Annotated in this window: 38 protein-coding genes, 1 tRNA gene and 1 pseudogene; 24 read left to right on the top strand and 16 right to left on the bottom strand. The window is 70.8% G+C overall.

All coding sequences use genetic code 11. The annotated features are described in order from the left end of the window. Positions 1-93: 93 nt before the first annotated feature. The 7 genes from FHG89_RS18745 (at position 94) to FHG89_RS18705 (ending at position 5,334) form a co-directional block, all read left to right on the top strand. Positions 94-765, top strand: a complete 672-nt coding sequence (locus tag FHG89_RS18745) for a hypothetical protein (RefSeq protein ID WP_244295612.1) — start codon at positions 94-96, stop codon at positions 763-765. A gap of 66 nt (positions 766-831) precedes the next feature. Then, complete coding sequence (locus FHG89_RS18740) at positions 832-1,329, top strand: YcxB family protein (RefSeq protein ID WP_139585686.1); 498 nt, start codon at positions 832-834, stop codon at positions 1,327-1,329. A gap of 138 nt (positions 1,330-1,467) precedes the next feature. After that, positions 1,468-1,884 carry a DUF6069 family protein gene (locus tag FHG89_RS18735; protein ID WP_139585685.1) on the top strand — a complete coding sequence of 139 codons (417 nt, stop codon included), beginning with the start codon at positions 1,468-1,470 and terminating at the stop codon, positions 1,882-1,884. 39 nt (positions 1,885-1,923) lie between these two features. Continuing rightward, positions 1,924-2,277 carry a YciI family protein gene (locus FHG89_RS18730; protein ID WP_139585684.1) on the top strand — a complete coding sequence of 118 codons (354 nt, stop codon included), beginning with the start codon at positions 1,924-1,926 and terminating at the stop codon, positions 2,275-2,277. A 20-nt stretch (positions 2,278-2,297) separates the two neighbouring features. Further along, positions 2,298-3,497 carry an RNA polymerase sigma factor gene (locus tag FHG89_RS18725; protein ID WP_139585683.1) on the top strand — a complete coding sequence of 400 codons (1,200 nt, stop codon included), beginning with the start codon at positions 2,298-2,300 and terminating at the stop codon, positions 3,495-3,497. 542 nt (positions 3,498-4,039) lie between these two features. Beyond that, positions 4,040-4,369 carry a TraR/DksA family transcriptional regulator gene (locus tag FHG89_RS18715; RefSeq protein ID WP_139585681.1) on the top strand — a complete coding sequence of 110 codons (330 nt, stop codon included), beginning with the start codon at positions 4,040-4,042 and terminating at the stop codon, positions 4,367-4,369. A gap of 395 nt (positions 4,370-4,764) precedes the next feature. Further along, positions 4,765-5,334 (top strand): hypothetical protein, encoded by a 570-nt coding sequence (locus FHG89_RS18705; protein WP_139585680.1) that lies wholly within the window; start codon positions 4,765-4,767, stop codon positions 5,332-5,334. Positions 5,335-5,396: 62 nt separating this feature from the next. Here the strand turns inward: FHG89_RS18705 and FHG89_RS18700 are convergent, their stop codons facing one another. The 4 genes from FHG89_RS18700 to map all read right to left on the bottom strand — a co-directional run bounded on the left by FHG89_RS18700 (position 5,397) and on the right by map (position 10,351). Further along, complete coding sequence (locus FHG89_RS18700; protein WP_139585679.1) at positions 5,397-6,851, bottom strand: alkaline phosphatase PhoX; 1,455 nt, start codon at positions 6,849-6,851, stop codon at positions 5,397-5,399. 279 nt (positions 6,852-7,130) lie between these two features. After that, positions 7,131-9,290 carry a TerD family protein gene (locus FHG89_RS18695; RefSeq protein ID WP_139585678.1) on the bottom strand — a complete coding sequence of 720 codons (2,160 nt, stop codon included), beginning with the start codon at positions 9,288-9,290 and terminating at the stop codon, positions 7,131-7,133. A gap of 55 nt (positions 9,291-9,345) precedes the next feature. Beyond that, positions 9,346-9,475, bottom strand: a tRNA-OTHER gene (locus FHG89_RS33015). A 57-nt stretch (positions 9,476-9,532) separates the two neighbouring features. Next, a complete protein-coding gene (gene map / locus FHG89_RS18690) occupies positions 9,533-10,351 on the bottom strand; it encodes a type I methionyl aminopeptidase (protein WP_139585677.1) in 819 nt (272 codons plus the stop codon). Positions 10,352-10,452: 101 nt separating this feature from the next. On the opposite strand from map, the gene FHG89_RS18685 reads away from it, so the two are divergent. From FHG89_RS18685 to FHG89_RS18675, 3 genes are all read left to right on the top strand, one after another. Next, positions 10,453-10,719, top strand: coding sequence for a helix-turn-helix domain-containing protein (locus FHG89_RS18685; protein WP_074318219.1), 267 nt, complete (start codon positions 10,453-10,455; stop codon positions 10,717-10,719). 114 nt (positions 10,720-10,833) lie between these two features. Further along, positions 10,834-11,739, top strand: a complete 906-nt coding sequence (locus FHG89_RS18680) for a siderophore-interacting protein (RefSeq protein WP_139585688.1) — start codon at positions 10,834-10,836, stop codon at positions 11,737-11,739. A gap of 109 nt (positions 11,740-11,848) precedes the next feature. After that, positions 11,849-12,568, top strand: a complete 720-nt coding sequence (locus FHG89_RS18675; RefSeq protein WP_139585676.1) for an alpha/beta fold hydrolase — start codon at positions 11,849-11,851, stop codon at positions 12,566-12,568. Between the two features lie 59 nt (positions 12,569-12,627). Here the strand turns inward: FHG89_RS18675 and FHG89_RS18670 are convergent, their stop codons facing one another. Next, positions 12,628-13,404, bottom strand: coding sequence for an IclR family transcriptional regulator (locus tag FHG89_RS18670; protein ID WP_139585675.1), 777 nt, complete (start codon positions 13,402-13,404; stop codon positions 12,628-12,630). A 194-nt stretch (positions 13,405-13,598) separates the two neighbouring features. Between FHG89_RS18670 and FHG89_RS18665 the strand changes: the two genes are divergently transcribed. The 3 genes from FHG89_RS18665 to FHG89_RS18655 all read left to right on the top strand — a co-directional run bounded on the left by FHG89_RS18665 (position 13,599) and on the right by FHG89_RS18655 (position 18,128). Beyond that, positions 13,599-14,810, top strand: coding sequence for a fumarylacetoacetate hydrolase family protein (locus tag FHG89_RS18665; RefSeq protein ID WP_139585674.1), 1,212 nt, complete (start codon positions 13,599-13,601; stop codon positions 14,808-14,810). Further along, entirely contained in the window at positions 14,807-16,336 is a 1,530-nt protein-coding gene (locus FHG89_RS18660; RefSeq protein WP_139585673.1) for an aldehyde dehydrogenase (NADP(+)), read from the top strand. The genes FHG89_RS18665 and FHG89_RS18660 overlap by 4 nt, the downstream gene beginning before the upstream one ends. Positions 16,337-16,400: 64 nt before the next feature. Next, a complete protein-coding gene (locus FHG89_RS18655) occupies positions 16,401-18,128 on the top strand; it encodes an IlvD/Edd family dehydratase (RefSeq protein ID WP_139585672.1) in 1,728 nt (575 codons plus the stop codon). Positions 18,129-18,151: 23 nt separating this feature from the next. Here the strand turns inward: FHG89_RS18655 and rph are convergent, their stop codons facing one another. Beyond that, positions 18,152-20,749, bottom strand: a complete 2,598-nt coding sequence (rph, locus tag FHG89_RS18650) for a rifamycin-inactivating phosphotransferase (protein ID WP_139585671.1) — start codon at positions 20,747-20,749, stop codon at positions 18,152-18,154. A gap of 899 nt (positions 20,750-21,648) precedes the next feature. Between rph and FHG89_RS18645 the strand changes: the two genes are divergently transcribed. From FHG89_RS18645 to FHG89_RS18630, 4 genes are all read left to right on the top strand, one after another. Further along, positions 21,649-23,175, top strand: a complete 1,527-nt coding sequence (locus tag FHG89_RS18645) for a non-reducing end alpha-L-arabinofuranosidase family hydrolase (RefSeq protein WP_139585670.1) — start codon at positions 21,649-21,651, stop codon at positions 23,173-23,175. A 147-nt stretch (positions 23,176-23,322) separates the two neighbouring features. Beyond that, entirely contained in the window at positions 23,323-23,682 is a 360-nt protein-coding gene (locus FHG89_RS18640; RefSeq protein ID WP_244295610.1) for a VOC family protein, read from the top strand. 86 nt (positions 23,683-23,768) lie between these two features. Beyond that, positions 23,769-24,602, top strand: coding sequence for an alpha/beta fold hydrolase (locus tag FHG89_RS18635; protein ID WP_139585668.1), 834 nt, complete (start codon positions 23,769-23,771; stop codon positions 24,600-24,602). Then, entirely contained in the window at positions 24,595-25,191 is a 597-nt protein-coding gene (locus FHG89_RS18630; protein WP_139585667.1) for a TetR/AcrR family transcriptional regulator, read from the top strand. Before FHG89_RS18635 ends, FHG89_RS18630 begins: the two co-directional genes overlap by 8 nt. A 24-nt stretch (positions 25,192-25,215) precedes the next feature. Here the strand turns inward: FHG89_RS18630 and FHG89_RS18625 are convergent, their stop codons facing one another. Together FHG89_RS18625 and FHG89_RS18620 are read right to left on the bottom strand one after the other, a co-directional pair. Continuing rightward, positions 25,216-25,929 (bottom strand): hypothetical protein, encoded by a 714-nt coding sequence (locus FHG89_RS18625; protein ID WP_139585666.1) that lies wholly within the window; start codon positions 25,927-25,929, stop codon positions 25,216-25,218. 247 nt (positions 25,930-26,176) lie between these two features. Then, a complete protein-coding gene (locus FHG89_RS18620) occupies positions 26,177-27,652 on the bottom strand; it encodes an arabinofuranosidase catalytic domain-containing protein (RefSeq protein WP_139585665.1) in 1,476 nt (491 codons plus the stop codon). 158 nt (positions 27,653-27,810) lie between these two features. Here FHG89_RS18620 and FHG89_RS18615 point away from each other — a divergent pair, with 158 nt between their 5' ends. Further along, the gene (locus FHG89_RS18615; protein ID WP_139585664.1) at positions 27,811-28,848 is read left to right on the top strand and encodes a LacI family DNA-binding transcriptional regulator; all 1,038 of its coding nucleotides are present in this window, start codon (positions 27,811-27,813) and stop codon (positions 28,846-28,848) included. On the opposite strand, the gene FHG89_RS18610 is transcribed toward FHG89_RS18615, so the two are convergent. Genes FHG89_RS18610 through FHG89_RS18595 form a run of 4 tightly spaced genes read right to left on the bottom strand, consistent with a single transcriptional unit; the run spans position 28,835 to position 33,628 of the window. Then, entirely contained in the window at positions 28,835-30,547 is a 1,713-nt protein-coding gene (locus tag FHG89_RS18610; RefSeq protein WP_139585663.1) for an amylo-alpha-1,6-glucosidase, read from the bottom strand. The two genes, FHG89_RS18615 and FHG89_RS18610, sit on opposite strands and share 14 nt — an antisense overlap. Positions 30,548-30,577: 30 nt before the next feature. Beyond that, complete coding sequence (locus FHG89_RS18605; RefSeq protein ID WP_139585662.1) at positions 30,578-31,402, bottom strand: carbohydrate ABC transporter permease; 825 nt, start codon at positions 31,400-31,402, stop codon at positions 30,578-30,580. Next, positions 31,399-32,370 (bottom strand): carbohydrate ABC transporter permease, encoded by a 972-nt coding sequence (locus FHG89_RS18600; RefSeq protein ID WP_139585661.1) that lies wholly within the window; start codon positions 32,368-32,370, stop codon positions 31,399-31,401. Before FHG89_RS18600 ends, FHG89_RS18605 begins: the two co-directional genes overlap by 4 nt. A gap of 19 nt (positions 32,371-32,389) precedes the next feature. Continuing rightward, positions 32,390-33,628 (bottom strand): sugar ABC transporter substrate-binding protein, encoded by a 1,239-nt coding sequence (locus FHG89_RS18595; RefSeq protein ID WP_139585660.1) that lies wholly within the window; start codon positions 33,626-33,628, stop codon positions 32,390-32,392. Between the two features lie 299 nt (positions 33,629-33,927). Between FHG89_RS18595 and FHG89_RS18590 the strand changes: the two genes are divergently transcribed. Further along, entirely contained in the window at positions 33,928-35,763 is a 1,836-nt protein-coding gene (locus FHG89_RS18590; RefSeq protein WP_139585659.1) for an RICIN domain-containing protein, read from the top strand. Positions 35,764-35,948: 185 nt separating this feature from the next. Then, complete coding sequence (locus FHG89_RS18585; protein WP_208761015.1) at positions 35,949-37,523, top strand: arabinofuranosidase catalytic domain-containing protein; 1,575 nt, start codon at positions 35,949-35,951, stop codon at positions 37,521-37,523. 64 nt (positions 37,524-37,587) lie between these two features. On the opposite strand, the gene FHG89_RS18580 is transcribed toward FHG89_RS18585, so the two are convergent. Next, a complete protein-coding gene (locus FHG89_RS18580; protein ID WP_139585658.1) occupies positions 37,588-38,037 on the bottom strand; it encodes an iron chaperone in 450 nt (149 codons plus the stop codon). A 174-nt stretch (positions 38,038-38,211) separates the two neighbouring features. Between FHG89_RS18580 and FHG89_RS18575 the strand changes: the two genes are divergently transcribed. Together FHG89_RS18575 and FHG89_RS18570 are read left to right on the top strand one after the other, a co-directional pair. After that, positions 38,212-38,886 carry a nucleotidyltransferase domain-containing protein gene (locus FHG89_RS18575; RefSeq protein WP_139585657.1) on the top strand — a complete coding sequence of 225 codons (675 nt, stop codon included), beginning with the start codon at positions 38,212-38,214 and terminating at the stop codon, positions 38,884-38,886. Then, the gene (locus FHG89_RS18570) at positions 38,883-39,644 is read left to right on the top strand and encodes a nucleotidyltransferase domain-containing protein (RefSeq protein ID WP_139585656.1); all 762 of its coding nucleotides are present in this window, start codon (positions 38,883-38,885) and stop codon (positions 39,642-39,644) included. Before FHG89_RS18575 ends, FHG89_RS18570 begins: the two co-directional genes overlap by 4 nt. Before the next feature lie 82 nt (positions 39,645-39,726). Here FHG89_RS18570 and FHG89_RS18565 read toward each other — a convergent pair whose 3' ends face one another. Beyond that, complete coding sequence (locus tag FHG89_RS18565; protein ID WP_139585655.1) at positions 39,727-41,220, bottom strand: DUF11 domain-containing protein; 1,494 nt, start codon at positions 41,218-41,220, stop codon at positions 39,727-39,729. 107 nt (positions 41,221-41,327) lie between these two features. Between FHG89_RS18565 and FHG89_RS18560 the strand changes: the two genes are divergently transcribed. Together FHG89_RS18560 and FHG89_RS18555 are read left to right on the top strand one after the other, a co-directional pair. Next, the gene (locus tag FHG89_RS18560) at positions 41,328-42,470 is read left to right on the top strand and encodes a sensor histidine kinase (RefSeq protein WP_139585654.1); all 1,143 of its coding nucleotides are present in this window, start codon (positions 41,328-41,330) and stop codon (positions 42,468-42,470) included. Beyond that, positions 42,467-43,135, top strand: a complete 669-nt coding sequence (locus tag FHG89_RS18555) for a response regulator (RefSeq protein ID WP_139585653.1) — start codon at positions 42,467-42,469, stop codon at positions 43,133-43,135. Before FHG89_RS18560 ends, FHG89_RS18555 begins: the two co-directional genes overlap by 4 nt. Before the next feature lie 18 nt (positions 43,136-43,153). Here the strand turns inward: FHG89_RS18555 and FHG89_RS18550 are convergent, their stop codons facing one another. Together FHG89_RS18550 and FHG89_RS18545 are read right to left on the bottom strand one after the other, a co-directional pair. Then, positions 43,154-43,495 carry a DUF6223 family protein gene (locus FHG89_RS18550; protein WP_139585652.1) on the bottom strand — a complete coding sequence of 114 codons (342 nt, stop codon included), beginning with the start codon at positions 43,493-43,495 and terminating at the stop codon, positions 43,154-43,156. 198 nt (positions 43,496-43,693) lie between these two features. Continuing rightward, positions 43,694-44,141: pseudogene (locus FHG89_RS18545) on the bottom strand (glycosyl hydrolase); the annotation flags it as partial.

The raw sequence follows: 44,141 nt of genomic DNA, 5'->3' as shown, positions 1-44,141 counted from the left end.
ACGATGGCCCCGCCGACGATGCCTCCGCCCACGACGCCTCCGCCCACGACGCCCCCGCCCACGACGACTCCGCCGGCTGGCTGCGCCGGGGCGGTGCTCTGTGACGGCTTCGAGAACCAGACCGGTTCGACGCCGTCCGGTGACTGGACCGTGGTGAGCCCGGACTGTTCCGGCGCCGGCACGGCCACGATCGACACGACCACCGCGCACAGCGGGAGCCGGGCGGTCCGGATCAACGGCGCGGCGGGCTACTGCAACCACGTCTTCATCCGGTCCGCGAAGAACCTCAGCAGTGTGGGCAGTGTCCGCTACGCGCGGATCTGGGTACGGCACACGACCGCCCAGCCCACCGATCACACCACGATGGTGACGATGGCCGACGCCGCCGACGGCAACAGGGACCTGCGGCTGGGCGGCCAGAACGGCGCCCTGCAGTGGAACCGCGCCTCCGACGACGCGACCCTGCCGGAGCAGAGCCCGGCCGGGGTGGCGCAGAGCCTGCCGCTGCCGACCAACCGGTGGGCGTGCGTGGAGTTCATGGTGGACGGTTCGGCCGGTCAGCTCCGTACCTGGCTGGACGGCAGCGCCGTCACCGGACTGACCGCGGACGGCGTACCGACGCACGACATCGACGGCCAGTGGTACAACCGCACCTGGCGGCCGCAGCTCACCGACCTGAAACTGGGCTGGGAGAGCTACGGCGGCGGTGCCGACACCCTGTGGTACGACGACGTCGCGGTGGGGTCCAGCCGGATCGGTTGCTGACCCTCCTGGGTGGGGTGGCTACGGTGATGAGCCGACCGCTGAACACCTGTGGCATATCGTTCTGACGTGCACATCCGTTTTGGCGTACCGGCAGATCCCACCTACCCGGGCCGGGTGGCCGCCGCGCTCGGCGGTGTCCGGCTGCGCAGGTACGGCTATGTCGGCGCGGTGCTTGCCGTGGTCGGGGCGATCGGTCTGGCCGTCTCGCGGGGGTTCGACTGGAGCGAGCAGGCCTCGCCGCTGTGGTTGGCGATGGTCGTGGGTGGCGTGCTGTCGATGCTGTACTGGCCGTGGGTGGTGTTGCGCGCCCGGCGCCGCTCCGGTCGCTACGCGGTCGAGGGCGCCTACGACATCACCGACGACAACATCATGATGCGCAGCGGCTCGGAGTCCGGTGGCATCGCCTGGGACGGCGTCAGCCAGGTGAAGGACACTCGTGAGTTCTGGATCGTGTATGTCGGGCGGATGCCGGCGACAGTGATTCCCCGCCGGTTGATGTCCGCCGAGGACGCCGAGACGTTGCGGGCCTTCATGGCCGGACGGGGGCTGCTCGACCGTCGGTGACGTGTTCCCGAAGATCGACGTTCCGCCTCGGTGATTTTTCGACGGGATCTGGGCGTGCGTGTCGATTGGGGCCGGCTCTGTTCGTAGCCCTGGTGAGAGCCCGGCACCGGACGGGCCACACACCCGCTGGAGGGCACGATGACCACCACTGCGAACACGACAGACGCCACCACGTCGACCCTCGGTGCGGTGATCCGGGCCGGTGTCGTCGCCACCGTCGCCGCGGGCGCCGCCACCATGGCCGTCGCCGCCGCCGCCGGCCACGCGGCAGGGGTCAGCCTGGATGTCGGCGGCGCCCCGATCCCCGTGACGGGGTTCGGCGTACTGACGGCTGTCTTCTCGCTGATCGGCGTGGTCGTCGCCGCGCTGATGTCCCGCTTCGCCCGGCGTCCGCGGCGCACGTTCGTCCGTACGACGGTGGTGCTGACGGTCCTGTCGCTGGTGCCGGACGTGATCGTCGACGCCGGCGTGGGCACCAAGGCGCTGCTGATGCTCACCCACCTGGTCGCGGCCGCGATCGTGATCCCCGCCGTGGCGCGCCGCCTGGCCGCCTGACCTGTCGTCATCCCACCATCGAGTTACCGGAGGATCGTCATGCAGCAGTACCTGCTTTCCGTGCACTTCGTGGAGGGCGCGCCGGACCCGTCCGACGAGGAGATGGAGATCGTGTTCAGGGAGACCGGCAGGATCAACGACGAGATGCAGGCCGCGGGCGCCTGGGTGTTCGGCGGAGGGCTCCGGTCGCCGGACAGTGCCACCGTCGTCCGGATCGAGAACGGCGCCACCACCATGAGCGACGGGCCGTTCGCCGAGACGAAGGAGCACATCGCCGGGTTCTGGGTCATCAGGTGTGCGGACCTGGACGAGGCGCTGGCCTGGGCCGAGAAGTGCGCGGCGGCCTGCGGTCCGGTCGAGGTGCGCCCCTTCGACGACCTGTCCCAGGCCTGAGCGGGAGCCGTCAGCCGGACATGGACCTGGCGAGCATCTACCGCGCGGAGTACGGCCGCTGCGTCGCCACCCTGGCCCGCCTCCTCGGTGACATCAACCTCGCCGAGGAGGCGGTCCAGGACGCCTTCACCACGGCGTTGCAGAAGTGGCAGACCCCGCCGCCGAACCCGGGCGCCTGGATCGTGACCACCGCACGCAACCGGGCCGTCGACCGGCTCCGCCGGGAGTCGACCCGCGAAGCCCGGCACGCCCAGGCGCTGCTGCTGCATCAACAGGACGAACCCCAGGAGGTGGGACCGGTGAAGGACGACCAGCTGCGACTCATCTTCACCTGCTGCCACCCGGCGCTCGCCCCGGACGCGCGGACCGCCCTCACGCTCCGCCTGCTCGGCGGCCTCGACGTGCCGGAGATCGCCCGGGCGTACCTGATCCAGGAGGCGACGGTCGCCCAGCGGATCGTGCGGGCCAAGAAGAAGATCCGGGACGCCGCCATTCCTTACCGGGTACCCGCCGAACACGAGCTGCCGGACCGGCTGCCGCCCGTGCTCACCGTGCTGTACCTGATGTTCAACGAGGGCTACGCCACCACCGCCGGACCACTGATCCGGACGGACCTGTGCGCCGAGGCGATCCGGCTGGCCCGCGAGCTCGCCGCGCTGATGCCCGACGAGCCCGAGGTGCTGGGCCTGCTCGCCCTGCTGCTGCTGACCGAGGCACGTCGTCCGGCCCGGCTCGACGCGAACGGCGACCTGGTGCCGCTGGCCGACCAGGACCGGTCACTGTGGAACCGCACGCTCATCGCCGAGGGCCACGACCTGGTGCGTCGCTGCCTGCGGCGTGACCGGCCCGGCCCGTACCAGATCCAGGCCGCGATCAACGCGGTGCACACCGACGGCGCCGCCACCGACTGGCGGCAGGTCCTGGCACTGTACGACCAGCTCGTGGCGCTCGCGCCAACCCCTGTCGTCGCGCTCAACCGTGCGGTCGCCGTCGCCGAGGTGTACGGCCCGGCGGTCGCCCTCGCCGCGTTGGAGGGCGTCGATCTCCCCGGCTACCACCGGCTGCCCGCCACCCGGGCCGTACTGCTGGCCCGGCTCGGACGGGACACCGAGGCCCGAGCCGCCTACGACCAGGCCATCGCGCTGGCCGGCAACGAGACCGAGCGGGTCTTCCTGCTCGCCCGTCGTACCGACCTCACCCGGACGAGGGAATCATCATGACCGTCACGTACACCTTCGACGTCCTCTCCAGCCTCGACGGCTTCGGCACCCACCGCGGGGACCGCGAAGCCCTCCTGGGCCGCCCCGCGTACCAGCCGGTTGGCCCTCTCCGGCTCGTACCCGCTCGCCCGGAGCAGGTCGCTCGCCGCCGTGCGGAGCTGGTCACCATCGCGGCACTGTACGGCTGTGGGCCCCTTCGTCGTCACCACTGCAAGGTTGTCCGGGTCTCACCGGGCGTTGGCATTGGTGCGGACGCCGCCTATGGTGGATGCATGCCTCCGGTCACGTTCCGCTCTCCTGCCGTCACTGGTGTGGCGGCATTCGGGGCTGTCCGCCCGGCGGCTGCGGCGCGGTTGATGGCCGGGATGCGGGTGCCGGTCGTCCGCGCATTGCCTATCGCGTCCACCTCCCGGCTGTGGAGCCCGGCGCGAACCGGCCGAGGCCCTCCCACGGAATCGTTGCATCACGAAACGACCGCCAGGGCGAAGCTATCGAGCTTCGGCCCTTTTCTTTTTACCCAGGCTCTCCTCGAAAGGTAGATCATGAGCGTCGATCATCGAACTGTCGACCAGGGTTGGCTGGCTGACCTGCGAGCGTCGCTGGCGGACGACTTCGCCACGCAGACGGCTCGGCTGCGGGAACTGACCGAGCTCAACGCGGACACCGGCGACCCGAGTGAGGCCCACAACCGGGCCGCGCTGCTGGTGGCCACCCGCCGCAACATCGAGCAGATCACCGGTGCGCTGACCCGGATCAGCGACGGCACGTACGGTGCCTGCGAGAAGTGCCGCGAGAACATCCCGGCCGAGCGGCTCGAAATTCTCCCGCACGCGCGTTTCTGCGTGTCGTGCCAGGCGAAGCACAACGGGTGACTTCCCGGGGTGGCCGCCGTGTCGTGCCGCGCTTGTGGCACGGCACGGCGGCCACCTGCCGCTACACCTCCGTGACGGTGACGACGTCCAGGACGTCGAGCGACCAGGCGGGCACACAGCCCGGGGATCGCCCGCCGTGCCGTCCGGAACACAATGCACAGCCCGATCGACCGGGCGGCGGAGAGCACCAGCACGACCACGGCGAGCACCAGCATCGTCGGCAGCGGCACCCGCTCGCCGACGCGCCGTGGGTCGCGTCGATCGTGCATGCCCAAACCATGGCCGTCGCCCAGAGTGTCGACCACATCCGCGTCAGGTGACCGGCCATGCCCGCCAGCGTCGCCGGTGACCGACCCCGCGCGCCGGGGTCCGCCATCGGCGGGCATCATGTCGGCGTGAATTCGACAGTCGCCGCTCTGCTCGGCTCCACGATCACCGCCTGCGCGTCCCTGATCGTGGTCATGGTGCACAGTCGACTGCGGCGGCGACACCGGGAGCGCACCGACCTGCAACGGGCGTACATCCTCATGCTGTCCGGCGCCCTGCGCCTGTCGCACAAGGCCGAGGCGCTGCGGCAGACCCGATACTGGCGCTCGGGCCTGCGGGAGGTGGGCGACCAGCTGTTCGGCGGGCAGAAGCCGCTGGATCCGATGGTGCTGCACGACTGGCTGGCCCGGGACATGGCCACCGTGGAGGCCGCCTGGTCGCAGATCTGGACCAGCGGCGACCAGGACGGCATCGCCCTCGCCAACGGGCTCATGACCGCGTTCAACGGGGTGATGGACGCCGCCGTGAAGTCCAGCGGCACGGAGTCGTTCGAGGCGACCGACGACATGGTGGTCGCCACCCGCCGCCTCGGCGAAGCACGCGGGCAACTCGCCCTGCACGCCCGCCGGGTGGCGAAGTTGGGACCCCGCGACGTGGACCTGTTCACGGAACGCGAATACACCGCGATGCCCGCCTGAGACCACCTCGCCGGGCGGCGGCGGTGGGGGCGGGCGGTCCGCCGGCCCCCACCGCGTACCGTTCAGCCCAGGTACTTCTCCCACGGGCCGGTGATGGCCAGCGTCAGGCCGGGGTCCTGCATGTTGACGAAGAGCACCTTGCCGTCGGCCGTGAAGGTCGGTCCGCAGAACTCCGAGTCGTTGAGCTGGTTGCGGGCGATCGCGTAGGTGGGGCCGCCCGGGATCGCGCTGAGCACGTGGGAGGCGCCCGAGCCGTCCTCGGCGAGCACGAGGCTTCCCCACGGGGTGACTGTCACGTTGTCCGGGCTGTCGAAGGTGAGGTCGGTGTACCTGACCGGCGTCCCCTCCTCGGAGGCCTTCTGGTGCGGGAAGTACGTCACCAGCTGGATGGTCTGGGCCTTGTAGTTGTAGAACCAGACCATGCCGTCGTGCGGGGCGGCGTCCGCCGGCAGGTCACCGTCGTCCCAGGCGTACGAGTTGACCACGTAGACACCCTCGTCGGTGCCCCACACGCCCTCGAACTTGCGGCCGCGGGTGACCTGGCCGTCGGCGAACTGCTCGCGCACGGACGTGGTCCGCGCGTCGCGGTCCGGAACCTCGATCCACCGTACGGGGAAGGACCGGCCGAGCTGGGCGGAGGTCAGGTAGGCGACGTCCGGCAGCACCGAGCCGTCGTCCATGATGATCTGCATCGCGGCGAGGACACCGGCGTCCGGTGCGAGGCGGGTGAGCACGCCGGGGCCCAGCTTGACGCCGCGCGGCGCGGTCCAGCGGTAGAAGAGGCCGTTTGGCTCGTCGGCGTCCTCGGAGAGGTAGATCCGGGTGCGGTCCCTGTCGACGGCCAGGGCCTCGTGGGAGTAACGGCCCAGGCACTTGACCGGCCTCGGGTCGGCGCTGCCGTCGGCCCAGACCTCGAAGACGTAGCCGTGGTCCTTCTGGTAGACGCCGGACCGGCCGTCCTCTTCCCACGCGTCGCCGGCCCGGTCCTCGGTCTCCTCACAGGTGAGCCAGGTCCGCCACGGGGTTGGCCCTCCGGCGCAGTTGGAGATCGTGCCGGAGAGGGCGACGAACTCACCCAGGTTCCGGCCCGTACGGTCGGTAGTGATAACGGTGCAACCGCCGGCGTCGACGGCGCCGGCGTCGTAGACCGTCCCCTTGACGTGCGGTACGCCGAACTCGGCGCCCGGGTCGATCTCGTGGTTCTGGATCAGGGTGTACCGGCCGTGGCCGGCGTCGTAGACGGCCATGCCGTCGTGGTCCGACGGGGTCGTGCCCTGGCCGCGGTCGAGCCGGGTGACGCCGGTCCGGGTGACGATGGTGTAGCTGAAGCCCTCGGGCAGGGCCAGGATGCCGTCGGGGTCGTCCACGAGCGGCGGGAAGGGCACATGTCCGCCCTTGACCGGCGGCTGCGGCCGGCCCGGGCTGGCCTGGGCCAGGGACGGCAGGCCGCCGGCGACGGCGAGGCCCACGCTGGCGGCGGCGCCGCCGGCGAGGAAGGTACGGCGAGAGGAAGGCACGTGATCAGCTCCTGGTCAGGGCAAGTGCGACGACCGACAGCCAACCCCCGCGGGCAGACACCGACACGTCACCTGAGGGATCGCGTGGTGACATCGGAGTAAAGATTGGTGGCGCGGACCTGCGGCCGCCCTGCCGTAGGCGCCGAGGCGGCCTACGGGTCCCCGACGAGAGCCGAGGAGAGCGCGGGCACTGGAACAGCCACATCCTCCGCTTTCGCGGAGGTTTCCGAGTCGAACGGAAATAGAAGGAAGCGCCCGCATGGCCTCGGCTGTCGCCGCTCACCCAGGGATCAGCTCACTGAGTCGATCAAGTGTATAGGCCTCCGATCCGTCGGGCAGGCCCTCGGGCGCCTCGATGCCGACGAAGGTGACCGGCTCGTCGGGCAGCCGTCCGTCCCATGTCGACACGTCGGCCCGTGCCCGCCACCGGTCGACCAGGTAGGCGACGGTGAGGTAGCGCCGCTCCAGGAGTGCCCGCACCCGGTCGGCCGTGCTGAAGGTGTTCTCCTCCACCCGGTTGACTGACGGCCAGCCCCGCAGGTAGAGGTGCAGCCACACGGCCTGCCAGCCGGCCCCGCTCCGGGCGAACACGATCGGCAGCGCGACCCGGCCCTGGCCACGCATCTGCGACCGTGCCCGGACCGTCCGCGGCTCGAACGGGGCGCCGAGCTGGTCCCGGGCGCGGACCTGGTACCCGAACATCGACTCGGCGACCTCGTCGAACGACTCTCCCGCGTAGATGTTCACCTGCGGCACCACATAGCGCGCGCCGACGGCCAGCGGCACGTCGATGAACTCGGTCGCGCCGTTCGTCGCGTTGGTGACGTCCCCGGAGTGCACGACGCCGTCGTGGCGGTAGTTGGTCCAGGACACCTGGCCCGCACTGCGGAACTCGTCATCGAGCAGCAGCACCGACAGGTCGTAGTCGGTACGACGACTGGTCTGGCGCCAGTACGTGAAGAAGCGCAGCAGCTCACCCGACACCGACGCCCGCGAACCACGCGGCAGCACCGCGAAACCGCCCTCGGCCGCCTTGCCGGACAGCGGCAGCGCGACGTCGAGCACCTCCGGATCCACCAGCAGCGGCCGCTCCGGTTCCGGCAGCCGGGCGCCGATCTCGGCGTCGAGCAGCGACGACAGCTCGGCCACCAGTTCGGCCGGCAGCGGTGGCCGTACGTCGGGACCGACCCACGCGGTGCGGGAGCGGCTCGCGTATATCCGGGCGGACGCGGGAGTCAACCGGTTGTCGACGTGCTCGCGCAGCGAGAGGAGCACCCGCCCGGACGTCGAGCCGAGCGCACCGGCGACCGCGTCGACGACAGTGGATCGCTCCGCCGGCGACGCCAGCCGCAACAGTCGGTCGGCGGATCGCAGCAGCATTCCCGGCGCGGCCGACAGCACCGACGCCGCCGGACCGATCGCTCCCGCGCTGATCGCCGCCTCCGCCCGGCCGGCGAGGTTGCGTACGCGCTGCTCGCCACGCGCGACCGCGAACACCGCCTGGGCGTGCGGCCACTTGTCGTACTCGTGGGGGTGCAGCCGCTCCGCGAGCCGCTTCCACCGCTCGGCGTAGCGGGCGACGTCACCGAGCTTGTGCGCGTTCGCACGAACGACCGTGTCCAGCGCGGCCAGCAGAACGCGTCGCTCCGGGCGCCGGAAGGCACGAAATCGCGTGGGTGTCACGAGTGAGGTGTCCCCGCCGGAGACCTGACAGGCGAGGCGCAGCACGTCGGTCGTCGTGTCCACACCGATCAGCGGCCGGCCGAGGACCAGCCGGATCCCGTTGAGGACGGCCCGGTTCTCCCGTACCGGGACCTCGGCCGGCTGGGCGCCATCGGCGCAGGCGACCGCGAGTTCGCCCAGGAGCGCGAGGTCCGCCTCGCCCAGTGGCGTCGCGCTGCCGGCCAGAGCCAGATAGAGCCGCTCGGCCTCCACGTCGACGGTGTCACCGAGGCGCAGCACTGTCACCCGGTCGCCGGCCGCGGCGATCAGGTCGTCGTGCGCGGCCAACAGCTCGGCGTAGGTGTGCTGGTAGGTGCCGTACGCCGGCAGGTCGAGCAGGTTCACCCCGCCCCGGGTCACGGCGTCCCGCGGGTGCGCGTCGGTCGCCGAGCCGCCACCGGCGAGGACGGCCGCGCGCAGCCGGTCCGTCCAGAACTCGATGGTGTCCGGCACGTCGTCGGGGAAGCCGACGAAGTAGGCGTTGTGCCGGACGTGGTCGCCGATGAGCTCGCGTACCGCCGAGACGACAGTGGCGGCGAGGTCCATCGCCGGCGCGGGGGCCAGCGTGCCGATGTGGTCCAGCAGGGCCCGCGACGCCGAGAACCCGACGTCGAGCAGCGCCGCGTCCAGTTGCCGGGCCACCGGCGTGCCGTCGCCGGCCGCGCCCGTGCTGGCCGGGACGCGCAGGGTCTTCTGGATGAGCAGCTTGGCGAGCACGCGGTCCTCCGTTCCGGTCGACTCCGACAGGTGCCGATCGACGCCGCGGCACACGTGGGCCGCCGGGGACTCGAACCCCGAACCCTTCGATCCAACAAGGAGAAGGAAGCGCACCCATCGCCGCACAGGGCGGAGGGCGGACGCGCTACTCAGTCGAATGCTCTAGCCAGTTGAGCTAGCGACCCAGATGTCGATCATCGCATCGGTCGCGGCGGCGTGGCTATCGAGATTGCCGCCGGGCGTCAGCTCGTCGCGGTCGACTGCCCGCTGCGGTTGCCGGGCCTCGTGTCGTGCCGGGGACGGCGGGTCAGCACCTGCGGCCCGTCGGTGGTGACCGCGACGGTGTGCTCCGAGTGGGCCGTACGCGAGCCGTCCGCCGACCGGATCGTCCACCCGTCCTCGTCGTATCTGATCCTGTCGGTGCTCTGGCAGAGCCACGGCTCGATGGCGAGCGTCAGGCCGGGCTTGAGCTTCATGCCCCGGCCGGGGCGGCCGTCGTTGGGTACGTGCGGGGCCTCGTGCATGGTGCGGCCGATGCCGTGCCCGCCGAACTCGTTGTTGACCCGGTAGCCGTAGCGGCGGGCGACCTCGCCGATGGCGGCGGAGATGTCGCCGAGCTGGTTGCCCGGTCGGGCGGCGGCGATCCCGGCCTCCAGCGCGACCTCGGTGGCCTCGATGAGCTTCAGGTCGTCCGGGGCGGGGGTGCCGACGACGACGGACAGCGCGGAGTCGGCGGTCCAGCCGTCGATCCCGACGGCCATGTCGATGCTCAGGAGGTCACCGTCGCGCAGGGCGTACCGGTGCGGCAGGCCGTGCAGCACGGCGTCGTTGACCGACAGGCACAGGACGTTGCGGAACGGGCCGCGACCGAACGACGGCGTGTAGTCCCAGTAGCAGGATTCGGCGCCGCGCTCCTTGATCCGGCGGCGGGCGTGGTGTTCGAGGTCCATCAGGTTGACCCCGACGGCGGCGACCTCGCGCAGCTCCGCCAGCAGCTCTCCGACGAACTGGCCGGTCGCGGCCATCCGGCCGATCTCCTGGGCGGACTTGAGTTCGATCACGATCAACACCCCTCTCCGTGGCGGTATATTTATACCACGCTGGTCGGGGTGTCCCGCGGGTCGGCGTTGCCGGTCCGCGAGGGCGGATCTATCCTGCTCACATGGTCCGCCCACCGCTCACACCGGCACAGATCGCAGCGGGGCAGCGCCTCGGCGCGGCGCTCAGGGTCGCGCGGGGTGGCCGCAGTCTGGTCGAGGTGGCCCTGGCGGCCGGCATCTCACCGGAGACGCTGCGCAAGATCGAGGTGGGCCGGCTTCCGGCGCCGGCGTTCGGCACCGTGGTCTGCCTCAGCGAGGTCCTCGGCGTCGCGCTCAGCGACCTGGCCGAGGTGTGGCTGGCCGACCTGCGCGTCCGCGAAGCGTCCTGAGGGCTGACGGGGGTCCGAACCGAGCATCGCATCGGGCCGACGCCCCACCTTGACGGCCGCGAAATGGCTTAGGTTAGCCTACCCTTCATGACAGTCGGATCGGCGTCGAGCAGCCTGACCCAGACCCTGCCCATCGCCCCTTGGCGGCTGTTCGCCGTCGAGGTCCGGGCCGTACGCCAGCTGAGCCCGTCCTTCACCCGGGTCACCTTCACCGGGCCCGATCTGCACCACTTCGCCGACAACGGCTACGACCAGCGGATCAAGCTGGCCCTGCCGCTGCCCGGCCAGCACGGGGTGAATCTCCCCGAGGGCCCGGACTGGTACGCGAAGTGGCGCGCCCTGCCCGAGCACGAGCGCAACCCGGTGCGCACCTACACGGTCCGCGCGGTCCGTCCGTACGTGTCCGAGGTCGACGTCGACCTCGTTCTGCACGGGGACAGTGGCCCGGCCACCCGCTGGGCGCGGCGGGTACGTCCGGGCGACGAGGTCGCCCTGCTCGGCCCGGACGCCGGCTACGACGGTGACCACGGCGGGGTCGAGTTCCGACCCCCGTCGACCGGGCATCTGCTGCTGGCCGGCGACGAGACGGCCGTGCCGGCGATCAGCGCCATCTGCGAACGCCTCCCGCTCGACGCGTGCGGCACCGTCCTGCTGGAGGTGCCCGACGCCGGTGACGTGCTGCCGCTCGTGACGCCTCCGGGCATCGAGGTGCGGTGGCTGCCCCGGGGCGCGGGCGGGCACGGCAGCCACCTGGTGCCGGCCGTCGCCGCGGCGACGGGACAGCTGCTGGCCGGCGGTACGCCGGTGGCCGCGCAGCCCGTCACGGACGTGGACGTGGACACCGAGATCCTCTGGGAGGTGCCCGAGGAGGTGCCGCCGTCGCGGCTGTACGCCTGGCTGGCGGGGGAGGCGGGTGTCATCCGGACGCTGCGTCGGCACCTGGTCGTCGAGCGGGGTCTCGACCGGCGGGCGGTGGCCTTCATGGGTTACTGGCGACTCGGCCGGGTCGATCCGGTCTGATCCGACCGGTCGGGACGTTTCCCGATCGCACGGCGGGTAATCAGCCGCGCCCACGCAGTCGGGCGGGATGCCTCCGCATCCTCGTCCTGGAGCAAAGGAGCGGCCGGCCGTGTCGGATCAGAAACCTACCGCCGTCCTCGTGCACGGCGCGTTCGCCGAGTCGGCGAGCTGGAACGGTGTGATCGAGCGGCTCGGTTACGCCTACTCCGTGGTGGCCGCCGCCAACCCGCTGCGCAGCGTCACGGCAGACGCCGCGTACCTGCGGGACGTCATCCGAGGGATCGGCGGCCCCGTCCTGCTCGTCGCCCACTCGTACGCCGGAATGGTCGTCACGGAAGCGGCGGCGGGCGACCCGACGGTGCGTGGCCTGGTCTACGTCAACGCGTTCGCCCCCGAGACGGGGGAGTCGGCGCTGGCGCTGTCCGCCAAGTTCCCGGGCAGCACGCTCGGCGACACCCTGGTCTCCTACCCGGTGTCCAGCGGGGGCAACGAGGTGGCGATCGGCCAGGACGCCTACCACACGCAGTTCGCCGCGGACGTCAGTGACGACATGGCGGCGTTGATGGCCCGGACGCAGCGGCCGGTGACCGAGCAGGCGCTCGGCGAGGGCCTGCCGACGGAGGCCCCTGCCTGGCAGACGTTGCCCAGCTGGTTCGTCTTCGGTGACGGGGACCGCAACATCCCGGTCGCCGCGCATCGCTTCATGGCCGAACGGGCCGGCGCGCGCGGGGTCCGGGAGGTGGTCGGCGCGTCCCACGCGATGGCGGTGTCGCAGCCCGGCGAGGTCGCGGAGTCGATCATCGAGGCGATGCGGGGCGTGGGGGCCTGATCGTCGCGGGCGTGGCGTGCGCGCCGGTGTCGCCGCCCGGCGAGCACACGCTCGTTCCGCTACGAGCCGTCCGGGGTGTCGGCGGCGGGGGCCGTGTAGCCGAGCTCGGACGAGATCTGGTTCGCGGTCGCGAGGAGCAGCGGAAGGTTGCTCTTCAGTTGGTCGAGGTTGGCGATGACCTCGATCGCGGTGATCGAGGCGGCGGCGATGACCAGTCCCCGTGAATCCCGGATCGGCGCGGCGACACACATGACGTAGGCGTCGTGCTCTCCGTTGTCGGCGGCCCAGCCGCGTTCGCGGATGCCGACCAGTTCCGCTTCGAGCAGGTGGTGGTCGGCGAGGGTGGTGTCGGTGAACCTCTCGAAGGCGACGTGCGAGAGAAGACGGTCGCGTTCCTCGGGGGGCAGGTAGGCCAGGATCGTCTTGCCGACGGCGCTCGCGTAGACCGACACCGCGCGTCCCACCCGGGAGGGCAGCTTCACGGCGTCGAACGCCTGGCTGTCGACCTTATCGATGTAGATGATCTCGTCGCCGGTGAGTTGGGCGAGGTGCACGGTGTGGCCGGTCGCGCGTTGCAGGGCCCGCAGGGGCGCGGCGGCGAACTGGCGCAGGTCCATCGAGCCGAGCGCGAGCTCGGACAGTTCGATCAGCCCGCTGCCGAGCACGTAGGTGCCGGCGCCGGTGCGGCGTACGAAGCGCTCGGTCTCCAGCGTCCGCAGGATCCGCAGGGCGGTGGACTTGTGGACGCCGAGCACGTCAGCCGCCTCGGTGAGTGACAGCGGGTGTTCCGCGGATCGACGGATCAGGTCGATCGCGCGGCGGATGGATTGGGCCACCGGCCAGGTCTCCCTTCGTGCGGCGGCTGTGGGGCGCTGAGCGTTGCGTAATGTGCAATGTAGTGGACGCGATGCGCAACAACTCCTTGACGTCGTTGCATATGTCGCTACGATCGTTGCAAATGCGTCCCGTGGTGTCGTCTCCGACCACAGTCCCGGGACGAGCGGTGCTTCTTCAACCCGGGGAGCGGTTCATGACGGTGCCCGAGCCCCGAGGGCGGGCGGCCGACGCGGACTGGTTCGGGACCGCCGCCGAAGCGCTGCCGGACGACGCCGCTCAGAGCGTCCTCATCGGCCGGATCTGGGACCCGTCGGTCGACGGCCCCTCACCCGTGACCGTCCGGGACGGCCAGGTCATCGACATCAGCCACCGGTTCCCCACCGTCCGGGACATCTGCGAACTGTCCGATCCCTCCGCGACGGTGGCCGCGCTCGACGGGCGGGTGGTCGGCAGCGTCGGGGCGGTGCTGGCCAACACCGGTGCCGCGACCCGCGACCGCACCCGGCCGTGGCTGCTCGCCCCCGTCGACCTCCAGGCGCTCAAGGCCGCCGGGGTGACCTTCCCCGTCTCGATGATCGAACGTGTCATCGAGGAACGGGCACGGGGAGACCTGGCGCTCGCGGCGGACCTCCGTCGCCGGATGCTCGCCGACATCGGCGCCGACCTGCACAGTCTGGTCCCGGGTTCGGCGCAGGCGCAGCGGCTCAAGGATCTGCTTGTCGCCGAGGGCATGTGGAGCCAGTACCTGGAGGTGGGGATCGGCCCGGACGCGGAGATCTTCACGAAGGGTCAGATCCTCTCCGCCGTCGGCACCGCCGTTCCGGTCGGCGTGCTCGCCACGTCCACCTGGAACAATCCGGAACCCGAGGTCGCGCTCATCGTCCAGTCCAGCGGCCGGATCGTCGGCGCCACCCTCGGCAACGACGTGAACCTGCGTGACGTCGAGGGCCGCTCGGCGCTCCTGCTCCCCCTGGCGAAGGACAACAACGCCTCGTGCGCCCTCGGTCCCCTGATCCGACTGTTCGACGAACGGTTCGACCTGCGACGGGTGCGCGAGCTGGAGGTGGCGCTGACGATCCACGGGATGGACGGCTTCCACCTGGAGGCGGTCTCGGAGATGACCCGGATGTCACGCGACCCGGAGGCGCTGGTGCGGCAGATGGTCGGCCCTCACCACCACTATCCCGACGGAGCCGTCCTGATGCTCGGCACGATGTTCGCGCCCATCCAGGACCGGGACCGCCCCGGTGAGGGCTTCACCCACAAGATCGACGACGTGGTACGGATCGACTGCCCGGCGCTCGGCACCCTGGTGAACCGGGTGCGGCACGCCCAGGAGTGCGCGCCCTGGCACTTCGGCGTCCGCGCCCTGATGGGCAACCTGGCACGGAGAGGACTGCTGTGAACGTGGTCAGCACTGTCGACCCGCGCGACGGTAAGCGTCGCGCGACGCACCTCATCGAGACCGACGGGTCCGGGCTGGAGGCGACCGCCGCCAGGGCGGCCGCGGCGGCGCCGTGGCTGTCCGGGCAGGGCAGGATCGGCAGAGCGCAGATGCTTGACGCGATCGCGGCGTCCCTGGAGTCCCGCCGGGTGGACCTCGTCGCGACCGCGCAGGCCGAGACCGGACTGGCCCACGCCCGACTCGACCAGGAACTCACCCGGGCCGCACTCCAGTTCCGGATGTTCGGCGAGGTGCTGCGTGACGGGGGGTACGTCGAGGCGGCCATCGACCATGCCGCCGACACACCGCTCGGGCGCGGCCCGGACCTGCGGCGGATGCTCGTACCCCTCGGGCCGGTCGCGGTCTTCGGCGCCAGCAACTTCCCGTTCGCCTTCTCGGTCGCCGGGGGCGACACCGCCGCCGCCCTCGCGGCTGGTTGCCCCACGGTCCTGAAGGCACACCCGTCGCACCCGCTTACCTCGCACGCGTCCGCCGAGGCGATCGGGTCGGCCATCCGCGAGCGGGGCGGACCCCAGGGCGTGACCGCGATCGTGTACGGGGAGCAGGCCGGCCGCGCGCTGGTGCGCCACCCCGCGATCCGCGCGGCCGCCCTGACCGGCTCCCTCGGCGCGGCCCGCGCCATCCAGGCGGCCATCGACGAACGGCCCGACCCCATTCCCCTGTACGCCGAGCTGAGCAGCGTGAACCCGATAGTCGTCCTGCCCGGGGCGGCGGCCGACCGGGGAGACCAGATCGCCGAGGGGCTGTTCGCCTCCTTCACGGCGTCGGGCGGTCAGTTGTGCACCAAGCCGGGGCTGGCGTTCATCCCGTCCGACCCGGGCGGTGACCATCTGGTCGAGGGACTGCGGGAGAGGGTCGGCTCCTGCGGCGGCACGGTCCTGCTCAACGAGCGCATCCGGGACGCGTACGAGAGCGGGGCCGCGGCGTTAGAGCGGGCCGGCGCGCGCGTCTCGGCGCGGCCCCGGGTCGAGCCGGGCGGGGGTTTCACCGTCGCGCCGACGCTGCTGGAGGTCGCTCTGCCGGGCCTGACCTCCGAGATCGCCGACGAGTGCTTCGGCCCGCTCATGGTGGTTGTCCGGTACGGCGACGTCGCCGACCTCGACGCCGTGCTGGCCACCGTCCCGCCGTCACTGACCGGCTCGGTCCATCACGGCCCCGGTGACGACGCCGACGTCGTACGCCGACTGGTCGACGGGCTCGCGGCGCGCGCGGGTCGCATCGTCTTCGACGGCTATCCCACCGGGGTCCGGGTGTCGTGGGCCCAGCACCACGGCGGGCCCTGGCCGTCGACGAACACCGTGCACACGTCGGTGGGCGCCACGTCGATCCGACGATTCCTCCGCCCCCTGGCCTGGCAGGATGCCCCGGCCTGGATCCTCCCCGAGGAGCTGCGGGACGAATACACCGCCGTCTCGCGGCGGGTCGACGGGAGATGGGAGCCGGCAGCGGGGGAGCCGCGGGGATAGGTATCCGCACCCGCCTCGCCATCGCTGATTCCGCATCCCGGACGCAGGACAGAAAGGTGTGCTGATGTCGACGACAGATCGTCCGCTGCGCAGCGGCGAGTGGTTCGGTGCGCAGGGCCGCAACGGGTTCATCCACCGGTCCTGGATGCGCAACCAGGGTTTCGCCGACGACGTCTTCGACGGTCGCCCGGTGATCGGCATCGCCACCACCTGGTCGGAGCTGACCCCCTGCAACGCCCACCTCAGGGACCTCGCCGAGTCCGTGAAGCGGGGCGTGTGGGAGAGCGGCGGCCTGCCGCTGGAGTTTCCCGCGATGAGCCTGGGCGAGCCCCTCATGCGCCCCACGACGATGCTCTACCGCAATCTGCTGGCGATGGAGCTGGAGGAGTTGGTCCGCGCCAACCCGCTCGACGGGGTGGTTCTGCTCTCCGGCTGCGACAAGACCACTCCCGGCCTGCTGATGGGCGCGGCGAGCGTCGACCTGCCGACCCTCATGATGACCGGCGGGCCGATGCTCAACGGCAAGTTCCGCGGCCAGGACATCGGCTCGGGCACCGTCGTCTGGCAATTCACCGAGGAGATGCGGGCCGGTCGGATGACCGCGGCCGACTGCGCGGAGGCCGAGGTCGGCATGTCCCGCAGCCGGGGCCACTGCATGACCATGGGGACCGCCTCCACGATGGCCTGCGTGACCGAGGCGCTGGGCGTGCAGCTGCCGGGAGCCGCCGCCGTGCCGGCCGTCGACTCCCGCCGGTACGCGCTCGCGCACGCCGCCGGCCGCCGGATCGTCGCCATGGTCGAACAGGACCAGCGGCTGTCCTCGGTGCTCACCCGGATGGCGTTCGAGAACGCCATCCGGGTCAACGCCGCGATCGGCGGATCCACGAACGCGGTCGTCCACCTGCTCGCGATCGCCGGACGCCTCGGCGTCCCCCTGTCGCTTGACGACTTCGACACCCTCACCGCCGACGTGCCCATGGTGGTCAACCTGATGCCGTCCGGGGCGTACCTGATGGAGGACTTCGCCTATGCGGGCGGCGTGCCGGCCGTGATGGCGGAGATCGCCCCGCTCCTGCACCTCGACCACGTCACCGTCACCGGGGTGACGGTGGCCGACAACATCGGCGGCGCCCGGTGCTGGAACCGGGACGTCATCGGCACCATGGCCGAGCCGTTCCAGGCCGCCGGCTCGGGCACGGTGGTGCTGCGCGGGTCGCTCGCGCCGTCCGGGGCCGTGCTGAAGGTCTCCGCCGCCTCGGCGCACCTGCTCACGCACACCGGGCCGGCGCTCGTCTTCGACCGGATCGAGGACTACGTCGTCGCCGCCGACGATCCGGACCTGGAGGTCACCCCCGAGACGGTGCTCGTGGTACGAAACGCCGGACCACGCGGCTACCCCGGCTTCCCCGAGGTGGGTAACGTGCCCATGCCCCGCCGCCTGCTCGCCGACGGCATCACCGACATGGTGCGGATCTCCGACGCCCGGATGAGCGGCACCGGGTACGGCACCTGCATCCTGCACGTGGCACCGGAGGCGTCCGTGGGTGGTCCTCTCGCGCTGGTGCGTACCGGCGATCTGGTCCACGTCGACGTTTCGACGCGCCGGCTGGACCTCCTGGTCGACGACGAGGAGATCGCCCGACGCCGTTCCGGCTGGCGACCGCCACGGCCGATGGCCGAGCGCGGATGGACGCGCCTGTACAGCGAGCACGTCCTCCAGGCGGACCAGGGAGCCGACCTCGACTTCCTCGTCGGCGGCAGCGGCAGCGGCGTGCCCCGTCACTCACACTGACGCACCGCTCGTGCGCCGGCCGGTCAGGACAGGATCTCCACGTACCCGTCCGTGCCGTTCACGCGGATCCGCTGCCCGTCGCGGATCAGCGTGGTCGCCTGTGCCACCCCGACGACGGCGGGCAGCCCGTACTCCCGGGCGATCACCGCGCCGTGGGTCATGAGGCCGCCCACCTCCGTCACCAGCCCCCGGACCGCGACGAACAGGGGGGACCAGCTCGGGTCGGTGAAGGCGGTGACCAGGATGTCGTCCGGTTGGAGGTCGGCCTCGGCCAGGTCCAGGACGACGCGGGCGCGCCCCTCGACCGTCCCACCGGACACCGGGAGACCGACAAGCGCGCCGGCCGGCACGTCGTCGCGTCGGTACGCCCCGAAGAGCGCCTCGCCCTCGGACGTGAGCAGTCTGGGCGGGGTGAGCAGCCGGTACGACCGGAACTCGTCCTTGCGTCGGCGGATGAGCTGGTCGTCCGCCCGGTTGGCGCGCACGACGTCGCGCAGCTCGTGGAACGTCAGGTAGAAGATGTCGTCGGTCGCGCGGAGCACACCGGCCCGTACGAGGCGTTCGGCCTCCGCCAGGAGCGGCTGCTTGTAGACGAGGTAGCGGCTGACGATGGCGTACTTGGGATATTCCCGGTACCCGATGAAGGTGCGGACCCGGTCGATCATCCGCTTGGTCTCGTCGGCCTTGCGCTGCCCGTCCGGCAACGCCCGGAGGCGTTCCAGGATGTCCTGTTCCTTCTTGCGGGCCGCCTGCAGTCCCTGCTCGAAGCGCCGCTCACGCGCGCCCGGTTCGAAGTTCCGGACGTTGTCGAGGATGAGCGGCACGAGCGTGCTCGGGCGCTCGATCCAGCGCGGCCTGCTGATGTCGATCTCGCCGACGCAGCGCATGCCGTACCGGTCGAGGTAGGCCTGGAGGGCGGCGCCCGCTTCCTGGCCGCCCGGCAGTCGGGCCAGGTCGTCGAGGAAGTTCTCGTCCTCGGCCTTGTGCAGGAAGGCCACCACCTCCGGGTGGGGGCGGACGACGTCGGCGACGTCCAGGAGCGCCAACCCCATCTCGGACGTGATGTTGTGGGGTGCGGACAGGGTGAGGGTGTCGGCCGCGTTCTTCTCGCCCAGCCATTCCTGTAGCTGGTCGTTGAGCCACCAGGTGGCCTCCATCCCCGCCATGATCGCCTGCATGCTGAGCGGATCGGTGAGTGCCCGCTTGTGCTCCTGAAAGGCCTCCAGCAGGAAGTCGAACAGCGCCGGACCGGTGACCGCCGCGATGTCGCGCCGCAGGTCGGCGATGGACGCCTGGCTGCGCTCGATCAGCTCGGTGACGATGGCCGGATCGGTGTCGATCGGAGTGGGGGCCGGACCGGCCGGTGGCCCGGCGGGAGTGGCGTCCGCGAGCACCGGGACGAAGTCGGCCCGGTCGAGGATGGTTTCCAGGGCGTCTCTGGTCAGCGGATCGGACCTGCCCACCAGCGCCAGGAGGGCGGCGCGGCCGGCGGGCGAGGACAACTGCCGGGTGGCGTCGACGAACAGCCTGCCGCCGGCCGTGTGCATCGGCGCCATGGCCGTCAGCTGCCACATGGAGAGCCCCAGGGGCTTCATGGGGTCGGTCATCATCTGCTGGTGGCCGACCGAGAGGTAGACGTGGTTCTCCGCGTCGTCGGCCACCGGGACGGGGAACAGCGTGGTGACGGGTCGGCTCTGCACGATGTGGACGTCATCGTCGACCAGGCACCATTCGATGTCCTGGGGGCGGCCGAAATGCGCTTCGATCCGTCGCCCGAGCCGCACCAGCCGTACGACCTGCTCATCCGTCAGCGCCGGCTGCTCCTGCCGTGGCGAACCGATCGTCTGCCGCGTCGTTCCGCCGGTCGGCAGCGCGTGGATGGCGAGCCGCTTGGCGGCGATGGTCCTGTCGACGACGCGGTCGTCGCGTACCCGGTAGGCGTCGGCGTTCACGAGCCCGGAGACCAGAGCCTCGCCGAGCCCGAAGGTGGCCTCCACGGAGGCGACCTTCCGGTTGGACGTGACCGGGTCGGCCGTGAACAGGACGCCCGCCGCCTGCGGGAAGACCATCTTCTGGACGACGACGGCCATGTCGACGGCGCGGTGGTCGATGCCGTTGCGCTGGCGGTAGGTCACCGCCCGCTCGGTGAAGAGCGAGGCCCAGCACCGGCTGACGTGGGTGCGGATCGCCGCCGGTCCGATGACGTTCAGGTACGTGTCCTGCTGGCCGGCGAACGAGGCCGTCGGCAGGTCCTCCGCCGTCGCGCTCGACCGGACGGCGTAGGCCGCGCCGTCGCCGAGGTCGGTGAGCGCCCGGTCGATCGCCGCCGACACTCCATCGGGGAGGGCGACACCTTCGACGGTCCGGCGGATCCGCGCGCTGAGCGTGCGGACCGCCTCCCGGTCGTCCGGGTCGAGTCGGGACAGGTGATCGAGCAGCTCCTCGATCGACGACGCCTCGGCCATGATCAGCCGGAAGGCGTCGGTCGTCACGCAGAAGCCGTCCGGCACGTGGACGCCGTCGATCCGGGACAACGCCCCCAGGTGCGCGCCCTTACCGCCGACGAGGGCGATCCGCGACTCGTCGACCTCGCGCAGGCTCACCACATACTGTTCGTTCATTACGGCCCCCTCCGAGACGTCCGTCTGTCGCTGCGTTCCACCAGGCAGATCGGTCATTCGGTGTCCCAATTCTTCGTCCGTTTCCGGCTCCGGCCGACGATTCTGCGCCGAGCCCCGGGTCTTGTGGCAAGCCCCCGGGTGCGATATACGTTTTAGTGGGAACACTTCCCGTCGCTGTTCCGCCGTCGCGGACAAAAATTCCTCTCGCAAAAACGGTTCTCAGAAACCGTTCGGGGATCAGTGCGCCTCACGGTCGTTCCACCGGCCCGAACGCCCGGCCCCGAGGGCCAGCGGGACAACGATCCCAACGAGGCGGCGACGGTGCTGACACTCCTCGATCCGCGTACCCCGTGACTCTTCCGCGTCGGAGGGCTGCCGGGCCGGCGCGCTGAATTTGCGACCGGTCGGCGGTAACCAAACCGGCCGGCCAACCCGTCAGGTCAGGTGACGGGGTCGCCGTGCCGGCGACCGACCGAGGAGGAGCACGGGACATGGACGACGTCCGCAGGCTTTTGGGGGACGACCTGGCCAGGCAATCCGCCCCGCCGCTTGGTGATCTGGTCCAGCAGGCGATGGCGCAGGCCCACGACGTCCCTTCCCAGGGGTAGGTCGTGCGGCGCGCGGCGTCGCCCCACCGTCGACCACGCTCGGCGAGCGGGTGATGTTCCTTGTGGATTACGACTTGACGAACAGCATGTTATCGCTCACAGTCGATGGACAAGGACGACGACACCCGCGGCTTACCGGGCGAGCCTGCTACGTCGACCTCGGATCAGACGTGCGTCAGGGCATGCCGGGAGCGTGTTAACGCAAACATTTCCGCAGCATGCGCCCGGCCGTGCGTTGCGGTGCGCCCACTTCGGGCGAACCGTTCGGCTTCTGGTCACTGGAGGAGGATCATGTCTGCCCTTGATAGGTCTCCATCGATCGCACCGCCGCCGCGGCGACGGCGGGGATGGTTGCTGCGGCTCGTCACCGCCGGCGTGGCGGCGTTTGTCGCCGGTGGTGCCGCCGCGGTGGCGGTGACATCGCCCGCCGCCGCGGCGACGGTCGACACGAACGCCTGGTACGTGCTGGTCAACCGCAACAGCGGCAAGGCCCTGGACGTGTACAACCTGGCCACGAACGACGGCGCCCGGATCACGCAGTGGACGCGGAACAACGGCAACCAGCAGCAGTGGCAGTTCGTGGACTCGGGCGGCGGCTACTACCGGGTGAAGTCGCGACTGTCCGGCAAGGTGCTGGACGTCTACAACTTCTCCACGGCCAACGGCGCCAGCATCGTGCAGTGGAGCGACGGCAACGGGACGAACCAGCAGTTCCGGCTGGCCGACTCGGACAGCGGCTACATCCGGTTGATCAACCGGAACAGCAACAAGGTGGTGGAGGTGCAGGGCGCCTCGACCGCCGACGGTGGCAACATCGTGCAGTACGACGACTGGAACGGCAGCAACCAGCAGTGGCAGCTCGTCCGGGTCGACGGTGGAGGCAACCCGACCACGCCGCCGCCGACGGGTACGTGCAGTCTGCCGTCGTCGTACCGGTGGTCCTCGACGGGTGTGTTGGCGAACCCGAAGTCGGGGTGGGTGTCGTTGAAGGACTTCACCGTGGCGCCGTACAACGGTGGGCACCTCGTCTACGCCACCACCCACAACACCGGCACGTCGTGGGGGTCGATGAACTTCAGCCTGTTCACGAACTTCTCGGAGATGGCCTCGGCCAGTCAGAACACGATGAACTCGGCCACCGTCGCGCCGACGCTGTTCTACTTCGCGCCGAAGAACATCTGGGTCCTGGCCTACCAGTGGGGCGGCACCGCGTTCTCGTACCGCACCTCGAGCGACCCGACGAACCCCAACGGCTGGTCCGCCGCGCAGACCCTGTTCACCGGCAGCATCACCGGCTCGGGCACCGGCCCCATCGACCAGACCCTGATCGCGGACAGCACCACCATGTACCTGTTCTTCGCCGGCGACAACGGCAAGATCTACCGCGCCAGCATGCCGATCGGGAACTTCCCGGGCAACTTCGGCTCCAGCTACACCACGATCATGAGCGACACCACGAACAACCTGTTCGAAGCACCCCAGGTCTACAAACTCCAGGGCCAGGACCGCTACCTCATGATCGTCGAAGCCATCGGCTCGCAGGGCCGCTACTTCCGCTCCTTCACCGCCACCAGCCTCTCGGGCACCTGGACCCCCCAGGCCGCCACCGAGAGCAACCCCTTCGCCGGCAAGGCCAACAGCGGCGCCACCTGGACCAACGACATCAGCCACGGCGAACTGATCCGCACCAGCGCCGACCAGACCTTCACCGTCGACCCCTGCAACCTGCAACTGCTCTACCAGGGCCGATCCCCCAACTCCGGCGGAGACTACGGCCTCCTGCCCTACCGACCCGGCCTCCTCACCCTGCAACGCTGACAACCGAACCAACAGCGGCGGGCACGGCCAACGGCCGTGCCCGCCCGGTCATGCCGCACCGCCGCGTGAATGACGTCGACCTGACGCAGCCGCGTGCCAGAGTGGGACATGCCCTTGAGCGCGTACCACCTCAGAGCCTCGATCGCCGTGTCCGACATCCGGACGGCTGTCGCCTTCTACGAAGGCAAGCTGGGCCTGCCGGCGCTGCGGTCCGGCCCCAGTGCCACCATCGCCGACGGCAGCCGGATCTACGGCTCCGGCGGCGGGCCGGCGCTTAACGTGTACCAGTCGGTCACCGCCGGGAAGACGCAGGCCACGCTGGCGACGTGGTACGTCGACGACCTCGACCGGATCGTCGACGAACTCACCTCGGCCGGTGTCGAGTTCGTCCGCTACGAGCAGTTCGAACACGACGCCAAGGGGATCACCCCTCGGGCCGGAGGTGGACGGATCGCCTGGTTCCAGGACCCGGACGGCAACACCTTCGCCCTTGAGGCCGACACCTGACCGTCGGTGCGTCAGGCGTCACCTTGACGCGGTCAGCTAATTCGATTAGCTTAAAGCTAACGCAGATAGCTAACCGGGGAGAGCTGATGACCGAACACCTGACCGTCGACGGCGGCACCATCGCGTACGAGGTGACCGGCGAAGGACCGCTTGTCGTCCTCGCCCACGGCATGGGTGACAGCCGCGAGGCGTACCGTTTCGTCGCACCGCCCCTGGTGGCCGCCGGCTACCGGGTGGCCGCGGTGGACCTGCGGGGCTGCGGCGAGTCGAGCGTGCGGTGGCCGTCCTACAGCCGCACCGACATCGCGGGCGACCTGCTCGCGGTGATCCGGCACCTCGGTGGCCCGGCCGTGCTCGTCGGTCACTCGATCTCCGGCGGGGCCGCCACCATCGCGGCCGCCCAGGCGCCCGACCTGGTCACCGGCATCGTCGAGGTGGCGCCGTTCACCCGCAAGCAGTCGATCAGGCTGGGCGACCTGCGGGTCAGCCGTTACCGCAGGGGCATGGCCCGACTGCTCGGGGCCGGCCTGCTGGGCAGCGTGCCGCTCTGGCGCAGCTACCTCGAGGTCGCGTACCCGGGCAGGAAGCCCGCCGACTGGACCGCCCGGATGGCCCGCGTCGACGCCATGATGCGCGAGCCCGGCCGGATGAGGGCGATGCAGAAGATGGGCCAGTCGGCGCCGGTCGACGCCGGGGCGCAGTTGGCGAACGTCCGCTGTCCCGTGCTCATCGTCGAGGGCACGCTCGACCCGGACTGGGCCGACCCGCGCGCCGAGGGTGAGGCGATCGTGGCCGCGCTCCCGGCGGGCCTGGGCCGGCTCGAAACCATCGAGGGCGCGGGCCACTACCCGCACGTGCAGTACCCCGACGAGGTGACGGCGCTGGTGCTGCCCTTCCTGCGCGCGAACGCCCATGCCTAGGGCCGGCCTCGCCCCGGCGGCGGTCGTCGCCGCCGGGGCCGCGCTCGCCGACGAGGTCGGCTTCGCCAACCTGTCGATGGGACTGGTGGCCGAACGGGTCGGCGTACGGACACCGTCGCTCTACAAACACGTCGACTCACTGGAGGCGCTGCGCCGGGGCATCTCCATCCAGGCCCGACGCGAACTCGGTGACACGCTGGTCCGGGCGACCGTCGGCAGGTCCGGCCCGGACGCCGTCCGCGCGTTCGCCGACGCCTACCGCCGCTGGGTCCTCGACCATCCGGGCCGCTACGCCGCCACCGTCCGCGCGCCCGACCTCGACGACGAGGAGGACCGCCGCGCCGGTGACGAGGCCCTGCGGATCCTGCTCGACGTCCTCGCCGGCTTCGGGTCGCCCGGCGCCGATGCCATCGACGCCGCCCGCGCGCTGCGCTCGGCGCTGCACGGCTTCGCCAGCCTGGAGAGCGCCGGCGGCTTCGGACTGCCCCGCGACGTCGACCGCAGCTACCGGTTCCTCGTCGAGACTCTGATCAACGGCCTGGGAGCCGGCGGCTCCGATGACTCGGCGAGGGCCGGGGACACGGCCTGATTGCCGCCGTGCCACCGGCTGTCGTCAGACCAGCAGTTGCTCCCGCAGCCGGGCGCCCAGGTTGATCGCACCCACCGCCCGGGGGCTGGCCGGATCGTGTACGCCTACGGTGTTGTTGCGGCGCATCAGCTCACGGACCGCGGGGGGCAGTCGGGGCGGATCGTCCATGGCGGCGAGGACCTGCGCGGCGCTCGAGATCAGTCGATCGACCAGGGCGGCGGCGTCGGTGTCCACCCGTACCCGGCCGTACTCCCAGCCGGCGGTGGTGAGGTCCAGCACCTCGAACACGCGGGTCACGACCGGGACCGGATCGGTCACCCGATCGAGACGGCGCGCCTGGCCGCCGACCACGGAGACGGCGGCGGCCAGTTGGGCGTACGGGTGGTAGCCGCACGGCAGCGCGAACAGGGGCCACCGCAGCGCCGGGCCGACCTCCTTCCACAGCGGCCGGTAGTTGCGGCGGTTCACCAGCAGCCGTCGACCCGTCCGTCGGTGGTAGTCCTGGGCCTGAGCCTGTAGGTCGGCGTGGGCCTCGTCGGCGACCTGGCTCACGATCCCGGCCGCCACCACCAGGCCGTCATCGCCGTCGAGGACTCCGGTGACCGCCTCGACCTGCTGGGAGAACGGGATCCGCGCGTGGGCGCCGTACCTCTGCCGGACGTCCCGCAACAGCGCCTGCTGCCGCTGCGGATCGAGCTGGACCCGCCCGCCACCCAGCAACCGCTGGAGCCAACCCATCTCGCCTCGTTTCAGCAGAGCCGTCCCGGACCGCGGCAATGCTAGTGCGTCGGACCTCGCCCGGTGCTGAAGGGGTGGCGACCGGCCACGGTCATCGGTAGGCGGTCCCGGCCCGTTCGCGGACCGCCTCCCGCATGCTCGGGGTTCCACCGTCCTACGCCCGGCCTTCTCGGCGAGCGTGAGCGCCGGCGCGGGCCGCCCCCGCGTAGCTCACGGGGCGGCCCGCGCCGCGGGTGTCGCCGCGTGGTCAGTTCCGCAGGGCCCACTGCTGGTTCTGTTGTCCGTTGCAGGCCCAGAGGATGAGCTTGGTTCCGTTGGCGGTGCCGGCGCCGTTGGCGTCGAGGCAGAGTCCGGACTGGACGCCGGTGATGGTGCCGTTGCTGTTGATGTTCCACTGCTGGTTGGTGCCGCCGTGGCAGTCCCAGATGATGGCCTGGGTGCCGTTGGCGTTGCCGTTGCCGTTGGCGTCGAGGCACTTGTTGCCGAGCACCTGGAGTTGCCTGGCGGCGGTGTGGGTCCAGCGTTGGGGGGTGCCGCCGGTGCAGTCCCAGAGTTGAGTCTGGGTGCCGTTGGTGGTGCTGCCGTTGGGTACGTCGACGCAGCGGTTCGACTGGCCGCCGACGATCTGGACGTTCTGCTGCGGGTTGGTGCCCCCGGCCGGCGCGTAGCCGGCGGCGGCGATGTTGGCCTGTACGGCGTCCTCGGTGGCTGCCGTCGGGTAACCCGAGGTCAGGACGCCCTCGAAGAAGGTGCCGCGGCCGGTGATGCTGTTGTCGCCACCGATGCCGAGCAGGATGGCCCCCTCCTTCTTCATCGGGTGGTAGCCGTTCGGGCGCGGGCCGTCGAAGTAGGTGGTCACGCCGCCCGACTGCGCGTTCGCGCCCCGGATCGCCCAGTGGTTCGGCTCGCCCTTGACCATGGCGGTCACGAAGCGGTGGTTGATGGACGCGATGTTGTTGTAGCCCGCGTTCACCCCGGAGAACAGCCCCCACTCCAGGTCGGCCATGATCCATGGGCCGCTGCCCGCGCCGTAGCCCCACTGCTTGTTGGCGCCGAAGTACACGGTCTCCATGATGGCGCGCTCGTCGGCCAGGCCGTTGGTCTGCGCGTTGCCGTAGTCGAAGCAGCACCACTGGTTGTAGTGCGTGCCGTCGACGACCGCGTAGATGCCCTCGGGCTGGTCGCCGGTCGCGACGCCGTTGGTGTTGTTGTTGCGGTAGCCGGTTCCGGGGGCGATGTAGACGCCGTACGCCTTCTGGCCGCCGATCGTGACCGGCGCCGCCTTCGCGTCGGCGAGGTTGTCGTACCCGCCCGGGGCGGGGCCGGAGAAGCCGCCGGGAGGCGCCTGGGTCAGGCGGTTGTTGCGGCCCGACTGGTCGTAGATGATCGTGATGACGCAGCTCGTGTTGGCGCAGAACGAGTCCTGCGTGGCGGCGTTGGCGTAGCCGCCCGCGCTCAGCACGCCGACGTCCCTGGTGGTGTTGTCCGACGAGCGGCGGACCTGGTAGAGCGGACCGTTGTACGCCCCGTACAGGGCCCGGGTGGTGCTGTGCGCGGCGACGCACGGGGTACCGCCCGAGGCGTAGATGTCACACGGTCCGGTCCCGGCGGCGCGGGCGATGCCCGGCGCGTCCGAGACCACGTAGATGCCGGCGCCGACGACGAGGGTGAGCAGGGTCCCCGCAGCGGCCAGTAAGCGACCCGGTCTCCGTTTCATCTGCATCGAATCCTTTCGGGTGGTGGGGCGTGGCGTCCCAGCGACGTCACACGTCATACCTATGAGATTAATGCTCATCTATGCCAATGGCTAGGTGGTTATGCTCGTGGGGCGTGGCATGGCGCGTCCCCGTGTCGGGGCAAGAATCGATTCGAGGACGATTGATGAACATCGGGGAGATCGCCCGCCGGGCGGGAGTGTCCCGCAGCACCGTCTCCTACGTGTTGAGCGGGAAGCGGGCGGTGTCCGAGGCGACCCGGCAACGGATCCAGGCGGTCATCGACGAGCTGGACTACCGCCCGAACGCCAGCGCCCGGGCCCTGAAGGAGGGGCGTACCCGCACCCTCGGGCTGGTGATCCCGCCGGCGAGCCAGCGGTTGACCGACATGCAGTTGGGCTTCGTCGCCAGCGTCGTCGAGGCGGCCGCCCGCCACGACCTCGACGTGCTGCTGTCCCCGTCCGGCGGTGACCACGACCGGTCGTTCGAGCGGATCGTCACCGGGCGGCGCGTGGACGGTGTGGTCCTCATGGAGATCCGGTTGGAGGACGACCGGGTGACGCGGCTGGCCCGCACGGGTCTGCCGTTCGTCACGATCGGTCGCACCGCCGACCCGCACGGGATGAGTTGGATCGACATCGACTACGCCGGTCTCATCTCCCGGTGTGTGCACCACCTGGCCGACCTCGGGCACCGGCACGTGGCCCTGGTCAACCGTTCCGCCGAGTTGGTGGCAGCCGGCTACGGCCCCAGCCACCGGGCGCTTGCCGGTTTCCGGGCGGCGGTCTCGGAGCGCGGCCTGACCGGCGTCGACGTCTGCTGCGGCGATGACACCGCCGCCGGGGAGATGTGCGTGGAGCAGCTGCTCGCGACGCATCCGGAGGTCACGGCGGTGGCCACCATCAACGAGGCGGCGCTGCCCGGCATGCAGCGCGCGCTGACCGGCGCCGGGTTGTCCGTGCCGGCGGACTTCTCCGTCACGGGGGTGGCCGCGCAGCACTGGGCAGAGGATTTCCGGCCGCCGTTGACGGCCGCCGACGTGCCGATGCGCGAGATGGGCGCGGAGGCGGTGGCGCTGCTGCTGGAGATCATCGCCGCGCCCCAGGCGGTGCCACGCCACCGCCTGTACAGCCCGCCCGTCTCGTTGCGGTCCAGCACCGGCCCGGTCCGGGCCCGCCGAGCCGGGCCGGCTACCCGCCACTGACCCGCCGCTCCTCCTGGGCGGCGGCAAGGATGAGGTAGCTGCTGGCCGTCCAGGTGTACGCGCGGTCCCGCAGCCCGGCCCCGGTCTCGGCGTCGAAGTTCTCCGCGAAGCCGGACTTCTCACACAGGGCGAGGAACCGGCGACTGATGTCGTCGGCGATCCCGGTGTGCCCGGCCCGCCGCAGGCCGTCCTCGACCAGCACCGTCGAGGGCGCCCAGATCGGCCCCCGCCAGTAGCCGTCGGCGACGTAGTGCGCCGAGTCGGTCGGTTCGGTGGCGAGCCCGTGCGTGGTCAGGTGCGCACCGATGCTCCGGGCCAGCGCGTCGGAGACCCGGGTGGGCAGGTCGGCGCCGAGCGCCACGGGCATCAGGTCGAGCAGGCTGCGGCTCGTCCTGCGTCGGCCGGTGTGCGGGCTGCGGGCGGTGAAGCGTTCGCCGTCCCACAGGTCCCGCAGCATGGCCGTACGGATCCGGTCGGCCTCCCGGGACCACCGCGCGGCGGGCTCACCCAACTCGGTGGCGAGGTCGGCCAGGCACGTCAGCTGCGAGACCAGGAACGCGGCGAGGTCCGCCGTCTCCAGGCCCCGGTCGCCGTCGAAGGTGGTGGCGTTGTCCCAGCCGCTGTCGTTGCCGTGCTGATAGTGCGGCAGGTCGTGCCCGGGGGCCCGGCGCGCGTCGAGCCAGAACCCGGTCCAGCGGGACAGCCGGTCGTACGTCTGCGCGAGCGCCGCCCGGTCCGGCGGCTGGGGGAGGCGCCGGCGCAGGTGGCGAAGCGCCCAGCCGTGGATGGGGGGTTTGACGTAGTTGTGCAGGACCTCCGAGTGGGTGACCGAGTCGGGCAGGGCGCCGGCCTCGTCCTGGTGGTCGAAGGGCAGGTGGAACTGGTGCCAGGCCAACTCCGGATCGCCGGCGGCCAGGGCGATCGCGTTGAAGCAGTGGTCCCAGCTCCACACCTTGTCCATCCAGTGCTTCGACATCAGGACGGCCGGCCGGGTGACGAAGCCCGCCGGGCCCACGGTCGCCGACCACAGCACGTACGCGGCCAACTCGGCGGACGGGGTGTCCGGACCGCGCCACGGCGCGACCGCGTCGACGAACGCGCCGAACTCGCCGCCACGGTCGTGGCACAGCCTGTCGAAGGTGGCGGACGCGGTGTACGGCCGGCGGGCGGTCGCGTACTCCTCGATCGCGATCTCCCACGGCTGGTCGCCGGCCAGGTCCAGGAACCGGTCCGCGGTGCCGAGCGCCTCCACGCCCCCGGCCCGACGCAGAGCGCCGGCGAGCACCGTGATCCGGTAGCGGCGCCCGGTCTCGTAGGAGGTGAACACGTGCGCGCCGTCGACCGGGTCGAGGTAGAGGTAGGTGCCGCTGAACGGGGTGAGGGTGCTCGCGGCCGCCGTCACCCGCAGCCCGAGTCGCCGGCCCCGGATCCGCAGGGTGTCCGGCCCGTCGTAGACGGCGTCGATCCGGCCGGGCCCGGCCCGCCAGGACAGCAGCGCGGGCGTGGCGACGACCGTGGCGCCGGGGACCTCGGGGGCGAGACGCAGGACGGGGTGCAGGCCGGTCTGGTGGGAGACCAGGTGCAGGTCGTCGGCGTACGTCTTCTCGGCTACCACCGGGGAGATGTTGAGCCAGGAGCCGCGGTAGCTGAACGGGATGTCCTGGATGGAGAACTCCGGACCGGACGGGGCGACGGTCATGGGTGGCGGTTGCCTTTCTGGTGCGGGTGGTCAGTCCTTCACTGCGCCGGCGGTGACGCCCGTCGAGACGTACCGCTGGGCCAGGACCAGCAGCACGGCGGCCGGGACGGAGGCGACGACAGCGGTGGCCATGATGGCGTTCCACTGCTGGTTGTTGTTGCCGATGTAGTGGTAGATGCCGATGGTGATCGGCTGGTGGTCGCCGCCGCCGGCCAGGGTCGACGCGAAGATGAAGTCCGACCAGGACCACAGGAACGCGAACAGGGACACCGTGACGACCGAGTTACGGCTGACCGGCAGCACGACGGACCAGAACGTACGTAGCCGGCCGGCGCCGTCGACCACGGCGGCCTGGAGCAGTTCGTCGGGAATTCCGGACATGAAGGCCGTGAAGATCAGCACCGCGAACGGCACGGCCAGTGTCGAGTCGGCCAGGATCAGGCCGGGCAGCGTGTTGAGGACGCCGAGGGTGAGATAGACGGCGTAGAAGCCCATCGCCATGATGATCCCCGGGATCATCTGCGCGATCAGCAGGACGAAGCTCAGCGCCGGGCCGCCGGGTGGCCGCAGCTTCGCCAGCGCGTATCCGGCGGGGGCGGCCAGGGCCACGGTCAGCGCCACCGTGCCGAGGCCGACCAGGAAGCTGGTGCCGAGGTACGGCAACTGCTGGTCGAGTACGGCCCGGTAGCCGTCCAGCGTGCCGTTGGTCGGGAACAGGTGCGGGGGACTGGCCCGCATGTCCTGGTCCCGGGTGAACGACACGTTGATCATCCAGTAGACGGGGAAGAGCATCAGCCCGGTCAGCACCAGGCCGACGGCGGTCTTCCACCAGACCCGGGGTGTGGAGGTGGTCATCGCAGGTTCTGCCTCCGCTGGATCCGGATGTAGACGAGCCCGGCGATCAGGGCCATCACGATGAGCAGGTTGCCGACGGCCGCGCCCGGGCCGAACTCGGGCAGCAGGTTGCCGAAGCCGAGTCGGTACGACCAGGTGGCGAGCGTGGCGGAGGAGTCGGTCGGGCCGCCCCGGGTCATGATCCAGATGATGTCGAAGACCTTCAGCGTGTAGATCAGGCCGAGCAGCAGCGTGATCGCGGAGACGGGACGTAGCAACGGGAAGGTGATGGACCAGAACCGTTGCCAGCCCGTCGCTCCGTCGAGCGCCGACGCCTCGTACACCTCGGTCGGGATCGCCTGGAGGCCGCTGTAGAGCACCACCAGGTTGAACGGGATGCCGATCCAGATGTTCGCGATGATCACCGAGGTGAGCGACCAGCCCGGCGAGGTGAGCCAGTTGACCTGGTCGACCCCGACGACGCCCAGTGCCGCGTTGACCAGCCCCGAGTCGCTGTTGAGCAGCCAGGACCAGGTCGACGCCGAGACGATCAGCGGCAGCAGCCAGGGGACGAGGATCAGCGCGCGCAGGGTGCCCGACAGCGGGAAGTGCTGGCGGAAGAAGAGCGCCAGTGCCATGCCGATGCTGAACTGGAAGGCGAGCGACGCGGCGGTGAAGACCACTGTGTGCGTCAACGTCGGCCAGAATGCCGGGTCGGTCAGGACGGTGCGGTAGTTGTCCAGGCCGGCGAAGGGCGCGCCGCCCTGCACGAACGAGCGGACGGTGTACTCGCGCAGGCTCAGCTCGACGTTGCGGTAGAGCGGGTAGGCGTAGAAGGCCAGCAGGTAGAGGGTCACCGGCGCCAGGAAGCCCCAGGCCCACCGTCGGTGCGACCGGCGGACGCGGGACGCGCCGGGCCGGGGTGGGGCGGTGTTCGCCGCCCCACCCCGGCCTCGCGTGGCGGTGGACTTCCGTGTCGTGGAGGTCATCGTGTCGGTTCGGCGCGCTTTACCTGGCCGTGGCCGCGGCCTGCGCGGCGGTCAGCGCCTCCCGCGGCGACTTCGCGCCACTGAGGGCCGCCTGCACGGCGGTCCACAGGGGCTCGGAGATCTTCGGGTACTTCGTGCCGAGGTTGTCACCGGTCCGCCCCTTGGCCGCCCGGACCGCCTCGACCCAGACCTTGAGCTTCGGGTCGGCGGCCGCCTGACGCTCCTGCACGGCGGCGACGGGTGCCACGTAGGAGAGTGTGGTGTCGGTGGTGAGCAGGTTGTCGGCGCTGGTCAGGCAGGCCACGAGCTTCTGCGACGCCGCGTACCTGTCGGTCTTGTTCTGCACCGGGATGGAGACGAACTCGCCACCGGTCGGCGCCGGCGCCGGGCCGCCAGCGCTGGCCGGGATCGCGATGGTGCCGTACGCGAAGCCGAGCTTCTCCGCGTTGGCCAGTTGCCAGGTGCCGTTCTCGGCGAACGCGTAGTCGCCGGTGGCGAACTCCTGCCAGCTCGTGGTCTGGGTGTTGTTGATGACCGAGTTCGGCGAATGGCCCTGCTTGAGCCAGTCGGTCCAGAGCGTCAACGCGGACACGGCCTGCGGTGAGTCCAGGGCGGTCAGCTGCGCACCGGACCCCCAGAACCAGGGCAGGAACTGGAAGCTGCCCTCCTCGGTGCCGATCGCCGAGAAGGTGATGCCCTTCTTGCCCTTGGCCTTGACCTTCGTCAACGCCGCGGTCAGTGACGTCCAGTCCTTGACCGAGGCCGGGTCGACGCCGGCGGCGGTCAGCAGGTCCTTGTTGTAGTAGAGGGCGAGGGTGTTGGCGCCGATCGGCACCCCGTACGTCCTGCCGTCGCGCTGGCCGGCGCCGAGCAGGTTCGCCTCCATGCTGGAGACGTCGAGCTTGTTCTCCTCGGTGGTGGTGAGCGCGCCGGCCTCGGCCAGTGTGGAGATGACCGGGTTGTCCACGATCAGCACGTCCGGCGAGTTTCCCTGCTGGGCGGCGAGCAGTGCCTTGTTGGTCAGGTCGGTGGTGTCGTAGCCGGTCCGCTCGACCGTCACGCCCGCCGAGGTGCCGCACTTCTTGAGCAGCGCCACCCACTCGGAGTCGTCGGCGAACTGCGGGTACGGGTCCCAGACGAGGTAGGCGCCGCCGTCGGAGGGGCCGTCGGTGGTCGACGAGCAGCCGGCTCCCGCCAGCGCGCAGAGTGCTGTCACGGCGACGGCGGCCAGGCGCCGTCGACGACTGAGTCCGGTCATCTGCTGCCTCACTTCAAGTCGATCGTCAGATGGGTGTGCGGGTGGTGACCGTCGCGCGCCGGACGTGGTCCGACCTGAGGCGAATCGATTCGACGAATCGGTTCGCACGAAGATAGGACTGCCCTCGCTCGGTGGTCAAGGGGGTGATCGGCCGCGAGGACGGGACGCCGGGAAACACCCTCGTCACCCGGTCGTCACTTCATTGACATCGTTCAGTGTCCGGTTCTACGATCCCTGCGAATCGATTCGCAAGCGCCGCCTCCGGAGTGCGTCCCCCACGCCCCACCAAGGAGCCGCCCGTGAAAACCCCGTCCCACGGCAGGCCAGGACGAGCCCGCGCGCTCGTCGCCCGACTCGTGGTCGGCCTGCTCGCCGCCACCACCTCCGTGACCGTCGCCGCGCCTGGCGCGCGGGCCGCCGACGAGTCGATAAGCGTCAACTTCTCCACGACCAGCGGCACACCGACCTACCGCGCGTCCGGCTGGATCTACGGAATGACCGAGAACGCCAGCGGCCCCGCCGACCACTTCTACCGGGACGTCAAGTTCCAGTACATGCGCGCCGGTGGCGCGCAACTGCCGGGCAGCGGCTGGGTCGGCGGCACCTACGACCGCCGGTGGAACTCCACAGTCGCCCAGGCACGCCGGACCGTCGCCCTGGGCGGTCAGTTCATCATCCTGCCGCACGACCTGTGGGGTGCCGACGGCGCCGGGATCTCCCGCTTCCCCGGCGACAACGGCAACTGGACCGACTACGACGCCTTCCTGACCCGGCTCATCAACGACGTCCGGGCGTCCGGGCTGTCCGTGCAGTGGGACATCTGGAACGAACCCAACATCACCATCTTCTGGAACCGCCCGATCTCCCAGTACCTCGAACTGTGGCGCCGCACCTACCAGCGCATCCGGGCCGAGTTCCCCAACCAGCTCATCGTCGGGCCGAGCTGCGCCTGCGTACCGTCGACCACACACGCCTTCTGGAACCAGTACCTGGACTTCGTCCGCTCGACAAACACCGTGCCGGACATCATCAGCTGGCACTCGCTGCCCGGTGACCCGGTCGCCAACGTCGCCGCCGCCAACGCCACCCTCGACCCGCGCGGCATCGCCCACCCCCGGCCGTATCAGATCAACGAGTACGGTGCCCCTGACGAACAGAATCCCGCCGACGGTGCCTGGTACATCGCACGGCTGGAGCGTGCCCGCGCGGACGGCCTGCGGGCGAACTGGGCCAGCGGCGGCAGCCTGCACAACGACCTGGGCAACCTGCTGGTCCGCAACTCGGCTGGCCAGCACCAGCCCAAGGGGGAGTGGTGGGCCTACCGCTACTACGCCTCACAGGCCGGGCAGATCGTCGCGGTGACCCCCAGCCAGTCGTACGACGCGTTCGCCACCAAGGCGACAGGCGTGGCGAAGGTGCTCATCGGCGGTGGGCGTACCACCGGGAACCTGACCGTCAACCTGCAACGCCTCGACACGACCAGCGGCGTCGTGCAGAACAACCAGGTGCGGGTGCTCACGCAGCGGATCCCGCACAACGGCGGCGGCGCCGTGCAGGGCCCCGTGACGGTCTCGAACAACGTGGTCACCCTGTCCAACAACAACGCCACAGTGACCGTGCCGTACACCAACCAGAGCGACACGTACACGGTCACCCTGCTGCCGCCCTCCGACGGCGGCTTCCAGTCGGTGGCCGTGGCCCAGCACTCCCAGCAGTGTTTGAACAACGCCGGTTCGAGCACCACCGACGGCACCGTCCAACAGCAGAACCACTGCGACGGCGGTGACCAGCAGCTCTGGAACTTCCGCCCGGTCGCGGGTGTGGCCAACACGTACACGCTGGTCAACCAGCAGAGCGGCAAGTGCCTCGACGTCAGCGGCGTATCCACCGCGGACGGCGCGGCCGTGCACCAGTGGACCTGCCTGAACGGCCTCAACCAGCAGTTCAGCCTCCGCAAGGTGACCTACGCGGGCAACGACTCGCACGACTACCAACTCGTGGCCCGGCACAGCGGCAAGTGCGTCGACGTCAGCACGATCTCCACTGCGGCGGGGGCGGCGGTGCACCAGTGGACCTGCAACCCGGTCGGCCAGGGCAGCCCGTTGAACCAGACGTGGCGGATTCTGGGCCGATAGCCCCCAGCAGGAGAGGTGTCGGCGCTGGCAGTCCGCACGCGGCCAGCGCCGGCACCCCCCAGCCATTCGTTGACTTCAATGTGAGCGTGAACATACGATCGCCGCGAATCTCTTCGTCGTCCCCACCACCGCCCGTGGCGCGTCGACAAGCCCCCCGCGCTTCCACGACCCCGAGGAGCAACCTCGTGCGAACCCCGTCCCCCCGTGGGCCAGGAAAGGCCCGCGAACCCATCCCGAGGCGCCAACGCGCCCGACGCCTGACCGCTCTGGCGGGCGCCCTGGTCGGCGTCCTCGTCGGCATCGGCGCCACCCCCGGTGCCCCGGCGCGGACCGCCGAGGCGGCCGCCGCGCCGATGGCGGCCGCCATCGAGCCGGGGCGCAGCACCCCGATCATCGGTACGGCGTCCGGCCGCTGCCTCGAAGTGCCCAACTCCAGCACCACCAACGGCACCCAGACGCAACTCTGGGACTGCAACGGCGCTGCCGGCCAGACCTGGACCTGGACGTCGAGCAGGCAGCTCACGGTGTACGGCAACAAGTGCCTGGACGCCTCGGGCCGAGGCACCACCAACGGCACGCAGGCGATCATCTGGGACTGCAACGGCCAGACCAACCAGCAGTGGAACGTCAACAGCAACGGCACCATCACTGGCGTGCAGTCCGGGCTCTGCCTCGACGCCAACGGCGCCGCCACCGCGAACGGCACCAAAGTCATCCTCTGGGCCTGCAACGGCGGCGCCAACCAGCAGTGGGCCTCGCCGACCACCACCCCGCCGCCGACCAACCCGCCGACCGGCGCACGCCCGTGCGACATCTACGCCTCCGGCGGCACCCCGTGCATCGCGGCGCACAGCACCACGCGGGCGCTCTTCGAGGCGTACGCCGGCAACCTCTACCAGGTCCGACGCTCGTCGGACAACACGACCCGCAACATCGGGCTCACGGGTACGGGCGGCACCGCCAACGCGGCGACGCAGGACTCGTTCTGCGCCGGTACCACCTGCGTGATAACCGTCGTCTTCGACCAGTCCGGGCGCGGGAACGACCTCTGGTACCAGGGATCGAGCGTGGTCCCCGGCTCACCGCAGAGCCGGCCGGCGGTCGCCACCTCGGAGTCCCTCACGGTGGGCGGCGCGAAGGCGTACTCGCTCTACATCAACCCCGGCAACAGCTACTGGCGCGACGGACACCTGACCGGGGTGCCGACCGGCGCGGCTCCCGAGGGCATGTACATGGTGACCAGCGGCACCCACGTCAACAGCGGCTGCTGCTTCGACTACGGCAACAGCGAGACGACCAGGAAGGCCGACGCCGCCGGGGCGATGGACGCCATCAACTTCAGCAAGCAGTGCTGGTTCGGCGGCTGCTCCGGCAGCGGGCCCTGGGTGCAGGCCGACCTCGAATGGGGCCTGTTCCCCGGCGGTAGCAGCTCCTGGAACCCGAACCAGCGGGCGTTCACCAGCAAGTTCGTCACCGCGACGCTGAAGAACAACGGCACGACCCGCTTCGCCATCAAGGGCAGCGACGCCCAGTCCGGCAGCCTCTACACGCTGTACGACGGCTCGCTCCCGCCGGGATACAGCCCGATGAAGAAGCAGGGCGCGATCATCCTGGGCAGTGGCGGGGACTGCTGCAAGCCCGACGGTGGCGCGAACCTCAGCGCCGGCACCTTCTACGAGGGGGCGATGGTCGCCGGCTACCCCAGCGACGCCACCGAGAACGCGGTGCAGGCCAACGTGGTCACCGCCGGCTACCGCTGACCTCCACGGCAGCGCCCGTGCGCCGGTCACCGCCTGATGGTGGCCGGCGCACCCGCGCGGCTGGTCAGGAGACCGCCGCCTTCACCAGCTCGACGACCCGCTTCTCCACCTCGGGGCTCCACGCGCGCAGCGCGTACGCCACCGGCCACAGGTCACCGTCGTCGAGGTTGGCCGTGTCCTGGAAACCCAGGGTCGAGTACCGGTAGTTGAACTTGGCGGAGTCCTGGAAGAAGACGACGATCTTGCCGTCCTCGTTCGCGTAGGCGGGCATCCCGTACCAGGTCTTCGGCGCCAGGTCCGGGGCGGTCGCGGTCACCGTCACGTGCACACGCTCGGCGAGCGCGCGATCCTCCGGCTCCATCTGCGCGATCCGGTCGAGGACCGCCTGGAGGCCGTCGGCCCGCTTGGCGCCCTTGCGGCCCTCGGCACGCAGCTCGGCGGCGCGCTCCTTCATCGCGGCGCGTTCCTCCGCGGTGAAGCCGTCGGATCCGGTCGTGGACGTCTTCGCGGACATTCGCGGGCTCCCTCTCTCTGGTGAGGCTCGGCGTGCTGCCGTCTACCTGGGAAAAGGCTAGGCCCGGCGACCGGCGGACGCTTCTTGATTCCTGATCGATGACGGGTGCGGCGCCGATCAGATCCGGAGAAATGCTCACGCGAGACGGTCCGTCGGTGCGTAGTGTCACCGGACGTGATGGATCTTGTGGAGCGGCACACAGTCCTCTCCGTGGTGGTCGGTTCGCGGGCGTACGGGCTGGACGGCCCGGAATCCGACGTCGACCGGCGCGGCGTGTACGTCGCACCCACCCGGGCGTTCTGGCACCTGGACAAGCCGCCCACCCACCTGGACGGGCCAGCGACGGAGCAGTTCTCCTGGGAGATCGAACGCTTCTGCGTGCTGGCGTTGCAGGGCAACCCGACAGTCCTGGAGGTGCTCTGGTCTCCGCTCATCGAGTCCGTCGGCGCGGACGGACGACAGCTGCTCGCGCAGCGGCAGGCGTTCCTGTCGCGGAGGCTCGCCCAGACGTACGGCAGGTACGCCCGGGATCAGCTCGACCGGGTGACCGCACGCCGGGAGCGCACCGGGGAGACCAATCACAAACAGGCCATGCACATGCTCCGGCTGCTGGTCGCCGGAGCGCACGCGCTGCGCACCTGGGAGATCCTTGTCGACGTGCGACACCTGCGCGACAGGCTGCTGGCGGTACGGCGGGGTGAACTGCCCTGGCCGGCGGTCACCGCGTGGGCCGCCGACCTGCTCGCCGAGCTGTCCGAAGCGGCCGCCGACAGCGTCCTGCCGGAACAACCCGACCGGGACGCCGTGGATCGGATGCTCACCGTCGTACGGGAGAGGAATCTACGGTGACCCTCGACGTGCCGTCGTGGGCCGCGCAGGCCGCCCACGCGCTGCCCCGCCCTCTGCTGTTCGCCACGGTCAGCGGGGCGCACCTGTACGGGTTCGCATCCGTCGACTCCGATCTGGACCTGCGGGCAGCGCACCTGCTGGCGCCCGAGGAGGTCGTCGGCCTGCGCACCGGGCCGCAGACGTTGCAGCACACAGGCGTACGTGACGCCGTGGAACTGGACGTGGTCAGTCACGACCTGCTGAAGTTCGCCACCCTGCTGAACAGTCGCAACGGGTACGTCCTGGAGCAGGTGCTGTCCCCGCTGGTGGTCGTGACCACGCAGGTGCACGCCGAACTCACGTCCCTGGCCCCGCGCCTGATCACCCGTCACCACGCGCATCACTACCTCGGGTTCGCGGCCGGGCAGATGAAGCTGTACACCAGGACCGGGCAGCTCAAGCCCGCGCTGTACACACTGCGGGTCCTGCTCACCGGAATCCACCTGATGCGCACCGGCCGCCTGGAGACGGACCTCGGCGTGCTCGGGACCCGCCTGGCGTACGTGTCGGACCTGATCGCCGCCAAGCGGGAGGCCGAGCACGGGCCGCTACCCGAGGGCGCCGCGCAGCGACTCGCCGTCGACGTACCCCGGCTCCGCGTCGAGTTGGAGGCGGCCCGGGACGCCTCGACGCTGCCCGGCCACGCCGACCCGACGGCAGTGACCGCGCTGCACGACCTGGTCGTCCGTACCCGACTGGGCGGCATACCGCCGGACTAGCGTCCGCCGGATACGCACAAGCCCTGGTCGGAACGTGTCCGACCAGGGCTTGTGGGGTTGTTCTACCGGCGGCGTCGCCGGGTCAGGAGACGAAGCGGGTACGGCGGCGGCGCCCCGTCAGGAACAGGACGGCGCCCGCGGCCAGCAGGGCGACCCCGCCGCCCAGCGCCAGGCCCGACTGGCCGGTGATCGGCAGCGATGGGCCGTCGCCCGCGTCTCCGCCACCGACGCCGCCGGCGGGGTTGACGACAAGCGCGGCGACGTCGTTGTCGGACGTCACGTCCGGGGTCGAGGACTTCGCCGTGACGGTCCCGGTCAGCTCCCCGGCGGTGTCGACCCGTAGCCCGAAGTCCCAGGTGACCGCCTCGCCCACGTCGAGCGGGTGGACGGCCGTCCGGCAGACGTAGCCGGCGTCCGCCTTCGCGCAGCCGTCCGGCACCGTCGTGACGGTGGTGCCCTTCGGCGGGGCGACGGTCACGGTGGCGGCGGGCTCGCTGATCCCGGAGGCGTACGCGGGGCCGAGGTTCTTGACGCCCACCTTCGCGGTGACCGTGGCGCCGACGCCGGCCCGGACCTGCCCACCGACGGCGCTCACGTCGGAGCGGTTGGTGCCCTCGACCGTGAGGATCACGTGCTGCGAGTCCAGGAAGACCGAATCCTCGGTCTGGGCGCCCTGTGCGCGCAGACCGTCGGACGTGCGGACCAGGCCGAGGGTGCCCTGGGTGCCATGGGTCGGCTTGGTGGCCCGGACCATGTCGAGGTTGTCCCGCCCGTCGACCGGAGTCGACCAGGTGAACCCGGCCCCGGCGACACCCGGCGCCGGCACCTGCGGCCGAAGCTGCAACGGCAGATCCTCGGACAGCCGGTACTCCTGGCCGGGGGCCAGTGTCGCGTCGAAGTGGCAGTACGCGGCGAAGCTGCCGTACTCGCAGTTGTCGTAGCGCTTCGGCACGGTGAACATGGCCTCGTAGTAGAAGAACATGTCAACGCCTGTGATCGCGTTGTCCCCGGCGTTGCGCACCGTGAGCGGGTTGGTGAAGACGTCACCCGGCCCGGCCTTCTTGCTGATGATCGGCCCGACCTCCAGGGCGACCTTCTCGCTGACGGTCACCGTCGACGTCCTGGTGTACGTCTGGTCCCGGCTGGCCACCTTCACGCTCACCTCACCCTCGTCGCCGACCTTCGCCGCGGCCAGCGGCCGGAAGGTGAGCGTGGTGATGCCCGCGAACAGGTTCTCCGAGGCGAGCGTGTCGAACGTGCAGGTGATCGTGGTGCCCGACTGCTTGCACGGGCCGGCGCCGTCGAACGTGAGCGTGGCCGTGGCGACACCGGCGAGCTTCGCGGTGTCGATGGTGACAGTCACGTCGTGGAGCGCGAAGTCGGTGTCGTAGTTGTACAGGTAGACGGACTGGGTCTTGCCGAAGGAATTAGGCACCAGCGCGGTGTGGTCGAGGTTGAGCTGCGTGCCCTTGGGCAACGCGACAGCGGACGGCGGCGCGACGGCGTTGGCGCCGAGCACGCCGACGGCGCAGGCGCCGAGCCATGCGGCGACCCGCAGCAGACGTGAACGATTCACTGATGTTCCTCCCCCGTAGCTGAACGGGGGAGATGGTAGCCGCTGTGATCCGTCCGCGGGGGGCGTCGGGACGACGGGCCGTCCTTCCTGGACGTAGGCTTCGGCCCATGTCCAGCTGGCCATGGCAGGGCCGGGCGGCGAACGTGTCCGTGGTGTTCGTGGTCGGCCTGGTCGCGCTCGTCGGCCTCGTGGTGCAGTCCGAGGGCGTCGACACCACCGCCGACTGGGTGGCCCTGCTTGTCGTGCTGGCGTCCTCCGGCGCGCTGTATGTGCGCCGCCGCCATCCGGTGTGGGTGGGCGTGCTGGCGCTGGCGGCCGTCGGCGCGTACGGGGCGTTGCTGCACCGGCCGGGGCCGATCATGCTGGTCTTCGTCGTGGCGCTCTACACGGTCGTCGACGAGGGTCACCTCGCGGTGGCGATCGGGCTCGGGTTCGCCTCGGTGGTCGCCTTCGCCGTCGCGGACGGCGGCAACCGTGTCGGGCCCGACTCCAACGGTGCGACGCTGCTGCACGCCGGCTGGCTCGTCGCGGTCATCGTCGGCGTGACACGCAACCGCCGGGCGTACGTCGCGGAGGCGCAGGCCCGGGTGCTCGAAGCGGAGCAGAGCATGCGGGAGGAGGCCCGTCGGCGGGCCACCGAGGAACGGTTGCGCATCGCGCGTGAACTGCACGACGCGCTCGGACACCACCTCTCGCTGATCAACGTGCAGGCCAGCGCCGCGCTGCACCGTCCGGATCCCACCCGGTCCGTGCAGGCCCTCACCGCGATCAAGCAGACGAGCAAAGAGACGCTGCGCGAGTTGCGCGCGACGTTGGACGTCCTGCGGCAGGAGAGCGAGACACCCACCGCGGCACCCGGCCTGAACCGTCTCGACGAACTGGTCAGCGTGGCCGGAGGGTCCGGGTTGACGATCCGTGTCGACGTGACCGAGACCCGGCCGTTGCCGCCGGAGGTCGACCTGGCGGTGTACCGGATCGTCCAGGAAGCGCTCACCAACGTGGCCCGGCACGCGAGCGCGAGCGCCGCCGTGGTCCGGGTCCGGCCCGAGGGGGACGACGTGCTGGTCGAGGTCGACGACGACGGCACCGGGTCACCCGGGCCGCCCGGCAACGGGATCATCGGCATGGGCGAGCGCGCACGGTCGCTCGGCGGTTCGCTGACCGCGCGCCCGGGGCCGGACGGCGGCTTTCGGGTGCGGGCCCGCCTCCCGCTGCGACCCGGCGATGTGCCGGCGGGGGCGTCGGTGTGATCCGGGTGCTGCTCGCCGACGACCAGACCCTGGTCCGTGCCGGCTTCCGGTCCATTCTGGAGGGTGAGGACGGCATCGAGGTGGTCGGTGAGGCCGCCGACGGCGCCGAGGCGGTTCGTCTCGCCCGCTGGTCGCGGCCGGACGTCGTCCTGATGGACATCCGTATGCCCGGGCTGGACGGCCTGGCGGCGACCCGCGAGATCACCGCGCACTCCGAGATCCGGGTGATCATCCTGACCACGTTCGACCTGGACGACTACGTCTACGGCGCGCTGCGGGCCGGCGCGAGCGGTTTCCTGGTCAAGGACACCGAGCCGGCGGAGCTGATCCACGGAGTGCGGGTGGTGGCCCGTGGTGACGCGCTGATCGCGCCGTCGATCACGCGCCGGCTGATCTCCGAATTCGCCGCCCGGGCCCGGCACCCGGACCCGGGCCCACGGCTGAACGCGCTCACCGACCGGGAACGCGAGGTCATGGCGCTGGTCGCGGCCGGCCTGTCCAATGACGAGATCGCGGCGCGACTGGTGTTGAGCCCGGCCACCGCCAAGACGCACGTCAGCCGGATCATGACCAAGGCGGGGGTCCGGGACCGGGCCCAGTTGGTGATCCTCGCCTACGAGTCCGGTCTGACCGTTCCCGGATGGCTCACCCGCGACCCCCCGTGACCTGGCCGCCGGTCCCGCTCAACCGGCGCGCCGGGAGCGGGCCAGCGCCAAACCGCCGAGGGCGATGCTGACCAGGCCGACCACCAGAGCGACATAGGCGCCGCCACGTCCGTTGCCGGTGCCGATGCCACTGTCGGAGGTGGCCACGACGATGCCGCCGAGGACGACACCGATCAGCCCGGCCGTCACGGACACGGCCGGTCGGAGCCGCGCGTTGCCGGCACCGGTGGCGGGGCGGGCCAACGCGAGCCCTCCGACGACCACGCCGATCAGCCCCAGCACAGCGGCCACGGAGGCGCCGAGCCGCCCGGCGCTCATCGTGGTGACGCTGGCGGCGGCGAGCAGGTGAGTGTCGTACATGGCGGTTTCCCTTCGCTCACGGACGGATGCCCTGGCAGCGTATGGAGCCGTAGGGTCACCGGTCGTCATGCCGGAGTTGTCGATGGGCGTACCACCTCGGATGTACGGATGCGACACGACGCACCACCCGGGTTGCGGCCCGCACACGCGAACGCCGCCGCCGGCCCAACGTCGACCGGCGGCGGCGCAAAGCAGCGCTCAGGAGTACGGAAGCCGCAGGACCGACTGGTTGCCGATGCCCACCGTGCTGGGGTTGCTGCCGATCGCCGACCAGACCTCCACCCGGACCGTGCCGTTGCTCAGCGCGCCAAACGTTCCGGTGGCCGAGGCGAGGCCGGCGGCCTGGGTGTAGTGCTCGTAGCCGGAGACCGGGTCGGTGGCGAAGTACCGCCACGTCTCGGTCCGGTCCCAGCTGCCGTTGCCGGTCAGGTCGTAGGAGACCCGCACCTGCACGCCGTTGCCGACGGCCGTGCCGGCATCGACGAACAGGTCGAACGCGGTAGGCGCGCCCGAGTAGGCGAGGTTGAGCCCGGTCGCCGTGAAGACCTGCGCGTTGGTCGGCGTACCGTCGTGGTTTCCGTTGGCGGCCGCGACAGTGGTCGTGGCCGCGCTACCGGCGGTGCCCAGCTGGCTCTTATACACATCT

It is taken from the genome of Micromonospora orduensis (assembly GCF_006228125.1).
GTDB lineage: Bacteria > Actinomycetota > Actinomycetes > Mycobacteriales > Micromonosporaceae > Micromonospora > Micromonospora orduensis.
This window is presented reverse-complemented; position numbering and strand designations above follow the sequence as displayed.

Bases quoted from the DNA above. Each gene is read 5' to 3' on its own strand.
- FHG89_RS18715 (WP_139585681.1), top strand. From the start codon at position 4,040: ATGAGCGTCGATCATCGAACTGTCGACCAGGGTTGGCTGGCTGACCTG.
- FHG89_RS18560 (WP_139585654.1), top strand. From the start codon at position 41,328: ATGTCCAGCTGGCCATGGCAGGGCCGGGCGGCGAACGTGTCCGTGGTG.
- FHG89_RS18600 (WP_139585661.1), bottom strand. From the start codon at position 32,370: ATGACCTCCACGACACGGAAGTCCACCGCCACGCGAGGCCGGGGTGGG.
- FHG89_RS18665 (WP_139585674.1), top strand. From the start codon at position 13,599: ATGACGGTGCCCGAGCCCCGAGGGCGGGCGGCCGACGCGGACTGGTTC.
- FHG89_RS18610 (WP_139585663.1), bottom strand. From the start codon at position 30,547: ATGACCGTCGCCCCGTCCGGTCCGGAGTTCTCCATCCAGGACATCCCG.
- FHG89_RS18635 (WP_139585668.1), top strand. From the start codon at position 23,769: ATGACCGAACACCTGACCGTCGACGGCGGCACCATCGCGTACGAGGTG.
- FHG89_RS18725 (WP_139585683.1), top strand. From the start codon at position 2,298: ATGGACCTGGCGAGCATCTACCGCGCGGAGTACGGCCGCTGCGTCGCC.
- FHG89_RS18630 (WP_139585667.1), top strand. From the start codon at position 24,595: ATGCCTAGGGCCGGCCTCGCCCCGGCGGCGGTCGTCGCCGCCGGGGCC.
- FHG89_RS18655 (WP_139585672.1), top strand. From the start codon at position 16,401: ATGTCGACGACAGATCGTCCGCTGCGCAGCGGCGAGTGGTTCGGTGCG.
- FHG89_RS18595 (WP_139585660.1), bottom strand. From the start codon at position 33,628: ATGACCGGACTCAGTCGTCGACGGCGCCTGGCCGCCGTCGCCGTGACA.
- FHG89_RS18615 (WP_139585664.1), top strand. From the start codon at position 27,811: ATGAACATCGGGGAGATCGCCCGCCGGGCGGGAGTGTCCCGCAGCACC.
- FHG89_RS18645 (WP_139585670.1), top strand. From the start codon at position 21,649: ATGTCTGCCCTTGATAGGTCTCCATCGATCGCACCGCCGCCGCGGCGA.
- FHG89_RS18625 (WP_139585666.1), bottom strand. From the start codon at position 25,929: ATGGGTTGGCTCCAGCGGTTGCTGGGTGGCGGGCGGGTCCAGCTCGAT.
- FHG89_RS18605 (WP_139585662.1), bottom strand. From the start codon at position 31,402: ATGACCACCTCCACACCCCGGGTCTGGTGGAAGACCGCCGTCGGCCTG.
- FHG89_RS18735 (WP_139585685.1), top strand. From the start codon at position 1,468: ATGACCACCACTGCGAACACGACAGACGCCACCACGTCGACCCTCGGT.
- FHG89_RS18730 (WP_139585684.1), top strand. From the start codon at position 1,924: ATGCAGCAGTACCTGCTTTCCGTGCACTTCGTGGAGGGCGCGCCGGAC.
- FHG89_RS18620 (WP_139585665.1), bottom strand. From the start codon at position 27,652: ATGCAGATGAAACGGAGACCGGGTCGCTTACTGGCCGCTGCGGGGACC.
- FHG89_RS18580 (WP_139585658.1), bottom strand. From the start codon at position 38,037: ATGTCCGCGAAGACGTCCACGACCGGATCCGACGGCTTCACCGCGGAG.
- rph (WP_139585671.1), bottom strand. From the start codon at position 20,749: ATGAACGAACAGTATGTGGTGAGCCTGCGCGAGGTCGACGAGTCGCGG.
- FHG89_RS18550 (WP_139585652.1), bottom strand. From the start codon at position 43,495: ATGTACGACACTCACCTGCTCGCCGCCGCCAGCGTCACCACGATGAGC.
- FHG89_RS18685 (WP_074318219.1), top strand. From the start codon at position 10,453: ATGGTCCGCCCACCGCTCACACCGGCACAGATCGCAGCGGGGCAGCGC.